This window comes from Leptothoe spongobia TAU-MAC 1115, assembly GCF_018739885.1.
Lineage (GTDB): Bacteria > Cyanobacteriota > Cyanobacteriia > Phormidesmidales > Phormidesmidaceae > Leptothoe > Leptothoe spongobia.
Genome location: NZ_JADOES010000044.1, coordinates 1 through 44420 on the forward strand (window position 1 = coordinate 1; position 44420 = coordinate 44420).

40 protein-coding genes, 1 pseudogene and 1 riboswitch are annotated in these 44420 nt (G+C 47.4%); of the genes and pseudogenes, 16 read left to right on the forward strand and 25 right to left on the reverse strand.

The features are described 5' to 3' along the window. Positions 1-132 precede the first annotated feature (132 nt). Positions 133-319, reverse strand: a pseudogene (locus tag IXB50_RS22870) (DUF2188 domain-containing protein). A gap of 59 nt (positions 320-378) precedes the next feature. Between IXB50_RS22870 and IXB50_RS18135 the strand changes: the two are divergent. Together IXB50_RS18135 and IXB50_RS18140 are read left to right on the forward strand one after the other, a co-directional pair. Then, entirely contained in the window at positions 379-1470 is a 1092-nt protein-coding gene (locus IXB50_RS18135) for an XRE family transcriptional regulator (protein ID WP_215610404.1), read from the forward strand. Next, positions 1467-1955, forward strand: a complete 489-nt coding sequence (locus IXB50_RS18140; protein ID WP_215610405.1) for a PIN domain-containing protein — start codon at positions 1467-1469, stop codon at positions 1953-1955. The genes IXB50_RS18135 and IXB50_RS18140 overlap by 4 nt, the downstream gene beginning before the upstream one ends. A 29-nt stretch (positions 1956-1984) precedes the next feature. Here IXB50_RS18140 and IXB50_RS18145 read toward each other — a convergent pair whose 3' ends face one another. Together IXB50_RS18145 and IXB50_RS18150 are read right to left on the reverse strand one after the other, a co-directional pair. After that, positions 1985-2290: a helix-turn-helix transcriptional regulator gene (locus tag IXB50_RS18145; RefSeq protein WP_215610406.1), complete on the reverse strand. Its 306-nt coding sequence runs from the start codon at positions 2288-2290 to the stop codon at positions 1985-1987. Positions 2291-2387: 97 nt separating this feature from the next. After that, the gene (locus IXB50_RS18150) at positions 2388-2981 is read right to left on the reverse strand and encodes a Uma2 family endonuclease (RefSeq protein ID WP_215610407.1); all 594 of its coding nucleotides are present in this window, start codon (positions 2979-2981) and stop codon (positions 2388-2390) included. 213 nt (positions 2982-3194) lie between these two features. On the opposite strand from IXB50_RS18150, the gene IXB50_RS18155 reads away from it, so the two are divergent. Continuing rightward, positions 3195-4463, forward strand: coding sequence for an IS630 family transposase (locus IXB50_RS18155; RefSeq protein ID WP_215610408.1), 1269 nt, complete (start codon positions 3195-3197; stop codon positions 4461-4463). A 43-nt stretch (positions 4464-4506) separates the two neighbouring features. On the opposite strand, the gene IXB50_RS18160 is transcribed toward IXB50_RS18155, so the two are convergent. The 6 genes from IXB50_RS18160 to IXB50_RS18185 all read right to left on the reverse strand — a co-directional run bounded on the left by IXB50_RS18160 (position 4507) and on the right by IXB50_RS18185 (position 11629). After that, entirely contained in the window at positions 4507-5454 is a 948-nt protein-coding gene (locus IXB50_RS18160; protein WP_215610409.1) for a lysylphosphatidylglycerol synthase transmembrane domain-containing protein, read from the reverse strand. 134 nt (positions 5455-5588) lie between these two features. Next, positions 5589-7187 (reverse strand): hypothetical protein, encoded by a 1599-nt coding sequence (locus IXB50_RS18165; RefSeq protein WP_215610410.1) that lies wholly within the window; start codon positions 7185-7187, stop codon positions 5589-5591. A gap of 44 nt (positions 7188-7231) precedes the next feature. After that, positions 7232-8221, reverse strand: coding sequence for a glycosyltransferase family 2 protein (locus tag IXB50_RS18170; RefSeq protein WP_215610411.1), 990 nt, complete (start codon positions 8219-8221; stop codon positions 7232-7234). 37 nt (positions 8222-8258) lie between these two features. Beyond that, complete coding sequence (locus IXB50_RS18175; protein WP_215610412.1) at positions 8259-9776, reverse strand: hypothetical protein; 1518 nt, start codon at positions 9774-9776, stop codon at positions 8259-8261. Positions 9777-10011: 235 nt separating this feature from the next. Continuing rightward, complete coding sequence (locus tag IXB50_RS18180; protein ID WP_215610413.1) at positions 10012-10770, reverse strand: ROK family protein; 759 nt, start codon at positions 10768-10770, stop codon at positions 10012-10014. Between the two features lie 49 nt (positions 10771-10819). After that, positions 10820-11629 (reverse strand): creatininase family protein, encoded by an 810-nt coding sequence (locus IXB50_RS18185; RefSeq protein WP_215610440.1) that lies wholly within the window; start codon positions 11627-11629, stop codon positions 10820-10822. An 80-nt stretch (positions 11630-11709) separates the two neighbouring features. Beyond that, a riboswitch (Glutamine riboswitch) is annotated at positions 11710-11814 on the forward strand. 40 nt (positions 11815-11854) lie between these two features. Between IXB50_RS18185 and IXB50_RS18190 the strand changes: the two genes are divergently transcribed. The 4 genes from IXB50_RS18190 to IXB50_RS18205 all read left to right on the forward strand — a co-directional run bounded on the left by IXB50_RS18190 (position 11855) and on the right by IXB50_RS18205 (position 15421). Next, positions 11855-12025 (forward strand): DUF4278 domain-containing protein, encoded by a 171-nt coding sequence (locus tag IXB50_RS18190; protein ID WP_215610414.1) that lies wholly within the window; start codon positions 11855-11857, stop codon positions 12023-12025. 290 nt (positions 12026-12315) lie between these two features. Then, positions 12316-13569: a sensor histidine kinase gene (locus IXB50_RS18195; RefSeq protein WP_407658823.1), complete on the forward strand. Its 1254-nt coding sequence runs from the start codon at positions 12316-12318 to the stop codon at positions 13567-13569. A gap of 217 nt (positions 13570-13786) precedes the next feature. Continuing rightward, a complete protein-coding gene (locus IXB50_RS18200) occupies positions 13787-14548 on the forward strand; it encodes a pseudouridine synthase (RefSeq protein ID WP_246564683.1) in 762 nt (253 codons plus the stop codon). Between the two features lie 75 nt (positions 14549-14623). Then, positions 14624-15421 (forward strand): helix-turn-helix domain-containing protein, encoded by a 798-nt coding sequence (locus tag IXB50_RS18205; RefSeq protein WP_215610416.1) that lies wholly within the window; start codon positions 14624-14626, stop codon positions 15419-15421. Between the two features lie 22 nt (positions 15422-15443). On the opposite strand, the gene IXB50_RS18210 is transcribed toward IXB50_RS18205, so the two are convergent. Continuing rightward, positions 15444-16817, reverse strand: coding sequence for a sensor histidine kinase (locus tag IXB50_RS18210; RefSeq protein WP_215610417.1), 1374 nt, complete (start codon positions 16815-16817; stop codon positions 15444-15446). A 190-nt stretch (positions 16818-17007) separates the two neighbouring features. Between IXB50_RS18210 and IXB50_RS18215 the strand changes: the two genes are divergently transcribed. The 3 genes from IXB50_RS18215 (at position 17008) to IXB50_RS18225 (ending at position 20859) form a co-directional block, all read left to right on the forward strand. Then, complete coding sequence (locus IXB50_RS18215; RefSeq protein ID WP_215610418.1) at positions 17008-18399, forward strand: aldehyde dehydrogenase; 1392 nt, start codon at positions 17008-17010, stop codon at positions 18397-18399. A gap of 120 nt (positions 18400-18519) precedes the next feature. After that, complete coding sequence (gene gor / locus IXB50_RS18220; RefSeq protein ID WP_215610419.1) at positions 18520-19860, forward strand: glutathione-disulfide reductase; 1341 nt, start codon at positions 18520-18522, stop codon at positions 19858-19860. Positions 19861-19881: 21 nt separating this feature from the next. After that, on the forward strand, positions 19882-20859 hold the full coding sequence (locus IXB50_RS18225; protein ID WP_215610420.1) for an Rpn family recombination-promoting nuclease/putative transposase: 978 nt from the start codon (positions 19882-19884) through the stop codon (positions 20857-20859). A 125-nt stretch (positions 20860-20984) separates the two neighbouring features. On the opposite strand, the gene IXB50_RS18230 is transcribed toward IXB50_RS18225, so the two are convergent. Next, entirely contained in the window at positions 20985-21314 is a 330-nt protein-coding gene (locus IXB50_RS18230) for a hypothetical protein (protein WP_215610421.1), read from the reverse strand. 269 nt (positions 21315-21583) lie between these two features. After that, the gene (locus tag IXB50_RS18235; RefSeq protein ID WP_215610422.1) at positions 21584-22957 is read right to left on the reverse strand and encodes an aminopeptidase P family protein; all 1374 of its coding nucleotides are present in this window, start codon (positions 22955-22957) and stop codon (positions 21584-21586) included. Positions 22958-23087: 130 nt separating this feature from the next. On the opposite strand from IXB50_RS18235, the gene IXB50_RS18240 reads away from it, so the two are divergent. Both IXB50_RS18240 and IXB50_RS18245 read left to right on the forward strand, forming a co-directional pair. Then, on the forward strand, positions 23088-24326 hold the full coding sequence (locus tag IXB50_RS18240) for a molybdopterin molybdotransferase MoeA (RefSeq protein ID WP_215610423.1): 1239 nt from the start codon (positions 23088-23090) through the stop codon (positions 24324-24326). Between the two features lie 385 nt (positions 24327-24711). Beyond that, positions 24712-26799 (forward strand): chromosome segregation ATPase, encoded by a 2088-nt coding sequence (locus tag IXB50_RS18245; protein ID WP_215610424.1) that lies wholly within the window; start codon positions 24712-24714, stop codon positions 26797-26799. 54 nt (positions 26800-26853) lie between these two features. On the opposite strand, the gene IXB50_RS18250 is transcribed toward IXB50_RS18245, so the two are convergent. The 12 genes from IXB50_RS18250 to IXB50_RS18305 all read right to left on the reverse strand — a co-directional run bounded on the left by IXB50_RS18250 (position 26854) and on the right by IXB50_RS18305 (position 38048). Then, the gene (locus tag IXB50_RS18250; RefSeq protein ID WP_216867694.1) at positions 26854-27477 is read right to left on the reverse strand and encodes a chemotaxis protein CheC; all 624 of its coding nucleotides are present in this window, start codon (positions 27475-27477) and stop codon (positions 26854-26856) included. Beyond that, on the reverse strand, positions 27477-27845 hold the full coding sequence (locus IXB50_RS18255; protein WP_215610425.1) for a response regulator: 369 nt from the start codon (positions 27843-27845) through the stop codon (positions 27477-27479). The genes IXB50_RS18250 and IXB50_RS18255 overlap by 1 nt, the downstream gene beginning before the upstream one ends. Before the next feature lie 147 nt (positions 27846-27992). Continuing rightward, positions 27993-28424 (reverse strand): response regulator, encoded by a 432-nt coding sequence (locus IXB50_RS18260; RefSeq protein WP_215610426.1) that lies wholly within the window; start codon positions 28422-28424, stop codon positions 27993-27995. A 59-nt stretch (positions 28425-28483) separates the two neighbouring features. Further along, on the reverse strand, positions 28484-29707 hold the full coding sequence (locus IXB50_RS18265) for a PAS domain-containing sensor histidine kinase (protein WP_215610427.1): 1224 nt from the start codon (positions 29705-29707) through the stop codon (positions 28484-28486). 400 nt (positions 29708-30107) lie between these two features. Further along, positions 30108-30395, reverse strand: a complete 288-nt coding sequence (locus tag IXB50_RS18270; protein ID WP_215610428.1) for a hypothetical protein — start codon at positions 30393-30395, stop codon at positions 30108-30110. A 144-nt stretch (positions 30396-30539) separates the two neighbouring features. Next, positions 30540-30770 carry a ParA family protein gene (locus IXB50_RS18275; RefSeq protein ID WP_215610429.1) on the reverse strand — a complete coding sequence of 77 codons (231 nt, stop codon included), beginning with the start codon at positions 30768-30770 and terminating at the stop codon, positions 30540-30542. Positions 30771-31000: 230 nt separating this feature from the next. After that, a complete protein-coding gene (locus tag IXB50_RS18280; RefSeq protein ID WP_215610430.1) occupies positions 31001-32059 on the reverse strand; it encodes a GGDEF domain-containing response regulator in 1059 nt (352 codons plus the stop codon). A 318-nt stretch (positions 32060-32377) separates the two neighbouring features. Beyond that, entirely contained in the window at positions 32378-33403 is a 1026-nt protein-coding gene (locus IXB50_RS18285) for a GGDEF domain-containing response regulator (RefSeq protein WP_215610431.1), read from the reverse strand. A 584-nt stretch (positions 33404-33987) separates the two neighbouring features. After that, positions 33988-35022 carry a diguanylate cyclase gene (locus tag IXB50_RS18290; protein WP_215610432.1) on the reverse strand — a complete coding sequence of 345 codons (1035 nt, stop codon included), beginning with the start codon at positions 35020-35022 and terminating at the stop codon, positions 33988-33990. Positions 35023-35237: 215 nt separating this feature from the next. Further along, positions 35238-36350: a diguanylate cyclase domain-containing protein gene (locus IXB50_RS18295; protein WP_215610433.1), complete on the reverse strand. Its 1113-nt coding sequence runs from the start codon at positions 36348-36350 to the stop codon at positions 35238-35240. Positions 36351-36681: 331 nt separating this feature from the next. Further along, on the reverse strand, positions 36682-36822 hold the full coding sequence (locus tag IXB50_RS18300) for a hypothetical protein (RefSeq protein ID WP_215610434.1): 141 nt from the start codon (positions 36820-36822) through the stop codon (positions 36682-36684). Positions 36823-37163: 341 nt separating this feature from the next. After that, entirely contained in the window at positions 37164-38048 is an 885-nt protein-coding gene (locus IXB50_RS18305) for a hypothetical protein (RefSeq protein ID WP_215610435.1), read from the reverse strand. A gap of 224 nt (positions 38049-38272) precedes the next feature. On the opposite strand from IXB50_RS18305, the gene IXB50_RS18310 reads away from it, so the two are divergent. The 3 genes from IXB50_RS18310 (at position 38273) to IXB50_RS18320 (ending at position 41336) form a co-directional block, all read left to right on the forward strand. Then, entirely contained in the window at positions 38273-38833 is a 561-nt protein-coding gene (locus tag IXB50_RS18310; RefSeq protein WP_215610436.1) for a DUF6431 domain-containing protein, read from the forward strand. Then, positions 38737-39492, forward strand: a complete 756-nt coding sequence (locus IXB50_RS18315) for a hypothetical protein (protein WP_215610437.1) — start codon at positions 38737-38739, stop codon at positions 39490-39492. The genes IXB50_RS18310 and IXB50_RS18315 overlap by 97 nt, the downstream gene beginning before the upstream one ends. Positions 39493-39611: 119 nt before the next feature. Beyond that, the gene (locus tag IXB50_RS18320; RefSeq protein WP_246564686.1) at positions 39612-41336 is read left to right on the forward strand and encodes an IS1634 family transposase; all 1725 of its coding nucleotides are present in this window, start codon (positions 39612-39614) and stop codon (positions 41334-41336) included. Between the two features lie 280 nt (positions 41337-41616). Here the strand turns inward: IXB50_RS18320 and IXB50_RS18325 are convergent, their stop codons facing one another. Next, entirely contained in the window at positions 41617-42456 is an 840-nt protein-coding gene (locus IXB50_RS18325) for a hypothetical protein (protein WP_215610438.1), read from the reverse strand. Between the two features lie 814 nt (positions 42457-43270). Here IXB50_RS18325 and IXB50_RS18330 point away from each other — a divergent pair. Next, the gene (locus IXB50_RS18330; RefSeq protein WP_215610439.1) at positions 43271-44353 is read left to right on the forward strand and encodes an NACHT domain-containing protein; all 1083 of its coding nucleotides are present in this window, start codon (positions 43271-43273) and stop codon (positions 44351-44353) included. Positions 44354-44420: the final 67 nt, after the last annotated feature.

Here is a 44420-nt window from a genome sequence, read left to right on the forward strand (position 1 = left end):
TGCCCCCCTTTGACGATAAACTCAGCTAAATATTGTTTTTTTTTACCTCACTCACCGATGGTGTGAGAAATCCGGGATCAGGTTGTTCTTTTAACCCTTGGGTGGATGAGGGTCATTACCATAGCTATTCTTTTACCTGATCTGACCATTAGCTCGATGCACAATCATCTCAGACTGATGGTTAGTAGCAATAGACCGAGCAATATTAATCGCTTCTTGCTGAGTTTGGAGTAACCCGAGTAGCCCGCTTCGCTCCTGCAGCTTTCACAGCCCATCCCTCAGAATGAGGAACAATATGCTGTTTTTTACCCTTAGCCATAAAACATCTCCAGTGTTATACTTATCTAACATAGGTCGATTATAGCTAATATTTTTAAGATGACAAATGTTAACTCCATAAAAACCTATCGAGAGCAAAAGGGGCTTTCCCAAGATCAATTGGGTGAATCCCTGGGTGTAACTCGTCAAACCATTGCAGCATGGGAAAAGGGAGAACGAACCGTATCTCTAGTCCAACTCTCTAAAATTGCCAAAACTTTGGGTATTGCCCTGGAATTACTGATTGGCTCTACGGAAGAGCCTGCAACCTCTGCACCAGCTCCAGGTATGGGGCTCATGTTTCGTGCCAATCAGCCCTCTATGTTGACACCTACCCTAAGAGCCCACCTTACTCAAAAGTCCGTAAACTATTCCACGATTGAGCAGATTTTAGGCGAAGTGCCAACGCTGCCAGAAATGCGACCATTGACCGCCTATAACGAGGATGTCGTGGAAGAAGTCGCCAAGGAAATCCGTGATTGGTTAGGCGTTGGTGAAACCTATCCCCTAGGAGATGTCCTAGCGTTGCTAGAAGCTAAGGGGCTAAAAATTATTCTATATCCTCTACCAGAAACCATCTCTGGCTTCTCTGCCTATACTGAAACGACTGGAGCCGTCATCTTTGTTAATGACAACCACCCTACTGAACGTCAGTTTTTTACTGCACTGCACGAACTAGGCCATCTAATTTTCCATCGTCAGGAATACAATCAATCGCACAATCAAACTCGTAAAAATGATCCACGAGAGAAAGCGGCTAACCATCTAGCCGGAGCCGTTTTACTTTCTCGTGACATCATTTATCGAGAATTACGCGCCTATCGAAACCGCTGGATACCTGAACCGCTTCTGGCAGACATCAAACGCCGATATGGTGTCAGCCTAATGACCATTCTGTATAGAGCTGGTCAGCTAGGTCTCATTACTAAAAAGCAACAGGGACAACAAATCGGCGTTCTCAAGAAAAAATATGGCGTCAACGAAAAGCCTAAGCTACCAACTCCTGAACATCTGACACGATTAGAAAGATTAGTATTTCTAGCCTTACTGAGAGAAGAACTCACAGTATCAAGAGCCGCTGAAGTACTAGACAAGCATCTGATGGATATTCGCCAACAGTTAGCAAACTGGATGGAGGAAAACGGCGATTGATTTTACTGTCAGATGCCAATGTCTTAATCGACCTCGGGCACGTACAGGGATTAGATATTCTGTGTCAATTAGAGACAGTGGAAGTCCTCGATGTAGTTTTAGAAGAGTGCGATCACCCTTCACAGCCTGAGCTAATAACCAAAATCCTAGAAGCAGGGATTCAGCTTATTGAGACTAAGGTTGACTGGTTACAAGCAGCCAAAGCCTATCGACAAGGCAATTTAAGCAGCCCTGACCTACTGAACTTTTACTATGCCAAAACCTATAAACGCTTACTCCTAACAAATGAGAAGCCACTTCGAACTCTTTGCCAGCAGCAAAATGTAACGGTCCATGGCACCCTATGGGTTATTCAAGAAGCCTATCAACGACAGCTCTCTCCACCAGCAACACTATGCCAGTGGTTGAAAACCCTCAGTAGTCTGGACCGAAGATTACCCAAACAAGTCATTAATCAGCTGAAGGATACTTTAGGTTGTAGCTGAGGGAGTGCGCTATAAATTTGAATTAAGAACTAACGCAATGTTCGTCCTACCCCCCTATGGTCTTGACCTTCACCTTTATCAACAATCACCCTGTCAGGTAGAGCAATCCGGTCACCAATGAGGTATAAAACCTGACTCAACTCCTCCAACTGCATGACCTCAAGCCGCGCCAAGATATTCTCTTGCGTCGGCCCATGGCTGCGACCATACAGATAAGCAATAAAATCCTCCACCAGCATCCCCTTTAACCGAGCAATCTTCTCCAGATTCTCCAAGCTCGGCACATTTCGCCCATTCTCCCACTGCTGTACCGTAGACTGCGACACCACCGCCATCCAAACCCATCCCGAATGAAACTTAGAAATTGGTCCTAATGGCCTACAGCTTCAGCAAACCAATAATTGATCGATGATAGAGAAAGAGCCTATCTGACTAAACTAACAAAACGTCTTTAGCTATCACTTCTAACTCTGGAAACGTAGTCGACACAATCATTTGCGTTTCCTTAAATACTGATGATTGATACTGCCCATCCACTAACACCAGCACCGTCACCTGCTGCGCAGTCGGATCAATAATCCAATACTCAGGAATACCCAGTTGCTGGTACTGCTGGCGCTTATCTTCATAATCCCGACGATAGTTAGCATCGCTACGACCGCCATAGGGACTAACCACCTCAACCACCATCAATGGCGGATTCATCGAAAACCGAATCGCCATCTGGTTAATAGCCGCCATCTCCTCAATATGCCCCTCATCCAGCACCGTCAAATCCGGCTGACGATTGCTAGGCATACCTGGCAGCGCTGGCACCTCTACCTCCAGCTTCTGCACCTTGAGACGTCTAATATCAATAAACTTAGACAACGCCATCAACAGCGAAAAAGCGCGATACGCATTTTCCTCAGTTTCTGGGGGCACCTCGATTAGCTCTCCATTAATCAATTCATAGCACTTGTCCGTGCCATCATCATGAGCCAAATACTCATCGAAGGTTATGGGTTTAGTTTTAGCTTGAGTCATCAGCCAATGCCCACACGGTTAGTTCAGTAACTCTAGCTTACCAACTCCACTCAGCTCAGAAAAACAGCGCTATATAATAGACTGGTTTTAGGGAAGTTCTGGGGAAACGAACTAGTTCCCACGATGCACTATAGCAGCCTGGCATAAATAGTTCAGCAGTTTAAAAAAGCGCTATAAGTGAAGAGTAAGTCCCTTCAATGGAGGTCATTCAAAATGCCTGGACCTCGCCCCCAACCGCTAACCCTGAAACATCAACATCGTGTGATTCTCAAACAACTCAGTCGTCGTCGCAAAACACCGAAAGGACTGGCTCAACGAGCCCAAATTATCCTGCTCGCTAACGAGGGGTGGAATAATAGTGAGATTGCTGAACACTTGACGATAAACCGTAATACGGTGATCCGTTGGCGTCAGCGCTGGCAAAATCATAGTCCCCAACTCTTAGCTGCCTTAGCCGCGAACGTGACAAAACGGGTTCAGCAGCAGATGATCAAGGTGATTCTTAGTGATGCCCCCCGTCCCGGCACCCCGGTTGGGTTTACGGCGGAACAACGGGTTCAAATCATCGCCTTAGCATGCGAAAACCCGAAGGACTCCGGTCGACCGGTGAGTCATTGGAGTCCGAGAGAACTGGTGGATGAAGTGGTCAAACGGGGGATTGCCGAGACCATTTCAGAACGGACGGTGCGGCGCATGCTCGACGAGGCTGACTTGAAACCTCATCGGGTAAAGTACTGGCTCAATCATACCCCTGACGATCCGGGGGCCTTCTGGCAAACGGCCGAACATATCTGTTCCCTCTATCAGCGGGCTCCTGCCCTGCAGTCTATCGACACCCATTTGATCAGCACCGATGAAATGACCAGCATCCAGGCACTGGAGAGACTTCATCCAAGCGTGCCGATGGCATCGGGGCAACTCGAACGGCAAGAGTTTGAGTATACTCGGCATGGCACCCGTGCGCTGATTGCTAGTTTGGACGTGGCCTTAGGCACCTTGGTCGCCCCCACCATCGGGCCGACACGCACCGAAATCGATTTTGCCACCCACATTGAAACGGTGATCGAAACCAACCCCACCCACCTCTGGATTTTTATCGTCGATCAGCTCAATACCCATCAATCTGAATCCCTGGTGCGCTTAGTGGCCAAACTCTGTGACATCAACGATGACTTGGGCATCAAAGGAAAATCAGGCATTCTCAAGTCGATGAAAACCCGCAAAACATTTCTCGAAGATCCCGCCCATCGGATTCAGTTTGTCTACACCCCCAAGCATTCGTCTTGGCTCAATCAGATTGAACTCTGGTTCAGTATTCTGATGCGACGTTTACTCAAACGAGGCAATTTCACGTCGGTTGACGACTTATCTGAACAGGTGTTGGCCTTTATCAACTATTTCAATCGGACATTGGCCAAGCCCTTCAACTGGAAATACAAGCCGTGTTGTTGGACCTATGACAAGACTCCTCTTGCCGATTGAAGAAGACTCTCGTATCTGCCACAGAACTTCTACTACCCTTGCACTAGGTTTTCTGAAAACGTTTGACGGTGCTCAAATACTGATTGAGAAAGGGTAATCCACCGATGGCCGGCAAGAAATAACGTGAGGTGCAAAGCACCCCCAATGCCGCTCCAGTAGCCGCACTAAAGTAAGGGGCATAGAGAGCCACTAAGGCAGCATCACGGGTACCCACACCGGCAAACGTGAGGGGCAACAAACCGGCCAAAATTGCCAGGGGAGCCAGGGCAAAGCTAATTATAGGAGGTGCCCAGGCATTTAGGGCCAAAATAAAGAGCCAGATTTGTAATAGGTGCAAAAACCAGACAAAAATCGACATGCTAGCAATACGGGTTAACTGAGCTGGATTACCCCAAAAGTAATCGTGCATTTCGTCCCAGGAGTCTTGAAATGAAGCCAGCTTTTTGCTGATTTTGCCAGGGGCAATGCGACGCATGATGGTAAACCCAAGTCGGGCAAATCCTTTGGAACCCAGCATTAAGAGACCGAAGATTAAACCGCCAAGGATACCGGCGGTCATAGTCCAAAAGAACGCATCTTTTTGGGGATATAGCAGCAGACCAAAGGAGCACCAAAGCAATAGCGACAGCATATCGCAGGCTTTTTCAAAAATCACGATTGATAGGGATAATGTACCGCTGAGGTTCCCTCTCTCTTTCATAAAATAAGATTTGGCAATATCGCCCATTTTTGACGGCAGCACCATATTCAGAACGCTGGCTGCCAAGATTAATTTATTAGCTTCCCAAATACTTAGCTTTGCCTGGACTGGGACTAGCTGCTTCAACCGCCAGCCAGTGAAAAACGTAATCGGAATAACCATGCCCAGGCTGATCACCATCCAAAACGGATCGCACTCTTGAAACACTTTAATTAGTTCTGGGAAGTTAATCTTGTTGTACAAGATCACTAAGATAAGGGTACTAATAAAGATAGATATAAAGCGTTTCATATGAGAGTTCTTGGTGGAGGTGTGAAGAGACGTTCAATAGAACGTCTGTACAGTTTTGGTGGAGGTGTGAAGAGACGTTCAATGGAACGTCTGTACATTGGTCAAAGGGGGGTATGACCTAAACGAGAGCGATATTATAGTTGTCGTTCGATCTGGAGTGGTTGCTCAGATGAGAGCGTATGCATATCGCTAGTCAAGTCTTTCCAAGGCTGTAGTTGCCCTGATTGAAAAGTCCGGCTCATAACGACATAAATCGACGTTTGGTCACAGCCGATCCCAGCGGTGAGAACATTTTGCCAACCGCTGGTAGCGATGAGCGTATCCCTTAGCAACCAATAGCCGTTTTGCCATTGAAACTCTCTTCGAAACTTAAAGGGAGCGTCATTTTTTCCGGTGATCAACATCTTTTGCAACAACTTTCGAATCAGATTAGGGAAGAAGCGCCCGATGGTTAACATCACTACTCTTAAAATCATCAGATTCAGAGGGGTCATTTGTTTTTGTTTGGCCCAACCGAGGGGACCTTCGATAGTGATTTGATTATCCTGAATGTCATATTGATAATCGCCTACTAAATGACCGACGGCATTTTTAACCTTGCCGCCTGCTCTCACCTGCAGTGAAAATTGGGTATCTGAAAGTAGTAGTTTGTTGTTGCGGAAGAATTTAAAGGCTCCTCCTTTGTTGAGGGCGAGGTATAGCTTTGTGTCTTGTCTCTGGTCGATGAGAATGCGGGCATTGGGGAACCAGACTCGCCCTAGCTGGGAGGGCTGGGTGGGGGGACGCGCATCGACAAAGTCTTTCCAGGTGAGTAGATAGTTCCAGGTGTGATGACCAACAATGTGGTCATCGGCGTAACAGGATCCACAGCCGTTATTCAGTCCTTTTAGAAACTGGTCGTTAATGCTAAGGGCCTCAGGCATCCAGCGACCCACTAGCTCAAAGCCGTGGGGAAAGTAGTTGTAGGTGTTGCGACTGGTATACTCACCGCCGTAGGAACCGTCAGGGTGAACAAAATGACTGGCGAGACGCACACCGTTTGCAACCGCATCCCGTAACCGCTCATCTGTCCTCTCCCCCAGGTCATATACCCGTGCCAAACAAGCAATGGTCAGGGTGTGATAGCCCGGATCGCAGCCCTCATATTCTTGGAACCATCCTTCCGAATCCTGCCAGGACAGCACTTGTTCCAGCCGCTGTTGGATTGCCCCCTGCCACTTCTGGGTATTCAGAACCCGTGATGCGATTTCCAAACACAGCACAATGAGTGCCTGGTGGTTGGTCAGGCAACCACTCTCTTGATGATGGGCTAGCCAATCAGCCCGAGTTTCAAAAAACTTCAGCGCCTGCTGATTGTCGAGCTTGAGTAACCGATAGCTTTCTAAACAGGCCAATAGCGAAAACGCTGCTGCCCCCCCGGCCCGCTCAAAAGGAAAATAATCATCACAGGACCCATCGGGATGCGAACTCTTCGCTGCGAAGATAATCCCGGCTTCTACCCAGGCTTTGATATTGGGTTGTTGATGATAAGGATTATCTGGCAGTGGCATGTCATAAACTAGTGCCAGGGGCCAGACAAACTCCTGGGACATGCCACTGGGAAAGTCAATAATCTTGTATTGCCAATAGTTGCGATCAAAACAGCCATAGTTAGGGCTGTGGGGGTTACGGTCTTGCAGTGTCAGAATTTTAGGAATTTGATCGAGGGCAGCTTTGGCAAATAAGTCTTTCATATATTAAGAGGTAGGTTACGGTTGCAGGACGTAGGCCACGCCTTCTATGTCTTACTCACATTCTTCTCCTGATGCTGTTTCATATGCTCCTCGATCTCTGAGCGTCGCAGTCTGAGCTGAATGTCTTCTAACAATTTCCGATTTGCCGACATCAAATCGGCAATCAGACCAAAGATCCAGCATTGCACACCAATTAAAATCAAAATAGCCGAAAAGATCAGACTGGGAACATGACTACGCCCCGTTTGCTCAAATGTCATTACCAATAGCCACACCCACCGAACGCTGAGTAAAAAGCCCAGTCCAAAGGGAATCGCCCCCAGAATCGTAAAAAACGACAGGGGACGATAGGTAATGAAGATGCGTAGAATCGTAAATAGGGACCGCTGCACATAGGAGGCAATGCTCTTGACCAGCCGCGACGGGCGTAGGTAGCCGTTGGTGCGGATTGGGACGGACGCTACTGCCATACCCTTTTGTCCGGCTTGAATGATGGTTTCTAGGGTGTAGGTGTATTCATTAAATACGTTGAGCTGCATGGCTGCATTTCGGCTGATGGCGCGAAAGCCGCTGGGGGCATCGGCAACCGGGGTATTGCTGGCTACTCGCACAGCCCAGCTGCCTAATCGCTGCAAAATCTTTTTTACTGGGGAGAAGTGCTGGATTTCCATGATGGGACGTTCGCCCACCACGATTTCAGCTTCTCCATGGACAATGGGCTCGATCAGTTTGGGGATATCGGCGGCGCAATACTGATTATCGGCGTCAGTATTGACGATAATGTCTGCTCCGGCCTTGAGACAGGCGTCTACCCCAGCCATAAAGCCTCGGGCCAGCCCCTGGTTGTGATCAAAGTTAACCACATGGTCCACCCCCCACTCTTTGGCCACATCCACGGTGCGATCCACACTGCCATCGTTGATGATCAGCCATTCAACTTTGTCGACACCGGGCACTTGTCGCGGCAGTTCTGAAAGAGTTACACCCAGGGTATTTTCCTCGTTATAGCAAGGAATTTGAATAATCAGTTTCATAAGAAGATGCCGATAACTGGGGTGCGGTGGGAGAGGCTTAGAATGGTATTTTGCTCGATTGTAGCCGAAGTGGGGGTTTCAGCCCGATCAGCCAGCTGATGCGCAGGAGCCATAGGCCGATGCTGACCATGGTGAGCGCGATCGCAACCCCAACCCAAGTAGGAATCCCCGCAGCGGGTAAAAACCACCACCACACGGCCACAATTCTCAGCAGCTCAGCCTTAGATAATTGTCCCAGGGGCGGCGGCTGACCCACATTATTGATAATTTCTTGTACAGGCGTGCTAAAGGCATCGGAAAGCTGTCGACCAGCAGCGGCCCACACATTGAAAATAGGTGCTTGAGATGGCTCACTCCATAGGGATACGGTTTGCATCAGCAAATCGGTATCGATATCGGCCACTTCTGCAAAATAGCGCTGATAAAACGTCAGTAGTGTAGGGCCATTGACCAAAAAACCCAACACAATTAAACCAATCACAGGCATCCGCCAGCGTTTACCCAGCAGTCCTACGCTGACCATGAGAGCGGGAATAATCGGCACCAAAAAACGAGGTCCCCAATTCCAACCGTTAAAGTCCCAGCCGCTGTGCAATAGCCAAAAGCTGGCCACAATGCCAAATAGAGCCACAAACTCTAACTTACGCCGTTGCCACAGCACCCAAAGTCCAACCAAGGCCAAAATTGTCGGTGGACAATACCAAAACATACCGCCGCCGCTGCCAGGACTGATCCACTGTCCCAAAGCCCGCAAAATAAACCCATCTCCCCCCAGTTGGGAGGTATCTTGCCCGGATGAAGTAATGCTGCCAAACCGTACGTAGTTATAGGCCAGATAGAGTCCCACCCCGGCCACGGTGCCGATACAGGGGGCCAAAAATCGGTCCCAGCTACAGCGCCGTAGTAAGAAGTACAGCGCGATTACCGGCCCCAATAAAATTCCGGCGGGTTTAGCTGCAATTGCCAGGGCTGCTAGCACGCCAGTCCCCCAGTGCCCCCAACGGGACTGCCCAAAGGCCAGGTATAGCGCCAGGGTAATAATGAAGGCTAACAAGGGTTCAGCAAAAAATTCACGGGCATAAACCATGGCCGCTGTACCAAAGGCATAGCCAATGGTGGCAATGAATGCCCCACGTCGTTCTCCCCCTAATCGCAATGTGAGCGCGTAAACCAGAACGGCTGTTGCTGCCGTTAGCAAAATATTGAGAACTAACCCGCAGGTGGCAGAGGTATACTGCACCGGCAGATTAAGCGCATTACCAACGGTAATACCCACCCAGACAAAGGGCATGGCGACAATCGGTAATAGCGGATAGCGAATCGAGTAAAATTGACCGTCTGGTCCCTGGATCCCCCCGGCTCCTGCGGGAATCGAGAAATTACCTTTTTCGATCAGGGACTGGGACATGTAGAGCATGTCATTCCCGTCTACCCCCCAGATGCCGGGCTTGAGAAAAGCCAGATAGATTAAACAAATAGCAAAAAATAAAGCAATGGTTGGCCATCCAAAAATTTGATGGTGTTCTCCCGATGGGTCCTGCGCCTGGCCAGTCATGCTCGGTTAAATAATGGGTTGGGTTAAGCAGTCAAACGTAAGCTGAGTTTTCAGTTTTATAGAGGCTATCTACAAAACTGAAAACTTCTTTGTTCAGAATGCCCGCTGCCTCAAGAGGAGCCAGCAGTTATCCCCCCGCTTTTATTAAATTAAATTGATGGCATCAATGAAGTTTTCATATCCTCAGTCTTGCCATCTGAACAATTGCCTGACAACCGCCTGACAATCGCCTCGCTTAGTCCTGCCACAAGGCGATACCGCCCAACAGTCCCAATACATTGGGCACAATTTCAATATTGGAGGCAAGCTTTAGGGTGATGTTTTTGGTTTCACCGCCGCCAATGTAGAGCCGATCATAGTTAAATAGATGCTCAAGCGCGTCTATGGCTTTTTTCAGACGACGATTCCACTTTTCTTTGCCAACTTTTTCGAGGGCGGCGCGACCTAGCTGTTCTTCATAGGATTCTGTTTTGCGGAAGCGATGGTGTGCCATCTCTAGATTGGGCACCAGATGACCGTTAACAAATAGGGCTGACCCAAATCCAGTCCCAAGGGTAATGACTAGCTCTACGCCTGTTCTGGAAATCGCACCAAATCCTTGAATGTCAGCATCGTTAGCCACCTTAGTCGGGCGCTGTAATTGCTGGGTTAAGCGCTCAGCCAGGGGAAAGCCGACCCAGGATCTATCAAGATTGACGGCTGTGTAGGTAATACCGTTACGCACCACTCCGGGAAATCCTACGGATACCCGATCAAAGGAGGGCTGGTCGGCAGCAAGTTTTGCGATCGCAGCCATCACCGATTCAGGGGTGGCAGGCGATGGCGTTTTCACCCGAGCCCGTTCACTCAGAGGCTGCCCCGCCTGATCCAGCAAAATCACCTTAGTCCCGCTGCCACCAATGTCCACCGCTAATGTAGTGACAACTCGTTGATTAACCACATCGGATGGAGGGGCATCACTCTGATTGATAACTGGCTTTTTCTCAGTCAGCATGGAAACTCCTTGGCAATATGAACGGGTTGCTTTCCATTCTGCCCTGTGATCAATCGTCCCAGCGTCGAGGTGGTTCGAACCGATAAATTTCTTCCAAAACTGTTACCCAGCCCGCAGCGACATCTGCGAGAATTTGCTGACCTTTTTCTGCTGTAGCAGCCGTGGCATCCCCCACCACACCGCTTTGAGAAATGTCACGGGTCGTCCAGCTAAAGGGCAGTGCCCCCTCCAAACTGAGCAGCCCCTCTTGTTTTTGCTCAGGAGGGTACTCTGTGACGGCTCGATCCATATGCACCTGGTCCGGCAAAATCGCTAGCATCAAGCTAGTTTCAGCATCACCAGCGTGGATCCCTTCCTGACGTTCCCTGGGGCTAAGCAAGCGGCCTACTTGGTGGGGCACTTGCCAAACAAAGTGGGGAAACACCCAAAAATCAGACTGACGTTGGTGGATATCACGGGCCACTATCTCTAGCACCTGGGGTTGTCCCCCATGGGAGTTGAGCAGCACTAGCTTACGAAATCCCGCTCGATAAATACTCTCTGCTACATCCGTAAGCACCGCCATCAACGTAGACGCCGATAGCGTAATCGTTCCGGGGAACCCCCAATGCTCATTAGACTTGCCGTAGCACAGAGGCGGTAAACAATAAGCGGGCACCCCCGGTGAGAGCTGCTCCAAAGCCCGGCCAATAATCGCCATGCCCAAAGCCGTATCCACCGCCAGCGGCAAATGGGGACCATGCTGCTCAATGGCTCCCACGGGTTGAATAATGACGACCTGCTCCCGATCAGCCATCTGGTCAATATCCTGCCAGGTCAAATAAGGATAAAAACGCTCAGGCGGAATCGTTTGCAGCATCAGACCAGATAACTCAGAAAAAAAAGATAAACCTATTGACAATTTCATTTTCGTTTCTGTATATTTGAATACAGAAACGAAACGTTCATTCCTATTCGGATTGATTGCATCTACCCATTGCCTTCAGTCTAGGTAGGAACGGAAGTAGGAAAGATAGTTAACCTATCGGACCGAAGGAACGCGCCTCATCTTAACTCTCTACGTCTAATTTAAGGAGGCGAATCCATGCAACTGTCCTATCGTGGCGTCAAGTACACAGCACCCGAGCGCAATGTAGCCGTTGAAGATGGCGATCTAGTTTGCTATCGCGGTGCATCCTACCGTGTCAAGAAAGCTGTTGGCAACCTGAATAACACTGTTACTGGTCTTAAGTATCGTGGTGCTCAGGTTCGTTAACACGTCTAAGTTAAGGAGCGTTTGTTTACCCTGACGATTGTATTCACTTTGTACTTTATTTCTTAGGTCCCTTATTACGGTAAGGGGCCTTTTTTATTGCAACCTTATTTAAGGATTCACGCTCCAGCCAGATTTCTATATCTTTTCTCTTGCGCTTTCCCGGCTTGCTTGCTTCCCCTATCTGTTTACTTCCTTGGTCTACCCTAACTAAGTCCACCCCTGGGTTATTCTAGGAGCAGTGATTTTACGATATAGTGATATCTTTCCTGGCAGGTTTATCAATAGGTATAGTGTGTCTATTGGTTTCTCGGCAACGGTCGGGGGCTAGGCGTAAGGCACTATTGGAACGGATTCGGATTCAGCCAGAGGCCCAGTTTTTCTCCTATGAGGCCCAGATTGCCAGTGCTATTGCCAATCAGAGTACTGCCGTCAGTGATTTGCAGGCTGAAATTGATGAGACTAACTTGGTGCTGCAGCGCTCACCATTTGGATACTTAAAGGTTGATGAGGAAAACCGGTTGCTTTGGTGTAATGCCAAGGCTAGAGAACTTTTAGGGATTGAGCAGACTGACTATACATCGCCTAAGCTGCTGCTTGCGATCGCACGGTCCTACGAACTTGATCAGTTGATCGAAGAAACTCGTACCACCAAAACTGAGTGTAAAAAGGATTGGACATTGCGATCGATCTCCCCTGATCCCGCCAATGTGCTAGAAGGTCCAGTGTATCCCTTAAGTGGCTATGGCATTCCCCTGAGTCAAGGCAATGTAGGGGTATTTCTAGAAAATCGACAAGAGGCGGTCATGCTGGCTCAGCAGCGGGATCGATGGACCTCAGATGTGGCCCACGAGCTCAAAACACCGCTCACCTCCATTCGACTTGTGGGGGAAACTCTACGCAATCGGATTGATCCCAGTTTGATTACCTGGGCTGATCGGTTACTGCAAGAAGTCAATCGACTGAGTGCTTTGGTGGACGATATGCTCAGCCTTAGTCATTTAGAGCAGCAGCCGCCACAGCGTTTAGAAGACACCGATCTAGTGGGGATTTTGCGACAGGCATGGCAAAGTTTAGAACCCCAGGCCAAGCAGCAGGAAAATTGCTTGGAGTATCAGGGACCTGATAATGCGATCGCATCAGTCAATAGCGGTTTGATATATCGTATGGTGATCAACCTATTGGATAATGCATTGAAATATAGCCCTCCTGGTCAGGGGATTTATGCCCGTTTGCAAGAGTCTACGGAAGGAGCGATGCCGGGACTACTGTTAGATGTCTTTGACTGTGGTGAGGGCTTTCTTGAAAAAGACCTGCCGTTTGTATTTGATCGCTTTTACCGCTCAGATACATCCCGGTCTCGCTCTGGAAGTGACATGCTGTCCAATGGCACTGGATTGGGATTATCCATTGTCCAAAAGATTGTGGAGTCCCATCAGGGCCTGGTAAAAGCCCAAAACCATCCCGAGACTGGAGGCGCTTGGCTCCAAGTTTGGTTACCCAAATCCTCAGTTGAAGCCAATAAGGTATATTCGATATCTAAGTAATCCACTAACTACGTAAAATCACTGAGCTACACTAGAAGTCATGGCTTTGCACTAAGCTGGATGAATATAAACCTTGTCCACGTCCAGAACGGTCGTTTTACCGTAGGAGAAACTACAGGTTTCAGCTTGGACGTGGTTTATCCATACAAAAAAGTTCTGTGCCCTTCGCTCCCAGGTTTGTTTCTGAGGGTCTACATCTGTAGGTTTTCTGAAAAGTTTGTCTAAACAACCATTGCTTAAATCAGTATCGTCCGATGAAAAGCTGCAAAAGTTACTGTCTCAGTGGGGCGTTGCCTCACGTCGTCAGTCAGAGCAGTTGATTTCCTCTGGTCACATTACGGTTAATGGTGTCAAAGCCCATATTGGTCAGCGGGCTAATCCAGCGGTGGATGATATTCGGATTGATGGCCGTCCGTTGAATCCAGATAATCGACCAGACAAGCGGTATGTGTTGCTGAACAAGCCTAGAGGTGTGGTGTCCACCTGTGATGATCCCCAAGGGCGTAAAACGGTCATCGGCCTGTTGCCTGAGGAGCTGCGTCAAGGAGATATTCGTCTACACCCTGTCGGTCGACTTGACACAGACTCTACTGGAGCGTTGTTGCTAACCAACCATGGTCAGCTGACTCAAACGTTGACCCATCCCAGCCATCACATTGCTAAAACTTATCGGGTCAAAGTGCAGGGGTCTCCTGCCAATGGTTTGGTAGAAAAATGGCGTCGAGGGGTAAGCTTGGCCGGAAAAATGACTGCCCCTGCCCAAGTGACGGTGTTACATCCCAAATCCCCTGCATTGTTAGAGATTGTTCTGCATGAAGGGCGTAATCGACAGATTCGTCGAGTGGCTGAACAGTTGGGGCATCCTGTAGTGGGTTTGCACCGTACTGCCATCGGTAGCATTTCCCTAGGGGATTTACCTTTAGGGCACTGTCGCGAATTAACGCCACAGGAGATTAAAAAACTCCTTGATCTTCTCTGACAAGGCCTTTCAAGCCACGTATGCTTGGATGATACCGGTGATGTGCTTAAATTTATTAAGAAACATTTTGATCCTATGAAACGCCAAGGCCACACCAGTACTCAGCAGCAAGAGCAATTGTTTGCGCTTGGCTCAGTGCTGCGTGATGCTCGCGAAGCAAGCGGTCAGACCTTAGATGAAGTCGCTAGCAAGGTCCTAGTTCGTCCTAGGTTGCTCGTGGCTTTGGAGGAAGGTATTACGAATGAGCTACCGGAACCGGTGTATGTCCGTGGTCTGATTAGGCGTTATGGCGATGTTTTGGGCCTTGATGGCATAGCTTTGTCGAGTCAGTATGTATCAGCTCCGATTTTGAAGGGTACAGGCCGTAACTGGTCAGTTGATTCGGTGCAGCTTCGTCCTTACCATTTGTATGCGGCCTATGTTGTTCTGATCGCTGTTTCGGTTAGTGGTTTGTCCTATTTGATGCAGCGCGCAATTCCTCAGAATGCAGCTGAACCCATTGTCGATCCTGCAGCGGTAGAGCAGCTCGCCCCTCGGCGGACAGCTGTCCCCTCAACGGCCTCCCAGCCGACTGCCCAGGAGGCTGAGGCTCAGCCAGGTTCAAAGGAACCCATTGTGGTAGATGTAGAGTTTGTTCAGCAGTCCTGGGTGCGAGTCACCGCTGATGGTGATGAGACCTACGAAGGGATCTTACAGGAAGGCGCTGAACGTTCCTGGTCCGCGCAGGAGTCGCTGACGATTCGTGCGGGTAATGCGGGGGGAGTGGTGCTGGCCTATAACCGGGGCAAAGCGAAACCGATGGGTAAGCCCGGTACGGTGGTAGAGCAGACATTTACCCCAGGAGAGGGTGAGGTCGCTAGTTTGAATCAGTGAGGGTGAGAGTAGACGCTTGACGTCACGAGTCTACTTTCTTGAAGGGTAACGTCGTAATTACGGTTGTTCCTTTGCCAGATTGACTTTCAAGTCGGATGTCGCCCTGGTGGTTGGTAACGATGGCTTTTGCGATCGCTAGTCCCAAGCCTGACCCAGCTCCATCCCGACGGCTGCGCGCCTTATCGACCCGATAAAAACGATCAAATACTTGAGATTGCAGCTCTGTGGAGATGCCTATACCGGTGTCCTGCACAGTTACTTGATAGGCATCCTGATTTTGCCATTTATGCTTGCTCAGAGTGACGGTTATGGTGCCTTTAGAGGTGTACTGGATGGCATTGCTGATCAGATTGGTAAACAGTCGAATGAGTTGATCTCGATCACCCATTAAATGACGGCAATGGGATTCAGTTTCTAGAGATTGGTAAGCCAGACTCAAGCCTTTGCTATGGGCTACCAGCTCCTGTTCTTCAATCACCTCTGACAGAAGATTTTTCAGATCTAGCCCTTCCCACTGCATCGGGATGAGACCGCCATCTTGCCGAGCCAAAAATAACAGATTGTCCACCAGTCTGCCCAGGCGTCGTGTCAGACGTTCGACCACCTGCAACTGGCTATGTTGAAAATCAGCATCCGGTTCAGGATCAGCCAGGGCTACCTGCACATTGGTTTGGATGACGGCGATGGGGTTGCGCAACTCGTGGGAGGCATCGGCGGTAAATTGCTTTAACTGTTGATAGGACTGACGGACGGGGGTCATAGCCAGGCCCGATAGCAGCCAGCCGATGGTGCCAGTGGCCGCAATGGCCAGCCCTGACCAAATGCTGAGATCGATGACCAGCTGACGACTGGGCTTGCTAACTTCAAACCAGGGATGGCTGACACGCAAGTAGCCCAGCACCTGATGGTTGACTTGGATGCGACGACTAATTTGGCGTAGGACCTGATCGCTGTCCTGTGCATCACTGTTCTGTCCATCGTTGAGACCATGGCTAATGTGTACTGTTTCTCCAGCTGCGTTTATCTGGAGTGGCAGCCCCATGGGTACTGATAGGGTGCTCCACTGGAGTTGCCCATTGGGATCAAACCATTCAATGTCAATGTGATCGTCTTCTAGGGTTTGAGCGTTGTCACGAAAACTATCATCTACATTGACCTGTAGCGGCGCTTGGCCTTTCACCCCCGTAGCCGTCAGCACCCGCCCAGTGGATGGGGCAGCCGCTTCAATCACTAGAGAACGCTGTACCACTTCCACCACGTGATTGAGGGTGTCATCCACCCGTTCCACCAGGGTATTGCGCACGTAGAAATATACACCGCTAGCAAAAATAAGCAGCAGAATAGCAGTGACCGTGGTGTACCACAACGCCAGACGACGACGGGTGGTTTGGAACATCGGAGATTGAGGCAAAGGAAAAGAAAGGCAATGGACAATGGGAGGAATCCGTAGGAATCCGTAGGGTGGGCGGCCCACTATTCAGTGGGCACAGCCCACCATTCAGAATTTAAAGCTTTTAGTCAGATCCCTAAGATCACGACATCATAGAGTGTATATACCCAACCAATCTACCCCCACGCATTGCATCATGACCGCTCAGCTGACTAAATCTTTTCCCATTCCCGAAGCCCTTGAGCAACAGCGGCTGTTCTTTGCGTCAGGGCAGACTAAACCGTTTGATTTTCGTTTGGCTCAGTTGGCCAAGCTGAAACAGGCGATCATCGAGCGGCAAGCGGATATTGTAGCGGCAGCTAAGGCCGATCTAGGCAGGCCTGAGTTTGAAGCGTATTTTGAAATCGCCACCCTGTCAGAGATCAATCTGGCGATGAAAAAGCTGAAGACTTGGATGAAGCCCAAGCGGGTCAAGTCTACGCTAGAGAATTTTCCATCATCGGCCTGGATCCAGCCAGATCCTCTCGGTATGGTGCTGATTATTGGTCCCTGGAACTATCCGTTTCAGCTGATGGTGTCGCCATTGGTGGGTGCGATCGCAGCCGGAAACTGTGCCATCCTCAAACCATCCGAACATGCGCCCAATACAGCCAACGTAGTGACAGAGCTAATTGCGGCCACCTTTGATCCCAGCTATGTAACCGTATTTCAAGGAGACGCCAGCGTTAGTCAGCAGTTACTAGTCGAAAAGTTTGACCACATCTTCTTTACCGGTGGTGCTGCCATTGGACGCATCATCATGGCAGCCGCTGCCAAGCATCTCACACCAGTCACCCTGGAATTAGGCGGTAAGAGCCCATGCATCATTGATGCCGATATCAACCTGGACCATGCCGCCAAGCGCATCACCTGGGGCAAATTTATCAACGCCGGACAAACCTGCATTGCCCCCGATTATTTACTCATCGATCGCACCGTCAAAGACGCATTTCTAGAAAAGCTAACAGTGGCCATCCAAGAGTTCTTTGGAGATGATCCATCCCAGAGCCCAGATCTGAGTCGCATTATTAACCAACGACACTTTGAGCGACTAACCGGCCTGCTTAACAATGGCAACGTTCTGATCGGTGGTGAGACTGACGCGGGCACTCGTTACATTGCCCCTACGGTACTCGACAACGTGACCTGGGATTCACCAATCATGCAGGATGAAATCTTTGGTCCGATTTTGCCTGTATTGACTTACGACCGGTTTGATCAGGCCCTGTCCCAGATCAATGCTCATCCCAAGCCTCTGGCCCTATATCTTTTCTCCCGTGACACGGTCAAACAACAGCAGGTACTGACAGAAACATCATCGGGGGGGGTGTGCTTGAACGATACATTGCTGCATACCATCGTGCCTGGCTTACCCTTTGGCGGTGTGGGGCAAAGCGGGATGGGCAACTACCACGGTAAAGCTTCCTTCGATACCTTTTCCCATTACAAAAGCGTGCTCAGAAAGACATTTTGGTTAGATTTAGACTGGCGCTATGCTCCATACAAGTCATCTAAGTTAGCACAGATTAAAAATCTGGTGACCCGGTAAAGGATTTATTGCAAAATCTGGTGACATTGTGAAAGGTCTGATAGAAACACTATAGAACTGCTTTCCGAGAGCTAGGATGTATTGGCTGTCGAACAGCTATTAGGGGAGAGGGAGATTGAGATGGCCTACGATTTTGACCTGTTTGCCATCGGTGCTGGGTCAGGTGGCATCGCCACCGCCAGGCGGGCGGCCCAGTACGGGGCCAAGGTAGCGGTGGCAGAATTTGATCGACTGGGAGGTACCTGTGTCAATCGTGGCTGTGTGCCCAAAAAGCTCATGGTCTATGCATCTCATTTTGCTAGTCATGTGCAGGAGGCCGCAGGCTATGGCTGGACCTTTGAGCCCGGCAAGTTTGACTGGACCCAAATGATTACAGCAGTTAAAGATGAAGTTACCCGACTCAATGGTATCTATCAGCGCATGATCGACAATGCGGAGGTCACCCTGTACAAAGGCCATGCCCGTATCGTTGATCATCACACCATTGAAGTAGCCGGTCAGACCGTTACCGCTGAGAAAATTCTCATTGCCGTTGGGGGCAAACCTAATCGACCCGATATTCCGGGTATTGAGCTCGCCATTACCTCCGATGAGATTTTTCATCTGACCCACCAGCCAAAGCGCATGGTGATTTTTGGTGGGGGTTACATTGGCTGTGAATTTGCCTGTGTGCTCAACGCCCTGGGGACAGAAGTTACCCAGATTATCCGTCGCGATCAGATTTTACGTGGCTTTGACGAAGATATTCGCACTGAAGTCCAAGAGGCCATGCAGCGCCACGGTATTCGCATTGTGACCGATGAGCTGGTCAGTCTGGAGAAAACAGACGAAGGGCTGCAGGTTAACCTCAAAAACAACAATATGGTATTGGCCGATGTGGTTGGTCTATCGGCCCTTGGACGCATTCCTCGATTAGAGAATCTAGGATTAGAGAACACTCGCGTTGAGGTAAAAAAAGGAGCCATTGTTGTTGATGCCCACAGCCAGACTGCGGAGTCCAACATCTTTGCGGTTGGGGACTGTACTGACCGCATTAATCTCACGCCTGTGGCCATTAGCGAAGGTCGTGCGTTTGCTGATACCCATTACGGTGGCAAACGCCAAGTGATGAACCATGACAACGTACCGTCAGCTGTGTTTACGACACCAGAGGTGGCGACCGTTGGCATGACCGAAACCGAGGCCATCGCCAAGTATGGTGAAGCGGGGATTCGGGTTTATCGTTCTCGGTTTAGGCCGATGTACTATACCCTGCCCCAACTAGAAGAGAAAACACTGATGAAGTTGATTGTGCATGTGCAAACTGACAAGGTTCTAGGAGCCCATATGGTGGGCGATGCTGCTGCCGAGATCATTCAAGGGATGGCCATTGCTGTGAAAATGGGTGCCACTAAGACAGATTTTGATGCCACGGTCGGGATTCATCCCAGCTCAGCAGAAGAATTTGTCACCATGAGATAGGGCTTGTTAAAAATTAAAATCATGGTCTTCTCCCTTCCAGACAAATATATAGACCTGCTCACGGACTTTGGCTTCAAGCGTGTCTTTGGTACCGAACCCAACAAAGCGCTACTGGTTGACTTTTTGAACACGCTCCTGCCTGAGTATCATCAAATTCAGGATGTCAGCTTCAAAAACTCTGAGTTTCTAGGCGGCACCCTTGAAGATCGAAAAGCTATCTTCGATATCTATTGCCAAACTGATACTGGGGAAAAGTTTATTGTCGAAATGCAAAAGGCCAAGCAAAACTTCTTTAAGGATAGAAGTGTTTATTATTCAACATTCCCTATTCAAGAACAATCTCGAAAGGGGACTTGGGACTTTAATCTAACGGCAGTGTATACCGTCGGTGTACTGGATTTTGTTTTTGATGATCATAAAGCAGATCCAGATTTGTTGCATGTGGTAGAACTCAAGAACCAGCGCTGCGAGGTATTTTATGACAAGCTCAAATTTATCTATATTGAACTTCCCAAGTTTACTAAAACCCTTGATGAGCTAGAAAATCATTTCGAAAAATGGCTATTTCTATTTAAACACCTGGCCCAGTTTGATGATCCCCCTGCACCATTACAGGAAGATGTATTTAATCAACTCTTTGAGGTGGCTGAAATTGCTAATTTCTCTCCTGCAGAGCAAGATAGCTACCAGGCTAGCTTGAAGTACTATCGCGATATGCACAATGTGGTGAATACTTCCTGGCAAGAAGGGAAAAAGGAAGGGCTGGCTGAAGGGCTGACAAGAGGCAGAGAAGAAGGCAGAGAGGAAGAACGCTCTTTCACTCTACAGCGACAGCGCTCACTACTACTACGTCAGTTATCACGCAAGCTGGGTGATATTCCAGAGGAGATTCAAACTCAGGTTAATCAATTATCGTTAAAGACATTGGATGTTTTAGGTGAGTCCTTGTTTGATTTTGACGACATTGAGGCCTTGAAAAATTGGTTAAATGAGTATTAACTAAGTCGACGTTGTTGATCCTCGATACGGTTTTATCTGACAAACACCGTTACACGGTATTTCTGATAGATCGGTCCATCTTCTAAGTCAGCAACGGCATAAGCCTTTCAATTGTAAATTAGGAGTCAAAAACTGCTGATCAGCGTCACAATTAGACCAAATACAAAAAATGCACAGAGTGGGGTTGGCCCAAGATCATACTCATCACGCATATATGAGAAGAATGCCTTGATCAGGGCGATGGTGATAGTGAGGACAGCAGCTACACAGACTACTCTAAATAGCCAGGAGATTAATGCGTCTCCCATAATGTTGCTGATCCACGACGATACCTCTGGCAGCTGGGTTAATAATCCAAGCCCTAAAAGGATTATGACGATACTGGCAATGGGTGTCGCCCAGCGATAACTATGCTTTTTTAGTCTTTGACCGCTATTAAGGAGAGAGGAGGACATCGGCTGTTTCTCCAAGTGGTGAATCTTATGCCTAAGTGTATGTATGGATTCTGGGAATATCTAGTGATAAATTGCGGACTAATGGACAGTTTTGATGAAACAATTTGCAGACTTGGCTTACGATTAGGTCCGTTACATTATGAGTTTGTGTGGGTAACTCAAGCGATCGCAACTCCCAATTTCGGCAAACGCTAGAATCCACGCCGGATAAACGCATGGGCAAAAATATCCACTACCAGATGGAGGATACGGGATTAAGCGCATTACACTCACTCTCCTGCAGCCAATGTCTCAATCTCATGGGCCTGGGTGGGGAGTTCGGCTGTCAGTACATCACACCCTTGCTCTGTAATCAGGACGTCGTCTTCGATACGAATCCCTCGGACATCAGAAAACTGGGTGAGGCGGTCCCAGTTGACCATATTGGCGTAGCGATCGCAATTCCCCTTATCTGCCAAAATCCCTGGCACCTGATAAAACCCAGGCTCAATCGTCACCACCATGCCCGCCTGTAGGGGACGATCTAAACGTAGGAACCCTAACCCAAATCGTTCACTGCGGCTACGGCCAGGGGCGTATCCCGCCAGATCTCCCAGATCCTCCATATCATGCACATCTAACCCCAGCAAATGTCCCACCCCATGGGGAAAGAACAACGCATGGGCATCCTGCTCCACCAAATCATCCGGTTGGCCCACAAGAATACCAAGATCCACCAACCCTGTCGCCAATGTCCGACAGGCCAACAGATGTAGCTCTCGATATTCCACCCCAGGTTTTGCCATCTCTATACAGGCATCATGGGCCGCCAGTACCAGATCATAAATATCTCGTTGTGTAGACGAGAACTTGCCACTGACAGGCCAGGTGCGAGTAATATCCGATGCCCAGCCTGTCTCAGTTTCCGCCCCCACATCAGCCAGGATCAGATCATTTTCTCCTAGGGGATGGTGGTAATGATTGTTATGAAGCACCTCACCATGGACAGTAACAATACTGTTATAAGCACAGGTCATACCATGGGCCATGATCACCTGCTCCATAGCCGCTCGAATATGGGCCTCCGTCAGGTTGTTGTTCAACGCTGTGGCTGTCATCCCAGTTTTATGGGCCATGACTGACACCCCAGCCGCCCGACGAATTTCAGTCAGCCCATGGTCATCATGACACAGGCGCAGCTGGACAATAGCCTGGAGCAAAGCTAGATCCTGTTGTTGAGATTGTTTATTAATGGCCAGAGAACGGTTTAAAAGCTGTTTCTGCTGGGCCACTGTGGCACTGTCCTGTACTCTGAGCGTAGCTACTTGTTCATCGACAAAGCGATTTAAATCTTCCAATGGCAACGCTTTTCCCGCACCGATCCGATGGGCCAGTTCGTTGCGGGTAGGGCTAGGCCCATGCCACAGGGCTTGGGCCGGTGTCGCGTCATCCATAAATAAGGTAAGGTGTCCGTCCGCCAAATGGATCACTGCATTTTCTAACGGCAATCCAGCAAAGTAGAGAAAGTGACTGTTAGTCCGAAATGGGTGGGTGTTGGCGGGAAAATTGCGCGGGGTGGACTGACCTGACCAAAGGAGGACGGGGGCATCCAGATGCTGGGCTAGTTGCTGGCGGCGAGTTTTGAGAGTGGTGGCGAGAGTCATTGTTAGGGGCAGAGGGGCAGAGGGAGAACAGGTTTGGACAGTGGGTATTGCCTACCCTACCTAGGGTAACTTTGACCTTTGATATGGTTAGGAGTGGCTGATACTAAATGAATTTAACTCTGACTGAGCTATGGTGCCTGCAAACGATGCGGAAACGTTGATTTTAGATCTGGTGAGGCCCGTTGAGGATATAGAGACAGTGACTGTGGAGGATAGTCTGGGTCGAGTCTTAGGTCGGGCTATTAGTAGTCAGCTAGATTTTCCCCACTGGGATAACTCAGCGATGGATGGCTATGCCGTGCGGTATGGGGATGTGGCGACAGTGCCTGCCCAACTCACCGTTGTGGAGGAGATCCCGGCGGGGCAAGTGCCCCAGAGCACCCTGCGCTCAGGTGAGGCAGCGCGCATTTTTACGGGAGGGTTGCTGCCAGCTGGGGCGGATACGATTGTGATTCAGGAAAAGACCCAGCGCGATGGGGAGCAGGTCACTGTCTTAGCATCACCTGCTGAGCAGGCATTTGTTCGCAAGCAGGGCAGTTTTTATCAGGCCGGGGCGGAATTACTCGGACCGGGCATTAGGATTGGGGCATCTGAAATTGCCGTGCTGGCAGCAGCGCAGTGTGTACCGGTACCGGTGTATCGACGACCCAGGGTGGCGATTTTATCGACGGGGGATGAGTTGGTTGATATTAAGCAGTCCCTGGGACCTGGGCAGATTGTGGATTCTAACCGCTACGCCTTGGCAGCACTGATTGCCCAATTGGGAGCAATGCCTGTGCCCTTAGGAATCGTGCCAGACCAAAAGGAGGCAACACGTCAAGCGATTGCCGATGCGTTGACCCAGGCGGATATGGTGATTTCCTCCGGTGGGGTGTCAGTGGGGGACTATGACTATGTCGATCAAATTCTGGCAGAGCTGGGGGCGACCATTCACATTCGCTCAGTGGCGGTAAAGCCAGGTAAACCTCTGACAGTGGCTACGTTTGATCACAGTGAAGGGGATCACAGTGAAGGCAAGCTCTATTTTGGCTTGCCTGGGAATCCGGTTTCTTCGTTGGTTAGCTTTTGGCGGTTTGTACAACCGGCATTGCGCAAGCTCTCAGGCCTAAACACTGGCTGGTCACCCACGTTTGTTTGGGCGATAACGGACAGCGATCTGAAAGCCGGGGGCAAGCGGGAGACCTATCTTTGGGGGCAGCTGGTTTCAGCGGATGACGGCTATCGGTTTACCCTGGCTGCAGGGGGTCACAGTTCTGGAAATTTAGTGAATCTCAGTCGCACTAATGGGTTAGCTCAGGTGCCATTGGGGGAAACGATGATTCAGGCTGGGAGTTTGATTCGAGTGTTGATGTTGGACCGATCGATTTAAACCTTGTCCACGTCCAGAACGGTCGTTTTTCCGTAGAAGAAACTATAGGTTTCAACTTGGACGTGGGTTAAACCTTGTCCACGTCCAGAACTGGAATTTTTCCGTAGAAGAAACTATAGGTTTTAACTTAGACGTGGATTATCCGCTAAGTCAGTCATAATTTTAAGCTTGATGCCGTATTGGTAAGCATGGGTGTGAATTCGTGCCTTAGTGGCTTGATAAGATGCGGGTGGGACGAAGGGTATAGAAAGGATAGGATGAGCAATAGTTTTTTCTATGCCCACAAATAGTTGGATTACTTTAGCTAATTGACGGTATAGATTACCGATTAGTGCGCTAAAGTATCGCCATATTCAGCACTAATTTTTCTCTGGCTGATAAGTTTATGAGCCCCAAACGCGATCCTCGCCATCCGTCTAAGCCTATTCCCGTTCCGCGTAGTCGGACTCAGAGTCGGCGAGTGCCGCAGAGTCCAGGCCCCTCTCCTTCCTATGCAGCAGTAGCGTCTGGAGACGTAGCGTCTGGGGACGTAGCGTCTGGAGATGTGGCTTCAGCGATTTCCAAAGAGCCGATTAAGCGCCCTGGATTAAGGGGACTGATGTTTTTTCGGTGGCTCGGTAGCTGGCAATTTTTATTGCTAACGACACTGGCGATTTTGACTGGCACCCTGGCGTTTGCGGTGACCAGTCTGTTTCGGATGCCAAACTTACCCAACTGTCGGGCGATTTTCTGGCCGACGGCATCGGCGGCAATGCGGCTGCAGTGTGCTGAGTCCTATGCAGGGCAGGGGAGTGTTGACTTTTTACTAGAGGCGATTGAGCTAGTAGAGAAGCTACCCGATGATCATCCACTACGGGCTGAGATTAATACCAAGGTAGAAACCTGGTCTAGCCAGATTCTAACGTTAGCGGATGAGCAGTTTCATCTGGGGGAGCTGGAAACTGCGATCGCAACCGCTCAAAAAATTCCCCCTAACACGGCGGCGGCCAATGAGGTCGAAACCAGCATTAACCGCTGGAAGCGCATTTGGGACGAGGGGTCAGAAACCTTTGAAGAAGCCAAAGAAAAACTGATAGAGGGCAACTTTAAAGATGCCTTTGGCCTATCGGTGCGGTTACTGGATGTCAGCAATGACCACTGGTCTAAAACCAAGTACAACGAACTGACCAAGCTCATTGGCCTGGCCCGAGAAGATAGCCGCAAACTGGGTAAAGTCAAACGGTTGATCAGTCGCGGCACGGTCAGTAGCTTTAAAGAAGCCATCAAGTTACTCAGCTCGATTAAGTCCGAAAGTGTCCTGTACAAAGACGCCCAGGAGCTAAAGAAAACCGCCGCCAAGGACATGCTCCGCGTCGCTGAAAACGCCCTGGCGCGGCAGGAACTATCCCAGGCAGAAGAAATCCTGGCAGCCATTCCCCGCAATCAGGGTCTGGACCAAGAAATTGCCGATTTTCAGGTATTTACAGAGGCCTATCGCCGGGCCTGGAGTGGGGATGCCCTGGGGTTAGATGCTGCCATTAACCGATTGCAAAGTCTAAGTAAGGAGCGTCCGCTCTATGATCGTGCCCAGGCTTTGATGGGTCGCTGGCGCTCAGAAATTAAGGCCCTGGCCCAGTTGGATGCCGCCCGCCAGATTGCGGCCCAAGGTAATGTTAGTGACTTGCGCTCCGCCATTGTCCAGGCCAAACAGGTGGGGACCGATAATCCCCGCTGGGATGAAGTGTCTGACCAAATTTCCCAGTGGGAAAAGCGGGTACAGACGACGGAAGACCAGCCGATTTTGGTGAGGGCCGATCAGTTAGCGGGGGTGGGGACACCTCAGGCATTGCGCCAGGCAATTCAGGAGGCCCGCAGAATCAATCCGAACCGAGCCCTAGGGGATGATGCTAAAAAACGAATTGATCGCTGGCAAGCACGGATTGAAGCCATTGAAGACCGACCGCTGATCGAAGAAGCTCGTCGGCTGGCGGCAGCGGGGGATTTGGCTGGTGCGATCGCAGCGGCCTCTCGCATTTCGCCCGATCGTTCTCTCTATGGTGAAGTCAAAAATGATCTAGACAGTTGGCGGGCCCAAGAGCGAAATCGGACCCTGCTTAGGGATGCCAATAGTCGCGCCCGTTCGGGTAATGCTACCGATTTAGCCAGTGCCATTTCCACCGCCAACCAAATTTCATCCAGTAGCGCTCAGTATGCAAATGCGATTCAGCAAATTAATCGCTGGAGCTGGGACCTGTTAAGTTTGGCTGAAAGCGAATCTCGCAATAGCTTAGATGCAGCGATTCGTTTAGCCGCTCAAATCCCCTCCCAGGCAGAGGCATATCCCAGTGCCCAGAGTCGGATCCAAGCTTGGCAGGCGGAGGTACAAGCAGCCGAACAACAAACTGAGCTAATCGAAACAGAGTCACCTCAGGATTTTGCCGATACTGTCCCCACAGTTGGTGGAGGCCTAGAGAGCCAACAGTTTCCAGAATAATTTTTACTCTCGTGAAACCAAGGAGTAGGAGCATGAGGATGATACGAGATGGCCCTACCCGACATCCTCGATAGCCGTCAACAATGTCTCAAACGAACCCACACCAAAGAAGAGAATGATATCGCCCTGAACCTGTAATTCTTCGACATTAAAACGAGCCTGGGCTAACAGGATGTCCATATTTTGCTGCGTTTTTTTGTTGCTAACCAGATTATTAATATCTTCCTCTATGTAAACAGGGACTTCGATGTAAGCAGGGACTTCGTAATGTAATGGCTGAGTCAGCATATTACTAATGGACCCCATGACTCCGTTGATGACAATATTGCCAACTTCTGTCAGGGTGCCAATCTTGAGAGCATCGAGATCTGGACTGCCAGGCTCTTCTCCTGTGAGCACGGCCACTAATGTTGCCGCACTTTCAGTGGGAAATACTAACTGAGCAGTGCCCGCAAACGAACCACTAAAAGCAAGTTGCACCGAGGCCAGCTGATCTTCCCCTAAGCGGGCACCCAGTTCTGTTTGTAACTCAGACATGGTTAATAATTTGATGTTCGGAACTTGCAAACGAATGCGAAATTCGATCATTTCGTTGAGCATGCCAGCTGATTTGCCTACACCAACGTTAACCAGCTCTTTTAATGCATCTAGTTGGTCGGTGGTTAACTGCTTAATCATTAGGCTTTATCGATTGCTGTTTGAATCATTTCGCAAATTTCTGGGCCTTTGGGGGGTTTTTTGAGCATGGCAAATGCGCCCAAAGCCATACAACGCTCACGGGCACTATCCTGAATATCAGCAGATAAAACAATTACCGAAATGTCTAATTGACGATCCTTGATCGTTTGTAGTACTCCATAGCCATCTAGTTCTGGCATGAGTAAATCTAGAAAAATACAATCTGGTGTATGAGACTCCAGTAAATTGACGCATTCTACTCCATTTGCGGCTTCTAAAATGACATGCTCATTGTCTCCTGGTTGCAATGCCTTACGAATCATTCGACGCGTGAAAGCTGCATCATCAGTAATGAAAATCAGTGCCATTATTGCTTCCCTACGTCCCTGGTGATTGTGGGTGTGAACTTAAAGCGAAAACGGACTTTTTCAGTTAATATATATGATTTTTTCTAAGTATTAAGGGCTGAATGAGAATGAGATCAATAGCAGCCCCATTCAGGTGTTAGGAGTAAGTTAATCCCGAACAAAATTTGTAGGTAGTTTTACATAGTTAAACCAAAAGTTTTCCAAGGATTTCATTGTGCGATTAAACTCATCCAGATCAGATGGCTTGGTGACATAGCAGCTAGCATGTAACTCATAGCTTCTCAGGATATCTTGAGTCGCAGACGACCCTGTCATAACAATCACAGGAATTCCTTGCAAGTGTGGGTCTGCTTTAAGTTCCTCTAGCACCTCGCATCCATCCTTTTTGGGTAAATTCAAATCCAGTAAAATCAAGTTTGGACGAGGTACCCCAGCATAATCCGCCTCTTGTCGTAGAAATGCCATAGCTGCTTCACCATCTTGAACCTGATAGAGTGTGTTGGGTAACTGGCTATTTTGCAAAAATGCTTTAATGAGAAATGCATCAGCAGCATTATCCTCTACCAAGAGCAAATCCATAGGTTTTCTAAAAGTCGTAAAGCTCATGATAATGCTCAGCAATATTCTTGGTTTGATGTTTATATATCTTCCTTAACTAAGGAAGTAAGTAGAAAGCCGCCATCAGAGCGTAGATTGTTTTTAGGGAGCGTAAAGTAAAAGATGGCTCCTTGATCGGGGGCTGATTCAACCCAAATACGTCCACCGTGACGTTCAATAATCTTTTTGCAGATTGCCAGGCCAATGCCAGTGCCGGAATATTGCTGCCGAGTGTGTAGCCGCTGAAAGATTAAAAAAATCCGTTCAGCATATTTGGGCTTGATGCCAATGCCATTATCACGTACCCAGATGAGCCAATGGTTTTCCTGGGATTCTGAGCCGATCTCCACGGTGAGCGGTCGTTCACTTCGATATTTGAGGGCATTACTAATCAGATTTTGAAACAATTGTACAAGCTGAGCCGGATCAGCCATGACAATGGGTAAAGGTGCTTTCGTAATGTCAGCCTGGGTTTCTTGTAATAGGATTTGCAGATTAGAGAGGGCTAGATTTAGAGATTCTTTACAATCGACAACTTCAAAGGGGTTACCCTGGGTACCCACCCGTGAAAATGTTAGGAGGTCATCGATCAGGGCCTGCATCCGAGCCGCTCCATCCACTGCAAAATTGATAATGGTATTGGCTTCATCATCCAGCTGATTGGAGTAGCGCTGGGCCAGTAGCTGGGTAAAGGATGTGACCATGCGCAACGGCTCTCGTAAGTCATGGGAAGCCACATAGGCAAACTGCTCTAGCTCGGCATTTGATCGCTGTAGTTCTGCTTCGGCACGTTTTCGCTCCCGTAATTCTGCTTGATAGCTTTGGATCCGATTGGTGAGATTGGTAACATCTTGAATTGCAAATAGAGCATAGAAGCCCTGATTGCTAGCTGCAGGTACAGCGGTAACGGTGGTTTGTTGGATGCACCGTTGCCCATTGGGCAGGATACTAGGAATAACAGATTGGTGCAGTTGGGGCGAAAAAATCGCTGGAAACCCCCCTTGGAAAACCTGTTTTAGACGGACTAAGTATTTGGGTTGATTGATATTTGGAAACTGTTGACGCAAATCGGTACCCACTATCTCTTGACTAGAAAGCTGAGTCCACCCTGTCAAACAATGATTCCAAAACAGTACCCTAAAATCCTGTCGCAGCACAAAAAACCCAACGGGTGCATAGTCTAGTCCGCTAAATTTTGTGTTGGCAGCGGCGATGTCTTGATCGAGGTTATTGAGTTGAACTTGTTCATGAGACTGTAGTTCCATACCAGTTCAGTACTAGTTCAGTAGAGTTCGGGAGAAGACGAGCAACAGGCTGATCGATTAGCAAAAGGTAGTCTTAGGCCAGGGTACTGTCAGCAAGATCAAAAAATAACCGCATTCTAAAGAACAGAATAATATCTCCATTACTCATAGCACCCGTGCCATGGTTTAAAACAATATTGCCGACTTCGGTTAGAGCCTCTTGTTTGAGAAGATCGAATTCTGAACAAAGGCTAAACGCCCTGGACTACGCTTAGAATTCAAAACCATGGTGCACAATCCATAACAGAACTTAAGAGCACTGTCTAACGGGTACTTATTTTAGGGGTTGACTATGTTTGTCTGTGACGTTTTAGTTTGGGCCTACACGTTAGAAGGACTGTCTGGAATAACGCTTAAACGCTTAATTTTTGGCGATGGCGGGTAGATGACTTAGGGTTAAGTAATCTGCGATCGCACCAAACGCATTGTCAATACTACTTTTGGGTGAATAATTCTTCACCGGGACTGTCGCCTGCTGGGCTCGATAAACAATGACAGAATCAGGTACTTTAAACGGAGGATAAGACAGGGCCTGAACAGCAGCCTTCATCTCTTGTAACGGGCTGTTTGTACTTGTTTTCTTAGCAGACGTTCTGGCTTTAACGTATCGGTTCAACACAATTGGAAAGGATGCAATTGCAATTCCCATGGTCTGTTTCAGGTCGGAGCAATATGCCTTTAGGTTTTCAAAGGATTCTAACGAAAAAAACGCTCAGATCCAGAGGCATCATAGTCTGATCGGCAGTACAAAGGCCATTTAGGCAAAACAATCCCATGCCTGACGGCAAATCAATCAAGATATTGAAACGCCATCGTACCCCTGGTATTGAGATAAAACTGCATCATAAATAGAATGCTCAAGCTGTTGGCTCTCAATCTCTAGCCCTGAGATAGTATTGGATTGGGGATTAAAGTCTACGATCAAAACTCGGTGATTGGTTGCCAAATGAGCCGCAATATTTGTACAGAGAGTTGTTTTACCGGTGCCTCCTTTGAGATTCGCAAAGATAATTACAGATGACATTATGCTTGGCGAAAGCAAACCATATGAAAATTATGTGAGATTGAGTATATTCTCCTCAAACCTAATAATAATCAATTATTTTAGAAATATTCTTTTCAACAAACCGTGTTAATACCTAAGTTTTAAGGTTAGCAATATTACTCTCGCAAATTTCAGACTTTAGAACTATGGGTATCAGAAATGTTAGGGATAGTTGACTCGACACAAGCCCGTGTTAATACTTAGAGGGACTAGCTATCCGTAAATCCTACCTTAGAGTCAATTGACTGAATGAAAAAGCTGGATTGTTGAAAATAGGAAATGCGATCGCGACCATTTTCTTTGGCCACATACAAGGCCCGATCAGCTTTATAGATTAGGTCTTTTGACGATATTTGTGACGTTGGCACCACTGAAGCTACTCCAAAACTCGCCGTTACCCAACTGCTTACCGCCGAATTAGGATGACGGATGGATAAGTATTTGATTTCCAATCCCAGAGTTCTTGCCACTGCAACCGCTGTTTGAACCGGCGAATCGGGTAAAATCACCGCGAACTCTTCGCCTCCATATCGTGTGATGACTCCCCCAGACGGCGCTAGGGCTTCCTTTAAAGTTTGAGCAATTTGTCGTAGACAGCGATCCCCCGCCAGATGTCCACGGCTGTCATTCAACCGCTTAAAATAATCAAGGTCGATCATAATCAGCGAGAGGGGCTGTTGGTATCGGCAGGCTTGCAGCCAGTTTTTCTTGAAGGCGACCTCAAAATAATAGCGGTTTGGAATCTCAGTCAATCCATCGGTGAAAGACAACGTTTCTAAAATTTTTAACTTGCCATCCATACAGGTGATTTTTTTTTCATAGGTATGGAGACGGCGGATTAACTCCTGCTTATATTGCCGTTCAGTTTCAAAGATCGCTTCAGTTTTTTGAAACCGGGTAATGGCATGGAGAATCGTGCTATTTAGCCAATTTTGATTGATTTTTCCTTTCACTAAATAGTCCTGTGCCCCATGCTGCATCAGATGCACTGCCAGCGCGGCATCATCTACCCTTGTAAGGACCACGGTGGGTAGGTTCGGAGCTTTAGCTTGCAAACGTAGCAGCGTATCTAGACCGTGACTATCGGGCAAGGATAAATCCAATAATGCTATATCAAAGTGAGTTTGCTGAAGACAGGTGACGGCTGAGCCCAAAGAGTCAACATGGGTTACATTAAACTGTCCTTTTTCTGCCTTTTCCAAAAAGGTATTGATCAAAAAAACATCGCCCGGATTGTCTTCAATCAACAGAATATTAGTAGATCCCATATGCTTTATATATAGTCTTATAAATACCGAATAAAAAACTGTAAAAACATTTTCTTTGGGGCTAGTGGCTGTTCAAGCAGCGATGGGGAGAACTACAATATCGAAATTCTGAAGTTGTTGATCTTCGTTATTTCTCGGCTTACACGGATACCCACGGAAAACATCGTGAAAACTTGATGATGTGCTCATCCTATTTTTTTTTGTTTATTCTCAAAACCGTGACAGTACGGACACTTCATTTGATTAGCTAAACCACGTCCAAGTTAAAACCTCTAGTTTCTCCCAAGGTAAAACGACCGTACTGGACGCGGACAAGGTTTAAGTGACAACGGTGGAGGACTGAAAATAGGAGATGCGATCGCGCCCATTTTCCTTAGCCACATACAAGGCGCGATCAGCTTTATTGATTAAGTCTGCTGACGGTGTTTGCGCTTTGGGCACCACTGCAGCCACCCCAAAGCTCGCCGTTACCCAACTGCTGATGGTCGAGTTAGGATGACGAATAGATAAGTCTTTCACCTCCGATCTCAGACTTTGTGCAACCTCAACCGCCGCTTGTATTGGCGCATCCGGTAAAATCACGGCAAACTCTTCGCCACCATATCGGGCAACTATGCCCCTAGAGGGTTCTAGCGCTTTCTTTAAAGTTTGAGCAATTTGTCGTAGACAGCGATCTCCTTTTAAATGTCCGCAGCTATCGTTAAATTGCTTAAAATAATCGATATCGATCATCATCAACGAGAGCGGCTGCCTGCATCGGGAGGCCTGCAGCCAGTTTTTCTTGAAGGCTGCCTCAAAATAGCAGCGGTTCGAAATCTGAGTGAGTCCATCGGTAAAAGACAGCGTCTCTAAAATTTTCAATTTCCCATCCATACAGGTGATTTTATCTTCATAGATATGGAGACGACGGATTAGCTTCTGCTTACATTGCTGTTCTGTTTCAAAGAGCGCTTCATTTTTTTGAAACCGGGTAATAGTATGGAGAATTGTATTATTTAGCCAATTTTGATTAATTTTTCCTTTCACTAAATAATCTTGTGCACCATGCTGTATCACTTGCCCGGCAAGCGTCGCATCATATAATCCTGTCAGGACCACGATGGGTAACTTAGGAGCCCTTGCCCGCAAGCTTAGTAACGTATCTAGACCGTGACTATCGGGCAAGGATAGATCTAATAAGGCTAAATCAAAACGAGTTTGCTGAAGACAGGCTAAAGCTAAGCCCAAAGAATCAACATGAGTTACATTAAACTGCCCCTTTTCTGCCTTTTCTAAAAGGGTATTGATCAACAACACATCACCCGGATTGTCTTCAATCAAAAGAATATTAGTGGTAGATTCCATTCACTCGCGCAGGTATTTGGTAGACAGCAAATAATCAAACTCACCTGGAAATGATCTTTTTTAGCGTCAACACGCGGAGAGATAATCAGGATGGATGAAATATTAAAAAAGCTTGAAGCTTTTATGATGCGGCTATCCTAATTTTTCTTGATTTATCTAAAAACCGTAGCAATACGGACACTTCGTGAAAATCACGAGCATTTTAGGTTGCCCTGATTTCGAACAGGTAAAACCCTTACCTTACAAGGGTTTGGGTGCTTTAAAGTATTCTTGCTTTGTCAGCTGCCATCGACAATCATAAACTCTCTCCGTAACATTACTGACTGTCATCGGTCCTAACACTGATTTGTTGACAGAAGAAGAGTTTGTCAGCAAGCTGCTGTCAGGCAAGTCATGGGAATAACCCTAGGTGTTTTCTCGAAAAAGCTATACCGGTTGTAGGCCCCCCTAGCCCACCAATTCTGGGGAGAATGAGACTCAAAGCCCCCAAAATTGGGGATTTGGGGGCCTCAATGGCTGGTAGTTTTTTGTCAGAAATGTTCCTACCTCTAGGGTCTTACCTCTGTAGAGGTGCTCTGACTTGTTTAGATAATCGTCTGAGTAACAAAGTTAGATGATTGAAAATAGGCAATACGATTACGTCCGTTTTCTTTAGCGAAATATAGGGCTTGATCGGCCTGATTCAACAAGATGGATGGGGATATATTTGTTTTTGCTACCATCGAAGCTACCCCAAAACTCGCCGTTACCCAACTGCTGATGCTTGAGTTGGGATGACGAGCAGCCAGGGTTTTAATTCCTACCCCAAGTTCTGTAGCTACTTTGATAGCCCCCTGCTTAGGGGTATTCGGTAAAAGCACCACAAACTCTTCGCCACCATATCGTGCAACCAAATCCTGAGGACGCTTTAGCCCCTTCTCTAAGGATTGTGCAACTTTTTGCAGACATGCATCTCCCTGAGGATGTCCACAGCTATCGTTATACTGCTTAAAGAAATCAATATCGACTATAATCAGAGAGAGCGACTGTTGGTTTCGATAAGACTGCAGCCATTCCTGTTCAAAGGTTTTCTCAAAGTGATATCGATTTGCCACCTGAGTGAGCATATCAGTTGAGGACCGTTTCTCTAGGATTTTTAGTTTCTCATCCATATCGATGAGCTTATCTTTATAGGTAGAGATACGCCTTATCAGCTTGCGCCTAGAATATTTTTGGAGTTGATATCGATCTTCAACCCTCTGAAATCGAGCCACTGTATGGTGAATTGTATTCTGTAGCCAGGTGCGATTGATATTTTCTTTGACCAAATAATCTTGTGCCCCATGCCATATCAGTTGACGTGCAAGTTCAGCATCATCTAACCCCGTCACCACTACAGTGGGCAAGTGAGGTGCCTTTGCTTGCAGACTCAGCAATGTATCGATGCCTTGACTGTCGGGCAAGGATAAATCTACTAACGCTAAATCAAAGCACGCTTGCTGGATATAGGCGAGGGCTGCCCCTAAAGACTCAGCATGGGTCACTTTAAACTGGGTGTCATCCGCTTGACCTAAGAAAGTATTGATTAAAAATACATCGCCCAGATTATCTTCGATCAAAAGAACATTTATAGGGCTCATTCAATTGACTGATTATGGTGTCGTACTTTATAGACCGAACTCATGGTGCACTTTGTTTAATACTTGGAACCTAAGTGTGCACAATTCTACGAGGGATGTAACAAAAAAAACTGATTTTTTATCAAGACGTCATCCTAGTGCTGATCGGTTGATATAAAAACAGTAATATTACGTACCTCTCATGGAGATTACGATGATGTTAGGGAGCTATGGATTCAGATAATCGGCTGGGTGACAAACTTGGATGATTGATAATAGGCGATGCGATCGCGCCCATTATCTTTAGCGAAATATAGTGCCCGGTCGGCTGCATCCATAAAGTCTGAGGCAGACGTATGCGATTGAGGAATGATCGAAGCTACCCCAAAACTAGCCGTTACCCACCTGCTGATGTTAGAACTGGGATGCCTAATGGCTAAAGCTTTGATCTCTAACCCCAAGCTTGTAGCCACACGAACAGCTCCCGACATGGGCGTATCAGGTAACAATGCTACAAATTCTTCGCCCCCATAGCGGGCAATGATATCCCTGGGTCGCTTCAAAAGCCTATGGAGAGATTGGGCCACCTGTCGTAAACACACATCACCCTGTAAGTGTCCATAGCCATCGTTAAATTGCTTAAAATAATCGAGATCGATCATGATCGCTGAAAGAGGGGTTTGATCTCGACAACCTTGCAGCCACTCACGAGTAAAATACTCCTCAAAGCAGTAACGATTGGCAACTCCAGTCAGTCCATCGGTTGAGGCCAGTGCTGATAATGTTTGCAACTCCTCTTTCAAGCGGTCAATCTCGTCCATGTAGGCGCGAATTTGACCTTGTAATACTTGATTAGACTGTTCTAGATGTTGTTCATGTTGGTGTTGTAATGCAACATGTTTTGAGCGAGCCATCGCCAGGGTAATCGTGCTTTTCAACCAGCTTTGACTAATGTGACTTTTGATCAAATAGGCTTGGGCCCCTTGCTGGATCAACTGAGCGGCTAATGCATCATTATCTAAGTCCGTGAGTACTACAATCGGTACATCAGGGACTTTTTGCCGTAGTCGCCGCAAGGTATTCATACCGTGACTATCGGGTAGCCCTAAATCTAATAAAACAGCGTCAAAGTATTCTTTCTCAAGACGTTGAAGAGCTTCACCAAGCGAATTAACGTGACTCAAAAAAAGCTTAGGTTCCTCGACCTCAGCCAAAAGCATGTTTTTGATTAAAAACACATCGCCCAGATTATCTTCAATCAAAAGGACATTTCTCAAGATCGTTGGCTCACGATCAGTGTTTAACCAAGATGGAGATTGATAAGAGCGATTAAGCAAAGTAGTTTCCATCTTACATAGCACCATACAATTGCTGAAATGAGGCGAGCTACAATGGCCGAGCTTCAGCTCGCTAATTATGAATTTTATAGCCGTTTATAAATTCAGTCTGTGTATGTACGGAGAACCGTAAGGGTAAATAAGTATTGCCCCATTCATCAATTTTGCTGAAAATATTAGCGCATATACCGAAAAATCACGGTTATAGCTATCTTAAAAAAACTAGTTTACACGACACACCGTACACTTACGTAAATACGAGACAGTGTAAAATTACTTTAAATAACGTAATCTTTATTAAAGCTTCGTCGAGGCAGAATGTTTCTGTGAACTTGAAGTCTGCTCATCTACGGATACTACCACCATGGCGATGTTGTTTACCTGACGGTTTGACGACAAGTTCTTGGGTATCATTCATGGCATCCACTGATAATCCAAATGGTTTATCAGTGGCTTGGAGCACCAGAATAGTGAGAACATCCATAGCATTCCCCACAACTCGACACAATCAGTGATGGGAATAATTGCCAACGTTAATCGTGATTTCTCAACTTTCTAACCGAAATGCCTTCAGGTCTTCATCGATTTCCATAACTGACCTTGAGCCCTATAAGTGCCGACTGCTCCTTTTCCTTATGGCTCAATAGCTTTTTCAGGGAGATAGACTAATGAAATGGCATGTAAGCCTTACCCAAACCATGTTTCAGAGGTTCTGCTCCTCCTAGGCTAAAAACCTTGCGTGATAAAGGTTTCAACCGTTTCTTGATTCAGACCTCCCAGAAACCCATATAGAGCCTTCCTTATAACCTTTAGTTCAGTTGACTACTACAACGTCTCTATCTGATCCGTATCAATGTTGTAGACTGGCATACCTCGGATCAGCTCTATTCTGTCTTTCCCAGTCACATAGCTCAGGTTACCAGCCGGGTCACGACTCTCTCGATATTTTGAAAGCACATAGCCATCTTCTAAAGAGGTTGCTCGAATTTGGTCATTTAACCGGTCATTTCTGACGAAATAGGCGTTATTGCCCGCACCGTTACAGCCAATAAAGCTATAGCCTTTTTCCTGAGACAGCTGATACAACGCCCTGAGAGATGCGCCATAGTAGTGGTTGCTATAGTGCGCCTTGGTTCGGTAAAACGCCTTGTCATAGGGAATAGTAATCGGTCGGTCAATGCCAAGAACACTGTTATATTCCAAAATGACAATAATAGGAGAAACAACATTGATCGTTTTCCAGATCCAGTAGTCATTACCATCCAAGTCAATATGGAGAATGCCAATGTCTGGAGAAAACCCTGCTGATTGGATCAGCTCATTAATATTATCTCGGTCGATAAACTCTGCCCGTGCTGCTAGCTCATATCGCCAATAATATTCCGATGTGGTGATTTGTTTGACATTATCCTCAGAGCCATCCATCACAAATCCTGACCAGTTGTTGTTCATCAACAAAAACCGGGTATTTGACTCTCGATAGTTGGCCACACCAAACTCCACAAAGGTATGATGAGAAAACTCCAGATTATGCACCAGCCACTGGATAATGCCATCATCGCCCCATTGAGAAAAGACCTTAAATTCAACCTCTTGCAAAGACTTGATAGATTGTTTCGCTTTGATCTTTTCTGACATCATCTTGCCAAGCAATAGTGCCTGATATTCCAATGAGGCTTGGAGTTGTACTCCAGGGTCAAATGAGGTCATGAATTATGTCCTACTCTTTCTACAAAAGGGTCACTCTCTAGGCTTGAGCTTAAACGCCCATATCCTACCATTAGGACAAGATAGCTCTTGCTTAACCCAAGCAATCTAGTAAATTGCCATATTACAGGAAATCTACAATGCCCACATAGATCTGAAATTGGTGCCTAGTGTAAAAGCGAGGTATCATCATCGTCTTGAGCAGCTACCTATCAGGAGTGCAAGCGATGTCCCAACAGCGTCACAACCAGAATCGAACCGCTATCGTTTACTTTGGTCCTACAAGGCAGGAGTATCTTGATTTGGTGCAGGCCGACGATCACCATCATGCTTACCTTAAGTACATCCAAGTCCCTCTGCAAGCCCAACTGACGAGGGATAAGCATAAGCCAGAGTGTAGCGACCTCAGTCGCTATACCGTCCATAGTCAGCGAGAACGACGGGTGAAAGGCTGGCAGGGCGAGATCGAGACCCTACCGATTTGTCGAGTGAAGTGTTGTGCTTGCAAAGCCGTGTTCACCGTATTACCCAGTTTTATTCCTCGCTACCGCCGTCATGATACCGATTGCCTGGGAAAGCTGCTGGAAATGAATCTGGGGATGGGGCTGACGCAGCGGGAAACCGCCACGATTTATGAGTGGGTGAATCCAGAGACAGGCTGGCATCCTGGCTGGATCTGGCAGTTAATCCAGTGGTTAGGGCTGTCAATGCCGGTGGCCTTGTTGTTGGTACGCTTAGGGCTTCTCCCCCCGTCCATGTCCTCAGTGATGAGAAGTTTTCCCAATTGAATCGTGAGCAAATCTACTTATTTTTGGTCTCTCAGGAAGAATTGATTTGGTATGCCGAATGGATGGAGAGTACGGACCAAGCGAGCTTCAATGAGGTGATTATGAATGCATTAGGGGAGATCGAGCAAGCAGCCCAGCACGAAGAGGTCTTGCCGCTCGACACCTCTTACGCCCCTGAATCGGTCACCACGGATGGTTGGAAACCGGCTCAAACGGCTTGGGAAACTCAAGTACCGGGTATTTCTCTAAATGAATGTCTCCTCCATGGTCGCAAGCGGGTAGATGTCACCTTAGATGAGTATGCCAAGGCTCACCCGGACCTCAGCAACGAGGCACGTCAATCCCTTAAAGACAAGTTCGACCATATCTTTGAGGCCCCCTCTCTAGCCGCCTTTTCCCAACGTCTACGGCGTATGATAGAGCAATCTCAAGCGGAGCCCATTCTACTTAAACGGCTCACGATTCTCAAAGAGAAACGGTTTCTGTTTACCAATCACCTCAAGTTTGACAACGCCCCAGCTCTTTCCTCTGCATTAGATCGTTCCATGCGGTTTTTAGATGAGAAATTACAATCGTTTGGCCAGTTTCGAGCCACTGAGAGTCTTGATCCGATGCTCAATGCTTGGGCCATTGTTAACAACTTACGGTCAGTTCGCTGATTTTTGAGATCAGATTGGAATAAATATTCGGAGAAGCAACCTGACAGGCTGGAAGTCGTTTGACCTGAGTGCTCAGATGCGTATAGGTTTCAGGGCAATGATTGAATAGCTCCGTTTCCATGTTAGCCCCCCAACCTCGTACGACCTCAGAACGCAGTGACGATATCCCGTTGATCATCTATCGTTTACTTGAGTTAGACTTGCCCGATATTCTCGATGAGGCCCTACCGTCACCGCATGGAAACCGCCAGGGGTTGAGTTATGGTCAGCTGAGTGTGGTGTTCTTGAGTTACATCATGAGTCAAGCCGACCACCGGTTATGTGCGGTCGAAGACTGGGTGAACGACCATCGTCAGACCTTAGGCTGGGCAACCGGTTGGAGCATCGGAGCTAAAGATGCCAGTGATGATCGCTTGGGCGCGTTAGTGGAAGTGATTGGGAGTGGGGTTGACCCGAGAGAACAGATCGAGTGTCAGCTAGGCCAAACAATGATCCAAGCCTATGAGCTGCCGACTGAGGTAGCCCGGTGTGATACCAGCAGTTTCAGTGTCTATCACCAGGTCGATGAGGACGCTGAAGCAACGAGCCTTCTGCGCTTCGGTCACAGCAAAGATCACCGCTCTGACTTGCGCCAATATCGCCAGTTACTGGGCACCGTAGACCCAGCCGGTATCCCATTAGTGAGTGAGACCTTGGCCGGGAATGGAGCCGATGACCCGGTGTATGTGCCAACCTGGCATCGGTTGGCAGAGGTGATTGGCCACAAACGCTTTATCTATATTGCCGACAGCAAAGCCGCCTCCCATCAAACTCGAGTTCACTTGTCTAAAGCGGGTGGGCTGTACTGTTTTCCCTTACCCAAGACGGGCCATACGCCCAGGTTATTGAAACACTGGGTACTCAATGCCCCTGAAACCTTACAGGAGATTCGCTTATCCAACAGCGATGAGACTGATCCACCGGTAGGGGTTGGCTTTGAGATAGACCTTGAAAAACTAGAGTACACTGCCGAGACCGACGAGTTGTTCCATTGGCCTGAACGCTCTTTGGTTGTACGCTCCGATGCTCTGGCAAGGCGGCATCAGAAAAGCTTACACCAACGGCTCGACAAAGCCGAGGACGCTCTCAGCAAACTGGCAAACAAACGCCACAAAGACCACTGTACCCTCAAAAACAAAGTTCAGGCTATTCTCAAACGCTATCGGGTCAACGATTATATGTCTACCGACATCTCCACCGAGATGGTGACTCGCTATAAAGGTCGGGGACGTCCCAGTCGCAACGATCCGACTGGGAAAATCGTCGAACCTCGGTTCCGACTCTCGTTTGAACGCCAAGTAGACGCGATTACCGAAGCTGAACAGCTGGCCGGTTGGCGCATTTACGTCACCAATGCCAGTGTGGAACAACTCTCGTTGTCGCAGGCGGTTGCTTATTACCGAGACCAATGGCAGCTGGAGCATGGATTCCATCGGTTTAAGCGGGGACAACTGCCCGCCTTGCCGATCTACTTGTGCAATGAAGCACGTATCGTGGGTTTGATGTTTCTGCTCACCATTGCCCTCCGATGTTTCACACTGATCGATTTGCAGGTCAGGCAACAGTTAGACATTCAAAAACAAGAACTGGCTGGGCTCTATGCCGGTAATCCCAAACGCAAAACCAATCGCCCCACCGCTGAGCAACTGCTCAAGGCCTTCGAGGGCATTACTCTCTATCATCATCGTGACGGGTCTTTTGAAATGACACCGCTCTCTGACCTGCAACGACGCATCCTGGAACTGATGAAGATTCCTGATGCCATTTATGCCCTCCCAGACCCATTTATTCCAAACTCAACTTAGAAATCAGCGAACGGGACGAACTTAAGATCGTTTCTCCCAGATGCGAAAAAAGCGGGACAGTCGTTAGCGGAGGTCTTCGGCGCAAATCTGCATGGACTCCCTTGGATGGAAGCCCTCAACCTTTGTACAGTCGGGGCTTTAGATGCATTGCTTACGCCTAACAACTAATAGGCACCAATTTCCGATCTATCTGCAATGCCATCGGAAAGCTCCTCAAACGTATCAATTCAAAGGATCTCCTAAATTTCTCGTCAGTTTATAGGTATTACAGGAAACTGCATCACTTTTCCAAATCATTATCTAATTGTGCAAGATCTAAATCCTTCAATATAGTCTCAATACAGAAATCATCATCTATATCTAGATTCAATGGAGAATTAGGGCTACAGAAAATCTGCAATGGCGACTTGTTAAGAAGTTCTTTATTCGCTTGCTTAGGATCCCTGAAAAGCTTGATAAACCAAGGAGATAATTCTAGAGTTTTTTGACTAATATCACTCGACGCTTTTACGAGTTGTACTTCGTCATTATTAATCTTGGATTCAGTGTCTGAATAACCCAAAATCTGTAGGTTTTCAGTCTGGGCACGTACCTTTACAATAGCTGCTAAAGCAGGATAGATAGTTTCTGCAACAAAATACGACTGGCGAGCTTTTTCATCACTATTAGCTAACCGGAGATTTGGCTTTTCAAAAACTACTAATGTTTTAATATTTCCTTTACCCTGGTTATGCAGCTGAATTAACTCCTTAAGGGTTTTTGGAGGACGATGGCCTTCTTGATTTTGATTACTTAAAGCATTTCGATCGTCAAATACACCAATGATGTAAGGATCATCAATCAAAAATAATCTGCCATAGTTTCTCTGGCCAGCATATCCACCTTTTATTTCGAGCAAATCAGCCCATTTCAAACCTTGATAAAGCGTCTTGATACATCTTTGGACGTTCTCAACTTGCCATGAAGATACAACCAGATCCATGCAGCATAGAGGATCTTGAGGATCAAGCATACTGTTGTCTGTCAGCATGACATTGCGTGCCTCTGTCCAACGTAAAGCCGAGGCAGAATCCGTGGCTCTGCCAAAATATTCAGCTTTAGGTGGATTAGTCTTAGGCATTGTGTATAAATCTGACTATAAATTCAGGATATTTTGAGTGTACGAACTTGGAGTTATCTCAAATCTTTACCAAAGACTCGAATACTTATCGGACAGCTGAATTGAAAAAAATGAAAAGGAAGCAGACCTTAGCAGAAGTAGACCTTAGTATATGAAATTAAGGAAAGGATTTCGTGACTCGTATCACACGACTTTAAAAAAGCTTTATGTAACAAGTACTACTAGGGTAGCGAATTTTACCCTAGTTGCTAAGTCATAGCCGTCAATACTTATGGACGAAGTCTGGCAAAATTAAGGTTTAACGCTTCAATTACTTATCACTGGCTCTCTATAGCAGTGAATCGCTGATATTTGCCTTAGATGCTTAAAAAGCTACAAAGCCATGAGCCTATGTTCCAGATGCAGGATAAGCTGAAACATATGAAGAGTTAAAACTTATTGTTAGGGTTCATGCCAACTCTAACAACTGGCTTAACTCCTCTAAGCTTTTGGCGGATTAAAAGCGAACGCTGCTCTAGCAACTGTACATTTACCCTCCAGCTGCCCCTACGATGACTCACCTCATTCCTCTAAGCAGAAATTTAGAAACATATCGGACATTCTTATTTGTGGGTAGGTTTTCAAGTCACGTTCGTATGCTTGAAGCCTGTAGTACTAGTGTTCTATCTACAGGATTAACACCATTATTTTGATCGACGACTCTAGGTGGTGGCATATGGGAAAAAATCCCACCGTATAGAAGTTAGAGTTTCGCCAGATCTTTTCCAGCTAACAGTCAACGAGTGTTTAATTCATAGATTGAGCCTAAGGAGATATGTCAGGGGTGCTAGACGATTTTCAACTCAATGAAAACGATGCCGAAGAAATTCAAGATAAGGCAATTGCACAATTTCAGAAAAATGGATATTTGGCTGGTCTGGCCGATTGGTTAGCAAGTAAACTGCAATCTTCTTATACCGAAGATCAAATCTTTCAGGCGCTTAAGGGGCAACCATCTCTCTACGACTTATTAAAAGGCCTGTGTAAATTTGCCAATATTGACCCCCAGGGTGCAATCACGCAAATGCCGCGTAACTCGGCACCATTTTCAGCACTAGCGCCATTTAGCATTACCTCGCAAATCAGTACGCAACAAAGTCCCAAAAATATTGATCAGCTTATAGAAAAAATATGTAACAAAATCGAATTTTCATTCGAAAATGAAGAACGTTACTCCTCTACAAGTGGCTTTAATAATGCTAATTGGATTCAGAATAATTTCATTGATTTAGACCTGGTAGAAGTTGAATTTCTTCCATCACAATATCCTGCAGTTGTTAATAAGGAAGACCTGCAAAACGGTAATCATCAAAACGATGATGATTATGATCGCCTGAATATTCGGCTTTTGCATGGTACAAAAACGACGAGTTGTCAGCTTCTTGAAACATCAGAGCGAATATTTATCTTTGGAGATCCGGGGTCAGGAAAATCCAGCTACTTGAAATGGGTTGCCTTAAATTGCCGAAATAGAACTTTATTTAAAGAATATGTACCTCTATTTCTAGAGGTAAGAAACTTTCCTGTTTTGGGATCAGGTCAGAGCTTAAAAACGTATTTTGAGTCAACATTTGAAAAATGGGATATCAAGCAGGCTGACCTAGCGAAAGTTATCAGTGCAGGTCGAGGTTTTTTCATCCTTGATGGGATTGATGAAATCAATAAAAATGATTATCAGCGTCTTGAAAAAATGATTAGGGGGCTTCTAGTCAATGACGATAACTGTCGTTTCTTAATCAGCTCTAGACTAGGCTTTAACTTCCATTTCTCAGGCCTGAAGAAAGTAATTATTTCTCCATTTCATTCAAGGAGACACATCCCACAGTTTGTTAGCAACTGGTTTAGTCAAACGTATTAATTCACAGGGTCCCCTGAATTTCTCGTCAATATTGCGATGATCAGGTAGTGTAGTGGCCATGAGTCGC

Bases quoted from the DNA above. Each gene is read 5' to 3' on its own strand.
- IXB50_RS18145 (WP_215610406.1), bottom strand. From the start codon at position 2,290: ATGGCGGTGGTGTCGCAGTCTACGGTACAGCAGTGGGAGAATGGGCGA.
- IXB50_RS18295 (WP_215610433.1), bottom strand. From the start codon at position 36,350: ATGGAAACTACTTTGCTTAATCGCTCTTATCAATCTCCATCTTGGTTA.
- IXB50_RS18235 (WP_215610422.1), bottom strand. From the start codon at position 22,957: ATGACTCTCGCCACCACTCTCAAAACTCGCCGCCAGCAACTAGCCCAG.
- IXB50_RS18320 (WP_246564686.1), top strand. From the start codon at position 39,612: ATGTTAGCCCCCCAACCTCGTACGACCTCAGAACGCAGTGACGATATC.
- IXB50_RS18185 (WP_215610440.1), bottom strand. From the start codon at position 11,629: ATGCTGCAAACGATTCCGCCTGAGCGTTTTTATCCTTATTTGACCTGG.
- IXB50_RS18205 (WP_215610416.1), top strand. From the start codon at position 14,624: ATGAAACGCCAAGGCCACACCAGTACTCAGCAGCAAGAGCAATTGTTT.
- IXB50_RS18330 (WP_215610439.1), top strand. From the start codon at position 43,271: ATGTCAGGGGTGCTAGACGATTTTCAACTCAATGAAAACGATGCCGAA.
- IXB50_RS18310 (WP_215610436.1), top strand. From the start codon at position 38,273: ATGTCCCAACAGCGTCACAACCAGAATCGAACCGCTATCGTTTACTTT.
- IXB50_RS18215 (WP_215610418.1), top strand. From the start codon at position 17,008: ATGACCGCTCAGCTGACTAAATCTTTTCCCATTCCCGAAGCCCTTGAG.
- IXB50_RS18190 (WP_215610414.1), top strand. From the start codon at position 11,855: ATGCAACTGTCCTATCGTGGCGTCAAGTACACAGCACCCGAGCGCAAT.
- IXB50_RS18325 (WP_215610438.1), bottom strand. From the start codon at position 42,456: ATGCCTAAGACTAATCCACCTAAAGCTGAATATTTTGGCAGAGCCACG.
- IXB50_RS18170 (WP_215610411.1), bottom strand. From the start codon at position 8,221: ATGAAACTGATTATTCAAATTCCTTGCTATAACGAGGAAAATACCCTG.
- IXB50_RS18230 (WP_215610421.1), bottom strand. From the start codon at position 21,314: ATGTCCTCCTCTCTCCTTAATAGCGGTCAAAGACTAAAAAAGCATAGT.
- IXB50_RS18260 (WP_215610426.1), bottom strand. From the start codon at position 28,424: ATGGATTTGCTCTTGGTAGAGGATAATGCTGCTGATGCATTTCTCATT.
- IXB50_RS18275 (WP_215610429.1), bottom strand. From the start codon at position 30,770: ATGTCATCTGTAATTATCTTTGCGAATCTCAAAGGAGGCACCGGTAAA.
- IXB50_RS18280 (WP_215610430.1), bottom strand. From the start codon at position 32,059: ATGGGATCTACTAATATTCTGTTGATTGAAGACAATCCGGGCGATGTT.
- gor (WP_215610419.1), top strand. From the start codon at position 18,520: ATGGCCTACGATTTTGACCTGTTTGCCATCGGTGCTGGGTCAGGTGGC.
- IXB50_RS18180 (WP_215610413.1), bottom strand. From the start codon at position 10,770: ATGCTGACTGAGAAAAAGCCAGTTATCAATCAGAGTGATGCCCCTCCA.
- IXB50_RS18240 (WP_215610423.1), top strand. From the start codon at position 23,088: ATGGTGCCTGCAAACGATGCGGAAACGTTGATTTTAGATCTGGTGAGG.
- IXB50_RS18300 (WP_215610434.1), bottom strand. From the start codon at position 36,822: ATGGATGTTCTCACTATTCTGGTGCTCCAAGCCACTGATAAACCATTT.
- IXB50_RS18150 (WP_215610407.1), bottom strand. From the start codon at position 2,981: ATGACTCAAGCTAAAACTAAACCCATAACCTTCGATGAGTATTTGGCT.
- IXB50_RS18290 (WP_215610432.1), bottom strand. From the start codon at position 35,022: ATGAGCCCTATAAATGTTCTTTTGATCGAAGATAATCTGGGCGATGTA.
- IXB50_RS18245 (WP_215610424.1), top strand. From the start codon at position 24,712: ATGAGCCCCAAACGCGATCCTCGCCATCCGTCTAAGCCTATTCCCGTT.
- IXB50_RS18165 (WP_215610410.1), bottom strand. From the start codon at position 7,187: ATGAAAGACTTATTTGCCAAAGCTGCCCTCGATCAAATTCCTAAAATT.
- IXB50_RS18255 (WP_215610425.1), bottom strand. From the start codon at position 27,845: ATGGCACTGATTTTCATTACTGATGATGCAGCTTTCACGCGTCGAATG.
- IXB50_RS18210 (WP_215610417.1), bottom strand. From the start codon at position 16,817: ATGTTCCAAACCACCCGTCGTCGTCTGGCGTTGTGGTACACCACGGTC.
- IXB50_RS18175 (WP_215610412.1), bottom strand. From the start codon at position 9,776: ATGACTGGCCAGGCGCAGGACCCATCGGGAGAACACCATCAAATTTTT.
- IXB50_RS18250 (WP_216867694.1), bottom strand. From the start codon at position 27,477: ATGATTAAGCAGTTAACCACCGACCAACTAGATGCATTAAAAGAGCTG.
- IXB50_RS18285 (WP_215610431.1), bottom strand. From the start codon at position 33,403: ATGGAATCTACCACTAATATTCTTTTGATTGAAGACAATCCGGGTGAT.
- IXB50_RS18225 (WP_215610420.1), top strand. From the start codon at position 19,882: ATGGTCTTCTCCCTTCCAGACAAATATATAGACCTGCTCACGGACTTT.
- IXB50_RS18135 (WP_215610404.1), top strand. From the start codon at position 379: ATGACAAATGTTAACTCCATAAAAACCTATCGAGAGCAAAAGGGGCTT.
- IXB50_RS18270 (WP_215610428.1), bottom strand. From the start codon at position 30,395: ATGGGAATTGCAATTGCATCCTTTCCAATTGTGTTGAACCGATACGTT.
- IXB50_RS18155 (WP_215610408.1), top strand. From the start codon at position 3,195: ATGCCTGGACCTCGCCCCCAACCGCTAACCCTGAAACATCAACATCGT.
- IXB50_RS18305 (WP_215610435.1), bottom strand. From the start codon at position 38,048: ATGACCTCATTTGACCCTGGAGTACAACTCCAAGCCTCATTGGAATAT.
- IXB50_RS18160 (WP_215610409.1), bottom strand. From the start codon at position 5,454: ATGAAACGCTTTATATCTATCTTTATTAGTACCCTTATCTTAGTGATC.
- IXB50_RS18265 (WP_215610427.1), bottom strand. From the start codon at position 29,707: ATGGAACTACAGTCTCATGAACAAGTTCAACTCAATAACCTCGATCAA.